Below are 41,117 nucleotides of genomic sequence, written 5' to 3'. Positions count from 1 at the left end.
CGACCGCAAGCCCCTCCCGCCGGCCGCCCAGCGTGCGCTGGCTGAGGCCGAGGCACGCCGGCAAGCCGCTGCGGCCAATGCCGGGGGTGATGGCAGGGCTCCGAAAGAATTGCAGGGGCCGAAGGGACCCGAACCGACGCGCTACGGCGATTGGGAGCGTAAGGGCATCGCCTCCGATTTTTAAGGGGGGGGGCGGCCTCTCTCCGGGCCGGACCACCGGCCCCTAAAGATCCATACAGATAAAGATCCCTACAGATAGTGGTGCTCCTGCAAATAGCGGATGATGCGCTCGCACCCCTCCTCGGGGGTCATTTCCGACGTGTCGATCGTGATCTCGGGCGCCTGCGGCAACTCATAGGGATGATCAATGCCGGTGAAATCAGGCAACTCGCCCGCCCGCGCCTTGCGGTAGAGCCCTTTGGCGTCGCGCCGCTCGCATTCGGCGAGCGGCGTTGCGACATGGATCTCGACGAACTCCCCCGCCTCGACACGGTGCCGCGCCGTCTCGCGTTCGCTGCGGAAGGGTGAGATCAGCGCGACCAGCGCGATCATGCCGGCGTCGACGAACAGCGCCGCGACCTCGGCGACGCGCCGGACGTTCTCGGTCCTCTCCGCGCTGGAAAAGCCGAGGTCACGGCTGATGCCGTGGCGGAGATTGTCGCCGTCGAGCAACGTTGCATGACGTCCGAGCTCGGCCAGCCGCCGGTCGACGAGGTCAGCGATGGTCGACTTGCCGGCACCGCTCAGCCCCGTGAACCAGAGCACGCAGGGCCGCTGCTGCTTGAGCCGCGCGCGCACGGATTTGTCGACGGCAAGCTGCTGCCAGTGAACGTTGGTGGCGCGGCGGAGTGACAGGTCGATCATTCCCGCCGCAGCCGTGCGATGGCTGATCGGGTCGACGAGAATGAAGCTGCCCATCTGCCGGTCGTCACGGTAGGCCTCGAACACCAGGGCGCGATCGAGGCTGAGATTGATATAGCCGATCTGGTTGGCATCGAGCGTGGTCGCGCTCTCCTGCGCCATGGTGTCGATGGCGACGCGATGCTTGAGCGATGTGATCACCGCGCCCGATGAGGCGGTGCCGCATTTCAGCACGTAGCGCCGGCCCGGCGCCATGGCCTCCTCGTCGAACCAGACGAGATGCGCCGCCAGCTGATCCGAGACGAGCGGTGCTGCTCCCGCTGTCAGCACGTCGCCGCGGCTGACATCGATCTCGTCGGTCAATGTGAGCGTCACCGATTCGCCGGCTGCGGCCCGATCGCGCTCGCCGCCGGGTGTGAGAATGCGCGCGATGTGCGCGCGACGGCCGGATGGCCGCACGGTGACGGCCTCGCCGATTGCAATCGCCCCGCTGGCGATCCGTCCGCAGAAGCCGCGAAACTCCGCGTGGGGGCGGTTGACCCATTGCACCGGCAGCCGGAACGGCCGCTCCGAAATGTCGCCGGCAACGTCGACCGACTCCAGATAGGCCGTGACGGTCGGCCCGGTGTACCAGGGCATGCGCGTGCTCGCGAGCGCGATGTTGTCGCCATCGGGCGCCACGACCGGAATGCACTGCACCTGGGAGATGCCGAGCTGGCCGGCCAGGGTCAGATATTCGGCGGTGATGGCCGCGAAACGGTCCCCGTCGAACCCGATCAGATCCATCTTGTTCACGGCGAGCACGACGTGGCGGACGCCGAGCAGCGACAGGATGTGGCTGTGGCGCCGGGTCTGCGTGATGACGCCCTTGCGCGCGTCGACCAGGACGACGGCGAGGTCGGCGTTGGAGGCGCCGGTCGCCATGTTGCGGGTATATTGCGTGTGTCCCGGCGTGTCGGCGACGATGAAGCGGCGCAGCTTCGTTGCGAAGAACCGGTAGGCGACGTCGATGGTGATGCCCTGCTCGCGCTCGGCCTGCAAGCCGTCCACCAGCAGCGCGAAATCGAGATCGCCGCCGGTGGTGCCTGAGGTCTTGCTCTCCGAGGCCAGCGCGTCGAGCTGGTCGTCGAGCAGCGTCTTGGAATCGTAGAGCAGGCGACCGACCAGCGTGCTCTTGCCGTCGTCGACGCTGCCGCAGGTGACGAAACGCAACGTCGGGCGATCGTCCCGGTCCAGCCGTGGCGCATCGGACGCGGCGATGGTGGGGGCCTCGTGATAGGACATCAGAAGTAACCTTCCGCCTTCTTGCGCTCCATCGACGCGGGGCTGTCGCGGTCGATCATGCGTCCCTGCCGCTCGGAGGTGCGCGAGGCCATCATCTCGCGGACGATCTCCGGCAGTGTTGCCGCCGTCGAGATCGTGGCGCCGCTGAGCGGGTAACAGCCGAGGGTGCGAAACCTGACGGAGCGCCAGCGCGGCTCTTCACCTGAAAGCAGCGGCATGCGGTCGTCGTCGACCATGATCAGCGTGCCGTCGCGCTCGACCACCGGGCGCTTTGCCGCCAGATAGAGCGGGACGATCGGGATGTCCTCGAGCAGGATGTAGTCCCAGACGTCGAGCTCGGTCCAGTTCGACAGCGGAAACACCCGCATGCTTTCGCCGGGCGCGAGCATCGTGTTGTACAGGCTCCACAGCTCCGGCCGCTGGTTCTTCGGATCCCAGCGATGCGCCGCGCTCCGATGTGAGAACACGCGCTCCTTGGCGCGCGACTTCTCCTCGTCGCGCCGCGCGCCGCCGATCGCGGCGTCGAAGCCGTGGAGGTCCAGCGCCTGCCGCAACGCCTGTGTCTTCATCACGTCGGTGTAGCGGGCCGAGCCGTGGGTGAAGGGAGTGATGCCCTGCCCCAATCCGTCGCGGTTGGTGTGGACGATCAGATCGAGGCCGAGCTCGCGGGCGCGGCGGTCGCGAAAGGCGACCATCTCGCGGAATTTCCAGGTCGTGTCGACATGCAGCAGTGGAAACGGCGGCCTGCCGGGATGAAATGCCTTCATCGCCAGATGCAGCAGCACCGATGAATCTTTGCCGATCGAGTAGAGCATCACTGGCTTGCGGAACTCGGCTGCCGTCTCGCGCAGGATGTGAATGCTTTCTGCTTCGAGGCGTTGAAGATGGCTGGTGGCACCGTGGCGCAGGGCAGCGCCGTCCGGCGCGGCGCGTGTCACGGTCGCCACCGTTGTGGGCGCGGTCTGCCCGGTCATGCGGCGGTGCCCAGGCAATCGCCGAACAGGCGCGCGGCGGTAGCGGTATCCAGCGAGAGGTCGCGGATGCAGGCGTCGACCGAAGCGCGATAGACGTCATTGACGCCGCAACACTCAAGGGCGTCCAGCATCGGCTGGCTCAGCGAGGACGTCGCGCGGCGTTGGTAGCGGTAGGCTGTATCGGAGGTATGCAGATTGGGGACGTCGTAAATAATCGCCTCGCTGGGCCATATAACTCGTGCGTTGTCCGCTTGGTCCGGTCCTTTCTCCCGCCAGCACGTCACCGCCTTTTCGGCAAAGCTGTTCGAAAGACCGAGCCGATCGAAGAGGATGCGCACCGACGATACGGGCTCCTTGCTCACTTCATACACGTAACGAGTGACCGGAATGCCGTGTCGCCCGGCATAAGTCTCCACCCGCACGGCGTTGAGCGCGGCGGCAACGTAATTGTGGACCAGCGTTTTTTCAGAAGCGCGGTCCGACCATTTTTCGATCCACGACGCCAGTGAACTTGCCGGTTCGCGATCGAGCATGATGCAATGGAGCCGGTGTCGTGGATAGCCCGCATCAATCAATATCCGTAGGGGATTGAACAGACTTTCCGCGAGCACATAGGGGCCCATCGTCTCCTTGCTGAAGATATTCGGGCTATTGCTTGCCGATGGCACGATCCAAGGTGTCAATGAGTTGCCCACCATTGCATCGCGCAGGATGGCCTTCACCGGCTGGTAGTATGAGGGCATTCCCATCGTGCCAAACAGGTTGGTCAGCGCCGTCGACCCGACGCGGCATTTTCCCCATGCAAAATGCAGCATCGGAAAATCCTGCGCCGGCCGCTGCCGAAAACTTGCGGAAAGGCACTCGGTGACTTCCCGCATCAAAGTCTCGAGACTGACTGTTCTGGTTTGGAATTTGCCAACGGGCGAGAGCGGCATGACGTCGAGCGAGCAGTGCTGCTGGCGTATCAGATCGGCCATTCGTTGCAGGGAATCGGCGAAGACCTGTTTGTTGTTCATGTCGGGGCTCCCTGGAACAGATACCGCCGGCGACGACGATCGCGCTTTTCAGGCTCGATCTACCTATAGTTGTTTTCCTATTGCCGTCAAACCCGGGACTTACCGGGGTTGCGACGGGCGAGCATCGACGCGACGCTCGCCGCTTCGCCGCAAATCAAATCAGGCCGCTCGCACCGTCTCCAGGAACTTCTCGACCTCGGCTTTCAGGAGTCCGCTCTCGCTGGAGAGCGAGCGCGCCGATGACAGCACCTGTCCGGACGCAGCGCCGGTGGCGCTGGCGCCCTGGCTGACCTGAGCGATCTTGTCCGCAACTTCGACGGTTCCCTTCGCCGCCTCGTTGACATTGCGCGCAATCTCGGCCGTCGCAGCACCCTGCTCTTCAATGGTTGCAGCGATGGTCGTCGAGATGTCCGAGATCCTGGCGATGGTGGCGCTGATCTCCTTGATCGCACCAACGGAGTCTTCCGTCGCGCTCTGCATGCCGGCGATCTGCGCGCCGATTTCCTCCGTGGCCTTCGCGGTTTGTGCCGCGAGGGCCTTGACCTCGCTCGCGACCACGGCGAAGCCGCGGCCGGACTCGCCGGCGCGAGCCGCCTCGATTGTGGCGTTCAGCGCCAGCAGGTTGGTCTGCTCCGCAATCGCGGTGATCAACTTGACGACGTCGCCGATCCGGCCCGCAGCCTTGAGCAATTCGTTGATCTGCGCGTCGGTGCGCTCGGCCTGCCTCACCGCTTCGCCGGCGATGCGGCTGGAATCGTGCACCTGCCGGCCGATCTCGACCACCGACGTGCTCATCTCTTCTGCGGCGGAAGCCACAGCGCCGACATTGGCGGAGGCCTCTTCGGAAGCTGCGGCCACCATCCCGGAGAGTTGCTGCGTCTCCTCTGCCGTCCCCGACAGCGTGCCGGCGGCGGATTCGAGTTGCTTGGAGGCTGACGATACCGAGTTGATGATGCTCCCGACCGCGGCTTCGAACGCACCGGCGAGCTTCATCATCTCATCCTTGCGCCGGGCGGCGGCTGCGGCCTCCAGATCCTTCTGCTCGGCTTCCATCTGCTCGATGCGGATCAGATTGTCCTTGAAGGTACGGGCCGCACGGGCGTTGTCGCCAATTTCGTCGCCACGGGTCGTGAAGGGAATCTCGATGGCCTTGTTGCCGTCGGCGAGCAGCAGCAGGACGCCGCCGATACGCCGGATCGGTCGGGCGATGTTCAAGACCGCGAAGACCGCGGAACCGATCAGCGTCAACATGACGGCGACGCCGATCATGAGCGCGAAATTGGCGGTAGAATCCAATTCCTCCAGCACCTGGCTCTTACGCTTGGCCGCGTAGTCGTTGGCGATGTCCACCCCTTTGTCGATGGCAGCGTTGACTTGCGCAGCCGCCGGGAACGTACGCTCGTTGACAACGCGGGCCTTCGCCGCTTCCGCCTCGGTCCCTCCGTTGGCGCCAATGACGCGCTTTTGCGCCTCCGCAAGCTCGATAGCGCTGGTCAGATAGGCATCCACTGCTTGCCGGGCCGCCTGATAGGCATCCTTTGTAAACTGTTGTTTGGCCCGATCGTGCGCGGCATCAATCTCCGTGTCGGCTTTGGTCACGTTGGCGCGGAGAACCTGAAGGAGCTCATCGATTCTCGCGACTGACTGCGCGGACGCGATCTCAAGAGCGGTTGTCTGCGCCCGCGCTATCGCTGTCTGCGCCGACTGCGCATTGCCCTTGTTGAGATAGTTGAGAATCAACAATCCGTTGGATGCGACAATCGACCGATTGCCCAGCGCCTGATTGACCAGCATGCCACCGACCAGCAGGATGCTGATCACTGAGACGATACCCAGCTTTGTACCGATACGAAATTTGAAGGATGCCATCGTGAACCCCCGTCCCAGCAAATACCCTCGGCAGTTGGCAACCAAAAATTGAAATTCGCGTAAACGAGTTGCAGTTTTATGCAAAGTAGGCACGGAAGAGTATTACATCTGGTGGTAGAATTACGGGGTCGCGCTCTTTCAGCCAGCCGTGATCGCCCGAAACGAGGCTGGTGACGGCGATGACAGCGTCGTTCCGCGCGTGGATGCGCCGCAAACAGCAAGCCGCGCGGCATCAATTCCGTCAGCGGCCCACGACCATTTGTGGTGGCGAGCGAAACGTGGCTGTAGAGATCGCAATGTCTTCGTTCAGCGTGGGAATACAGTCATACAATACGAAGCCGCCGATTGATTCGGCCCGGTTGGTGACGTGAATCGCGCATTCGCCTCCTCTAAGGGTGGTCGCGGCCGTGATATCCGGCTGCGCGGCAAACCATCGGAGATGGCGTCCAAGATCGTGGTCGCCCCCATATTCGCAGCACCCGTTTGGCGAACTTCTGATCCGCCACTTTCTAAGTTCCGCTCCACGCCGGGGGCCATTCCGACGGCGGGATGAATCGACTTAGGAGCATAGGCAGCGAATGTCGTTGACACATCTTAAGATAGCAATAGCCTATGAACGGGCGAAAGAATCTCGAGCGGAGCCGGACGACCAGTTCCAGACGCCGCGCCCCCGAGCTGCTCACACGATTGAAACTTTATGATTTGAGTCGCCGGTACTGATCTTCCCGCCGGCAACGTCGTGAGAATTTCGGCTTAGCGTCTGTCTCCGAGACGATGCTAACGCCCGAACTGAAAGTGAAATCAACCATAGCACCCGGACTTCCGCCGATGTCGACAGCCACGAAACCTGCCCATTCCTTTCACAACCCGCTGTTCTCCAGTATTACGCATGTCAGACTGCTCGCACGAGTCGATCGCACCATGGCCGTCGCACGCGCTATCGAACGGCTCATCCGACCCGGGATGCGCGTGCTCGACGCCGGCTGTGGCACCGGGCTCATGTCGTTCCTCGCTGCGAAGGCGGGCGCTTCTGAGGTCGTTGCGATCGATCGCGAGAACGTGGAGCTCGCGCGCGCCCTAGCCGAGGAGAATGGTCTTTCAAACAAGATCCGCTTCGTCGAAGGCGACCTCACAACCCAGTCGCGCGACACGCTCAATGGTGGCTTCGATGCCATCATCGCCTTCGTCTATACGAATCATCTCGTTGTCGACGAGGCTCGCTCAACGCTTGTTTACGCTTTGCGCGAGCAATTCGGTCAGCCGAATTGCATCATCATACCGGACCGGGTTCGCTATTCCGGTGTTGCTTGTGAATGGCCCGGTATCGACGCCGGTACCGAACTAGATGATCTGCACCGCACCATTTCCGATATGGAAAAGCGGTATCAGCTTAGCTTGACGACGCTGTTCGAGACGGCACGCACGGAGTTACAACACACGATGGCGCGCCCGCGCATCAGCGCTGACTACGAATGGTCTCCATCGTGGGGGAGTGGAGGTTACCGCTATCTGCGCGGCGCATTCCGCAAACTGAGCAGAGAAAGCCAGGTTGCCGACATCAACTACGGTGCTGAGACGCAAACGACACCTTATCCAGGCGAGTTGAGCCTGGACCTTGTCGCGCCGGGCTCATGCAATGCCATCCTTTGGACACAAGAACTCTGGTCCGACAGCCACCTGCTATGGACGGCAGAGCATATGAGCACTCTAGCCACGGCCGTCACCCTCGAAGCTAGCGATCGGCTCGTGGTAAAGCTCGATGCAGCTTGGCGTAAGACCAACTCGATCGGAGATGCAGCGCGCGTAGAGCGGGTGAGTTAATCGACAACGGGAGCATTGCGGCTGCCTTATCCGTCGCGCTTGGAATAGCCTCTCTGCCTAGGTGGACTTTACGACCGGTCACGATTCGGACGAGGCGCGCGTCCTACTGTGCCTTGCCGCCATCCCCGACTCAGCCCTAGCGTGAGCTGATGCGTTTCCAGGATCGCCCCAATGCCTATCGGCCGCGGTTCGGCGGCTCGCCGTTTGGCCGCCGCTTCTCCGGACTGTTGCCGTGGATGTTCGTGGTCGGGGTCGTCGTTGCGGTCGTGCTCACCTTTCGGCACGGGACGAACTGGCCGGCTCGGCAGCCCGCTAACGAGCGCTCGCAGGATGCCGAGATCGTCCTAGAGCACGCGAACAATCCCGACAGCCGCCTGCCGGTCGATGTCGTTCGCACCATCGACGGCGACACCTTTCTCGCACGCATTCATCAGCAGGGCGGCCGCGACCTCGTCGCGCGGGTTCGCCTGCGCGGCATCGATGCGCCCGAGATGAAGGCGTCCTGTCAGGACGAGCTCGACAAGGCCGAAGCTGCCACCGAGGCGCTGCGCAACCTGCTCGGCCAGGGTGGCGTCACGATCTACAATCTCGGCTCGGAAAAATACGGGCGCGTTCTCGCCGACGTCGCAACGAAACGGACTGCCGACGTTTCGGCGGCCATGCTCGCGGGCGGTTATGCGCGCAGCTACGCTGGCGGTCATCGCGCCGGGTGGTGCGCGCGCGGCTGGCGCTTCTGGTAACGAAAAAGCGGCGTCTGATGACGCGGCTTTTTCAATCGCAGTTCTGGTCGCGACGATCAGCGCGTCACGACGACCTTGGTTCCGACCGAGACGCGGCTGTAGAGATCGGTGATGTCGTCGTTGAGCATGCGGATGCAGCCATAGGAGACGAAGCCGCCGACCGAGCCAGGCACGTTGGTGCCATGGATGGCATATTCGCCGCCGGCCAGCGTCATCGCCGCAACGCCCATCGGGTTGCGCGGCGAGCCGCCCGGAATGACGTCGGGAAGCTGCGGCTTGTCGCGCTTCACCTCGGCGGGCGGCGACCAGGCCGGATTGCGATACTTGCCGTCGATGCGGGTGGTGCCGGCCCACTGCTTGCCTGATTTACCGACGCCGACCGGATAGCGCACGGCGTGGCCGTCATCGAGGATCAGATAAAGCCGCCGCTCGTTGGTTTTGACCACGATGGTGCCCGGCGAATAGTCGGCCATGTGTGCGCCGACCATTTCCGGCCGCGCTTCGGCTGCCGTCGACATCAAGGCCCCTGCCGCGACGGTGGCGGCGAGCGCCAGTGCAATCTTCATCGACATCAATTTTCCCCTCAGCCCCGAACGGATCGTCCAAATTCACGCGAAACCGGCAATCGCCCGCGCGCCCGGACATTCTTAACCGCGCCTGTTAACCGGTTGGTTTCCACGCGCGGCTGCCAAGGCGAGCCAGCAGGGGGAGCAAAGGAAATGTTCGAAATAAAGTAAATGACCCGAAAACAACACCCGGCGGGAAAGATGCGGACACGGCCGCTCGGACGCTGACAAGCGCGTGAAGTGTGAACGGGGGTTGTTCTAGGCGATGTTGGCGCGAAAGGCAGTCTCATGTCCCGGACGCGGCGCAGCGCGCAGCGGTGCGACGCAGAGCAGGGATCCAGAACGCCAGAGGGTGCGCCGCGGATGGGTGGGCCCCGGCTTTGCCGCGCACCGCCAAGTGGCGCTGCGCGGCGTCCGGGGCACATGATTGCCTTACGCTGACTTCTTGTTCTGCCGGTTCTTGACGAGGTCATCGACCACGGCGGGATCCGCCAGGGTCGAGGTATCGCCCAGGCTGCCGGGCTCGTCCTCGGCGATCTTGCGCAGGATGCGGCGCATGATCTTGCCGGAACGCGTCTTGGGCAGGCCGGGCGCGAACTGGATCTGGTCGGGCGAAGCGATCGGGCCGATCTCCTTGCGCACCCAGGTGACGAGTTCCTTCCGCAAATCCTCTGTCGGCTCGATCCCGGCCATCAGGGTGACGTAGGCATAGATGCCCTGGCCCTTGATGTCGTGCGGGAAGCCGACGACCGCGGCCTCCGACACTTTCTCATGTGCCACCAGCGCGCTCTCGACTTCCGCAGTGCCCATGCGATGGCCGGAGACGTTGATGACGTCATCGACGCGGCCGGTGATCCAGTAATAGCCGTCGGCATCGCGGCGGCAGCCGTCGCCGGTGAAGTACTTGCCCTTGTAGGTCGAGAAATAGGTCTGCTCGAAGCGGGCGTGATCGCCATAGACGGTGCGCATCTGGCCCGGCCAGGACCGTGTGAGACAGAGATTGCCTGTGGTCTCACCCTCCAGCACCTTGCCGTCGGCATCGACGATCTCGGGCGCGACGCCGAAGAACGGCTGCGTCGCCGAGCCGGGCTTCAGCCTGGTCGCGCCGGGCAGCGGCGTGATCAGGATGCCGCCGGTCTCGGTCTGCCACCACGTGTCGACGATCGGGCAGCGATCGTCGCCGACGACGCGGTGGTACCATTCCCAGGCTTCCGGATTGATGGGCTCGCCGACCGAGCCGAGCAGGCGCAGCGAAGCGCGCGAGGTCTTCTTCACCGGCTCGTCGCCGCCTTGCATCAGCGCGCGGATCGCGGTCGGGGCGGTGTAGAAGATGTTGACCTTGTGCTTGTCGATGACGTTCCAGAACCTGGAATTGTCAGGATAATTCGGCACGCCTTCGAACATCAGCGTGGTCGCGCCGTTGGCGAGCGGCCCATAGAGAATGTAGCTGTGGCCGGTGACCCAGCCGACGTCCGCGGTGCACCAATAGATGTCGCCGTCGTGATAGTCGAAGACGTATTGGTGCGTCATCGAGGCGAACACGAGATAGCCGCCCGAGGTGTGCAGCACGCCCTTGGGCTGGCCGGTCGAGCCCGACGTATAGAGGATGAACAGCGGATCCTCGGCATGCATGTGCTCGACCGGGCATTCGGTCGTCACCATCGCCGCCGCCTCGTGGTACCAGAGGTCGCGCGTCGGGTTCATGTCGATCTTGCCACCAGTGCGCTTGACCACGACGACCCAGTCGACGCCGTCGGCCTTGGCGAGCGCCGCGTCGACATTGGCCTTCAGCGGCACCTTCTTGCCGCCGCGCAGGCCCTCATCCGCGGTGATGATCACCTTGGATTTGCAGTCGTTGATGCGCTGGGCGAGTGAATCCGGCGAGAAGCCGGCGAACACCACGGAGTGGATCGCGCCGATCCGCGCGCAGGCCAGCATCGCGTAGGCGGCTTCCGGAATCATCGGCAGATAGATGGTGACGCGATCGCCCTTCTTGACGTTGCGGGTGCGCAGGATGTTGGCCATCCGGCAGACCTCGTCGTGCAGCTCCTTGTAGGTGATGTGCTTGGACTGCGAGGGATCGTCGCCCTCCCAGATGATCGCGGTCTGGTTGCCGCGCTTGTGAAGATGGCGGTCGATGCAATTATGGGCGACGTTGAGGATGCCGTCCTCGAACCATTTGATCGAGATGTTGCCGGGCGCGAAGGAGACGTTCTCGATTTTGGTCGGCGCGTGCATCCAGTCGATGCGCTTGGCCTGCTCGGCCCAGAAACCATTCGGGTCCGCGATCGAGCGGGCGTACATGTCCTTGTACTTGGCCTGGTCGACCCAGGCGCGCTTGGCCCATTCCGCGGGTACGTCGTAGATCTTCTCGGACATAATTCCCTCCACATACGGCAAGCCAAACGCTGGCGACGCGCAAGCCGACCTTGATCGTTGAACGATTATGCGTCGGGCTAACCGGCCCCGACAAGGATCGCAAGCTGGACCTTCGGCGGGCTGCCGACCATGCGGAGGATCAAGGTGCAAAGGCTGGCTGTCGAAAATCTGAAACGAGCCGGAAGAGGGCCTTCGGCTCTTTACCCAGATCATCGGAACAGGGCGGTGCAGGGCGCCTATGCGGCTCAAGAGGTATTTAGAAACCTCTTTTCACTGATTCGGGACTCGCAATGCGGTTCGGAACACCCTAAGTGGCTAATCCGGGTCCGCCAGAGACCTGCCGGGCGATGCTCGGAACAAAATTCATAACAGCGGCATTGAACGGTAACAGACAGGGCCAAGGCATAAGACTATGATGGATCAGCAGAATCTCGGGACGATGCGGCCCGCTTCGGCCGATCCCGCTGCCATTGCGCTGGCCAAGGCCCTGGGACAATGGCCGAAACCATCAGGTTCCACCCGTCCCAGCCCCAAGAAAGTGTTCGACTCGGCGTCCCCGGCGGCGGTCGAAGCGCTTGCCAAGGAGCTGGGCCTGCGGCTCGGCGACCAGAACGAGCTGACCATCCGCCGCATCAAGCGCGGCAAGGGCTATTCCTTCGTCCGTCCCAACGGCGCGCATATTCGCGACGCCCGCACCATCCGCCGCCTGCATGCGATGGCGGTGCCGCCGGCCTATCGCGAGGTGCGCTACTCGGCCGATCCGAGCTCGCATCTTCAGGCGGTGGGTCGCGATGCCGCGGGCCGGCTGCAATATCGCTATCACGCCGATTGGGAGAAGGTCCGCGAGCACCGCAAGGCGCATCGCCTGGAAAAGCTCGTCGGCGCGCTGCCGAAGATCCGGCGCAAGGTCTCGGCGTTCCTGTCGGGTGACGAGCCGACGCGCGAGTTCGCGCTCTCGGCAGTGATCGAACTGATCGCCCGCACTGCGATTCGTCCCGGCAATGAATCCTATGCCCGCCTCAACGGCACCCGCGGCGCGACCACGCTCTTGAAGTCGAACGTGACGCTGGAAGACGATTGCTTCGTGCTGACCTTCAAGGCCAAGGGCGGCAAGGCGGTGCGGAAAGAGTGCGATGCCGCCAAGCTGGTGCGCGCCATCGGCATTTTGCAGAGCGTCCCGGGAAAACGCATGTTCCAGTACCGCGATGCCTACGGCATCGTGCGCGCGGTCAGCACCACGCAGGTCAATGCGTTCCTGCGCGAGATCGCCGGCATCAAGATTTCGCTGAAGGATTTTCGCACGCTGATGGCCTCGGCCGTCGTGGTGGAATCGCTGTCGCGGATCACGCCGGCGACCAGCCAGCGTGGCCGCAAGAAGCAGGTGCTGGACGCGATCCGCGCCGCGGCTGACAAGCTCTCCAACACGCCGGCGATCTGCCGCAAGAGCTACGTCCACGACACCATCGTCACCGCCTTCGAGGAGGGCATTTTGGAGCGCTTTGCCGCGACGATGAAGGGCCAGCGCTCGCAGGCAAGACGCGAGCAGCTGCTGGCGCAGGTGGTGGCGACCGCGGCGGTCTAACGGGCGGTGCTGTAGGGTGGGCAAAGGCGCACTTGCGCTGTGCCCAACGATTTCTCTCGATCACCAAGAATGCGTGGGCACGCTTCGCTTTGCCCGCCCTACGATAGCTCGTCCACAGCAGCTACACCCCGCCCATCTTGCAGACGAGCTTCCACTCTTCGGCCGTCACCGGCTGCACCGACAGGCGCGAATATTTCACCAGCGCCATCTCGGCGAGCTTCTTCTCGGCCTTGATCGCGGCCATCGTCACCGGGGTCTTCAAGGGCTTGTCGGCCTTGATATCGACGCAGACGAATTTTTCGGTCTTGTCGGTCGGATCCGGGTAGGCCTCCTTGATGATTTCCGCGATGCCGACGATCTCCTTGCCCTCGTTGGAATGATAGAAGAACGCCTTGTCGCCCTTCTTCATGTTCACGAGGTTCTGGCGCGCGGTGTAATTGCGCACGCCGGTCCAGGCCTCGCCCTTGGCGCCCTTCGCGACCTGCTGGTCCCAGGACCACACCGACGGCTCGGATTTCACCAGCCAGTACGCCATGTCTATTCCTCTGCCTTGAAGGGGCGGGTCAACAACCCCGAAATCGCGGCGTCGATCGTGCTCCTGCCGCTCAGGATCGACGCGACGGCTTCTGATACAGGCATCTCGACGTTTTGCGAAGCGGCGAGCTCGATCAGCACCGGCGCGGTGGATTCGCCTTCGGCGAGCTTGCCGGCCGGCCGCGGCTCGCCGCGTCCGAGCGCCAGCCCAAGGGCAAAGTTGCGCGACTGCGGGCTCGAACAGGTCAGGATCAAATCGCCGAGGCCGGACAGGCCGGTGAGCGTCTCGCTGCGCGCGCCGAGCGCGCGACCCAGACGGCTCAGCTCGGCAAAGCCGCGCGTCGTCAGCGCGGCCTGGGCGGAGGCGCCGAGCTTGCGTCCGACCGAGATGCCGACTGCAATCGCCAGCACGTTCTTGGCCGCCCCGCCGATCTCGACGCCGCGCACGTCAGTGGTGTGGTAGGGCCGGAAGGTGGCCGAGCCCAGCGCCTGCACCAATGCGCTTGCCAGCGCCTCGTCCTTTGCCGCCAGCGTCACCGCCGTCGGCAGGCCGCGCGCGACGTCGTCGGCAAAGCTCGGGCCGGACAGGATCGCAGGGATCGCGTGGGGCGCGGCTTCCGCGATGATTTCGGTCATGAATCTGTGGGTGCCGTGCTCGACGCCCTTGGCGCAGGCGATGATCGGCACGGCGGCCGTCGCGTGCGTGGCCACAATGTTGACGACGCCGCGCAGATGCTGTGCCGGGGTTGCGATCAGCAGCATCTCCGCGCGCGACGCCTCCGCAAGATCGCTCGTCACGAGGATGTCGGGCGCGAGACGCACGCCCGGCAGCCGCGGATTGTCGCGGGTCGAGGCAATGCGCGCGGCATGGTCGGCATTGCGTGCCCATAGCATCACGCTTCGCCCGGCGCGCGCGGCCACCGTCGCCAGCGCGGTGCCCCACGCGCCGGCGCCGATCACCGCGACGGAGCGGAACGCGGTCATGGTCAGTACCCCGCCCGCGTCTTGCCGTAGCCATCAGGCGCAGTGGCGTTGGCATCGAGCAGCCAGCGCGCGCGCGGCTGCGCCTCCATCGTGTCGGTGATGCCGAGCGCGAGGCGTTCGGCGCCGGCCCATGCGATCATCGCGCCATTGTCGGTGCAGAGCGCGGGCGGCGGCATGATCAACTGCGTCCCGGCTTGCCGGGCAACATCATGCAGTGCGCCGCGGATCGCCTGGTTGGCCGCGACGCCGCCAGCGGCGACCAGCGCGCGCGGCGCGCCGAACTTTTCGCGGAACAGCTTGAGGCCAACGCGAAGCCGGTCGGCCGTGGAATCCAGCACAGCGGCCTGAAAACTTGCACAGAGATCGCTGACGTCCTGCGGCGTGATTTCGGGAAGGCGGCTCGCTTCGGTGCGGACGGCCGTCTTCAACCCTGACAGCGAGAAATTGGCGTCGGGACGCCCCTGCATCGGTCGCGGGAACGCAAAGCGCGTGGCATCGCCATTCGCCGCCGCGCGCTCGACCTGCGGGCCGCCCGGATAAGGCAGGCCCAGCATCTTCGCGACCTTGTCGAAGGCCTCGCCGATCGCATCGTCGACGGTGGTGCCGAGCCGCACATATTGTCCAACGCCGGTGACTGCGACGATCTGGGTGTGGCCGCCGGAGGCGAGGAACAGACAATAGGGAAATTCGAGTTGGTCCGTCAGGCGCGGCGTCAGCGCATGCGCCTCGAGATGGTTGACCGCGACCAGCGGCGTGTCATGCACCATCGCGATCGCCTTTGCGGTCGTGAGCCCGACGATGACGCCGCCGATCAAGCCCGGTCCGGCCGCCGCCGCGACACCGTCGAGCTGGGCGAAGCCGATGCCGGCCTCGCTCATGGCGCGCTCGATGATGCCGTCGAGCAGGTCGACATGGGCGCGCGCGGCGATCTCGGGCACGACACCGCCGAAGCGGGCATGCTCCTCCACTTGCGAGCGCACGATATTCGACAGAATCTGGCCGCTCCCGTCGGGCGCGCGCTCGATCACGGCCGCCGCGGTCTCGTCGCAGGTGGTCTCGATGCCCAATACCAGCATTGGCGAATTGTTATCCAATTTGCGCCCTTGCGCTCATTCACAAAGCGGAGTTCTGCTACGCGGTAGCATTCCGGGGACGGCTTGCGCAATCGTCACGCGCCGTCTCCCCCGAATGAGTCTTCGCCACGCGGTCCGGGAACACAGGCAATGTCCATTCTTGTCACACGGCCGCATCCCGACAACGAGGCGACGGCGAAAAATCTGCGCGCGCGTGGGCATGTGGCGCTGCTTGCGCCGGCGCTCAAGTTCGAGCCCCTTCCTTTCCATGACGAGAGCGAGGCGGGCTATGGCGCCATTATCGTCACGTCGGCCAATGCGATCCGCGCCGTCGCGCCACAATTGCGGAACCTCGGCCTCTTGGAGCTGCCATTGTTCGCGGTCGGCGAGCACACGGCTGCCGTGGCGCGCGATGTCGGCTTCACGGAATTGATCGTCGCCGGCGGCGATGCCGCGTCCTTGCGCGATACGGTGATGCAGGGTGCGCGCGACAAGGTTCTGAAGAAGAAAACCGCGCTGCTTTATCTTGCGGGCGCGGATCCGTCGCGGGATCTCGGCGGCGAGCTTGGCGCGGAAGGCTTCAACGTGGTGACGCAAACCACGTATCGGATGACCCCGGTCAAGAGTCTTCCGCGTGATGTCTGCGAAGGCTTTGCCGCGCATGGCATCGAGGCGGTGCTGCACTACTCCCGGCGCAGCGCACGCGCGTTCCTGGATGCGGCACGGGGGGAAGGTGTCGAGATCTCGGCGCTGGCGATCCCGCAATGTTGCCTGTCCGAGACGGTCGCTTCCGTGTTGCGCGATGCTGGCGCGTCGCAGGTTCTGGTGGCCGCGCGGCCGGACGAAAATGCCCTGTTCGACGCCTTGGAGCGTGCTTTGCGCACCCGTTTGGCGTAAGAGGACGGGCCGAATCCGACGCGATCGGGCTCGTCTCTGGTATGCAAGTGTGAGGAACCGTCACGATGGCCGACGACAAGCCTGAAGACGCAGGCAAGCCTGAAGACGCTAAAATGCCCCCCGAGTCGGGCCGTGCCAAGCGCACCCCGCCGACCATCGAGCTCGAGGCAACCGAAGTCTCCACTCAACCACAGGATCCGGCGGGCGAGCCGGCCGTAGAGCCTTCCACCGAGCAAGCAAATTCGGAACAGGACGGTGCCGGCGACGCCGAGGTCGAGACGGCCAAGGTCGAAACGGCAAACGCTGAGCCGGAGCCCAGCGAGCCGCGAGCCGCTGCCGCATCGGCCCCGATTTCGCCCTGGGTCATTGCGCCGTTTTCCGGCGCCGTCGCAGCTGCGGTCGTGATCGCGGTCGGCTGGGCGCTGGGCTGGCCCGCGGTGCAGGCGCCGCCGGCCGCGCCGCAAGTGACCAGCGCCACGGTTGATGCGCTGAGCGGCCGCGTTGCCGCGGTCGAAGCCAAAGCGGGCAAGCCGGCCGCCGATCCGGCAATGGTTGCGCGGCTCGACGCGCTGGAAAAATCCGTCGGCACGCTGCGCAGCGACATCGCCAATCTGCGTGCGCAATCCGACAAGACGGCGAGCGCATTGAACGATGCGAAATCCGCGCCGCGGGATGCGGCGGCCGCGTCCAGTCTCGCCGCCCTCAACGACCGCATCTCCCAGCTCGAGCGCGCCAGCACGACCGCGCGCGCCGAGCTCGCGCAGCAGGGTGAAAAGATCGCCGATGCCAAGACGATGGACGACAAGCCGCTGCGCGTTGTGGTCGCCGCCACCCTGCTCGACGTCGCCGTTCGCCACAACGATCCCTACGAGGCGCAGCTCAATGCTGCGCGGTCGTTCGCAGCCAAGCCCGAGCTGTTGAAGCCGCTCGATGCGTTTGCCGCCTCGGGCATCCCGACGCCTGTTGCGCTGAGCCGCGAGCTTCTGAGCATCGTGTCGAAGCTCTCGCCGCCGGCAGAAGCTCCGGCCGCGGGGGCCGGCATCGTCGAGCGCCTTCAGGCGGGAGCATCGAAGCTCGTCCGCATCGAGCGCACCGATGGGGTCGGCAACGACCGCGGCGCCATCGTCGCACGCGTCACCGCCGCAGCGCTGCGCAATGATTTCGTCGAGGCCCGCCGCGAGCTGAAGACGCTGCCGGAGGCGGATCGTGCCCCGGCGCAGGCATGGCTGGACAAGGCCGATGCCCGCGATGCCGCGCTCGCGGCCTCCCGCAAATTCGCCGATGACGCCCTGGCAAATCTCGCCAAGCCTGCCCAGTAAGCCTCGATAAGATTCGCGCAACAATCCGCGCGTATAGGGATCGCCATGCTTCGCATCGTCCTCTTCCTCGTCCTGATTGCACTCGCAGGCGCCGGCGCGGCCTGGGTGGCCGATCAGCCCGGCGATGTCGTGCTGACCTGGGGCGGCTTCCGCGCCTCGCCGAGCATTCCGGTGTTCGTGCTCTGCCTCGGCATCTTCGCCGTTCTGGTCGTGCTGCTCTGGAGCATTCTGGCCATGATCTGGCGGACGCCCGGGCGCATGCGCCGCCGCCGTCACGAGAAGCGCCAGGCGCGCGGCCGCCACGCCATCACCCATGGCTTGCTCGCGATCGGCCATGGCGACACCGCGCTCGCCCGCCGTCACGCCGAGGCGGCGCGGCGGCATGCGCCCCATGATCCGCTCGCGCTGCTCTTGCATGCGCAATCGGCGCAGCTCGACGGTAACAGAGACGAGGCGCAGCGCGCCTTCCGCGCCATGGCCGAGCGCGAGGATACGCGGCTGCTCGGCTTGCGCGGCCTGTTCATCGAGGCGCAGCGCGCCGATGATGCGGTCGGTGCCGTGATGATCGCGGAGGAGGCGATCAAGCTGTCGCCGTCCTCGACCTGGGCCTCGCATGCGGTGCTCGGCTTCCGCTGCGCGCGCGGCGACTGGAGCGGTGCGCTCGCGATCCTGGATTCGAACCTGCGCGCGGGGCTGATCGACAAGCAGGCCTACCGCCGGCAGCGCGGCGTGCTGCTGACGGCGCGCGCGCTGGAATTGGAGACGATGGACCGCGACGTCGCGCGCGAGAGCGTGATGGAAGCCGTCAAGCTTGCGCCGACCCTGGTGCCGGCCGCCGTGCTGGCCGCGAAATTCGAGAGCGAGGCGCATCAGGTGCGACGCGCGATGAAGCTGGTCGAAGCCGCCTGGCTCGCCAATCCGCACCCCGATCTCGCCGATGCCTATGCGCATGTGAAGCTCGGCGATGCCGCGCGGCAGCGCCTGCAGCGGATCGAAACGCTCGCGGCGAAGACGCCGGCGGACAGGCCGGGTCATGTCGAAGGACAGCTCGCGATCGCGCGCGCCGCGATCGATGCCTCCGAGTTCGCCCGCGCGCGCGAGGTGCTGGCGCCTTACGTCAACGATCCGACCCAGCGCGTGGCGCTGCTGATGGCCGAGCTCGAGCGCGCCGAACACGGCGACGGCGGCCGGGCCCGCGCCTGGACCTTGCGTGCGGTGCGCGCCCGCCATGACCCCGCCTGGACCGCGGACGGCTATGTCAGCGACCGCTGGCGCCCGGTGTCCCCGGTCACCGGCCGGCTCGACGCCTTCCAGTGGCAGACGCCGGTGGCGAGCCTGCCTTCCGACAAGGGCACGACGATCGAATCCTCGGCCTTCGAGGAAGCCATGCTCGCCGCCCCGCCGCCAAAGCGGGTGACGGCGACCAGCGAGACGCCGGCGGAACCGGTCGAGATCGCGCCCGAGCCCACGCCCGCTCCGGCCGCGCAGGACAATGTGCCCCCGGTGGCCAAGGAAGAGCCCGTGGCGGCGACCACCGAGCCGGTCAAGCCGGCCCCTGAAGCCGCCGAATCACCGCCGGTCGCGGAAACCCCTGTATTCCGGACCCGCGCCGACCTCGGCAGGCCGGCACAGGCGCCGATCCAGACGGTCATCCCGATCGTCCGGGCGCCCGACGATCCTGGAATCGACGACGACGGGCCGAGCGATGAATTTACGGAACAAATCGGCACGCCAAAGGCCCAAGCTGGCGGCTGGCGCGGATTCTGGTCCCGCTGGGGCGCGTGAGGCGCATTTCGGCCCTGTCTTGTCCTTGCCAATTCGGGCCATGCCCGATATCAGGAGCGCGCGTATCGGGACCGGCATGTCCGGACCCCGGCAGGGTTCGCCGCAATAGCTCAGTCGGTAGAGCACGTCATTCGTAATGACGGGGTCGGGGGTTCGAATCCCTCTTGCGGCACCAGCCTTTTCAAATACTTACCGCCCAAGTCCATCTCAGAGCGATTCCGATAGGTACGATAAACGTACGTTCGCGCCTACTCGTGGTGCTGATGCGCGTGATTATTGCGGTGATGGTTTTGATGGTGGTTTTGGCTCTAGTGCTGAGAGCACAGTGGATGTAACCAGTTTCGTTACATCGAGTGCTTTACAGAACCATTTGCTTGCCTAGTGTATGACAACGCGTTGTAGGACGAATCGTCCTAATGCAAAGACAAACGGCCCGAAGGGTTTCCCCAACGAGCCGTTTGCTGGTCCCGTCAGGTGTTACTGACGTGGATCGCCACGGGCGAGCGGAGCCGGATCGGACTTGGCAGTTGACCGGCTCTGCCGCCACGAATGCGAATCGGGCGTGCCGATTCACCCTCAGACTCTCCGGGAGAAAGGTCCCGGTTTCAAGGGATAGCGTCTCGGTTCCCCACGATTTACAGGCAATTCGTGGTGGATACGTCACTTCCGCTCAAAGACTCTTGGCCGCCGCGCCAAACATGAAGTCGCTGGTTTGCCGTCGTTAAGCGTAAATCGGCCGCCCCCGCTCATTCCGCCGTAGTCCCGCGCTTGCTCGGCTGAACTATAGTTCGAAATTCTGTTCCTTCATTTGCTCGCATGCGCCATCAAGTCCCGGAAATAGCGATCCGGCTGTGATGCCCATCATTGCAAGCTCTTGCATGACCTGACTTCTCTCGGTTGTCGGCAAGTCGATGACGCGCAGATAGGTCTTGCTTCGCTGTCGTTCTTCCCAATCCACGAAGTGCTCTATGTCATTCAGATTTGTGATGGACGATAGCGCCTGCTGAGGGATCATCCGGGGATTGTTCAGTGCAAGCGCTTTCAGAAAAGTCAGGTGTGGAGGCGTCAGTGTCAACATCTGAACTCGCGTGTGATCATTTTGCCATTCCTGCAGATCAAAAACGAATACGCGAGCAAATTTTTCAGCGCTCTGATCCGCTTTTCGAACACCTCGAAAAGCAAAGAAGGCTGCAATGTAGGGAGAATGTGTCCAGTCCAGCAGGGGGGTCGGATATCCGTGATGTTGAGCAAGGCTATGAAAAGCTGCATTCTCGACATCATTCTCGATGTAGAAGCGATGAGCGGTCAGGCCGGTTAAATGCCCATGCAGTTGAGGAATGTCGTCCTGCACGAACCTCATTAAATCGTATCGGCCGTGCCGGTGGAACGCGGTCACGAGCTTCCATTTGCTGCTCTGCTGACCCCGGAAAACGAACCGACGCGGTTCCAGCGAAGCCGCAAACTCTCGGAATTGAGGCCAACTTTTGACGTCGGCGATAGGAGCTCGACTGCTTGGGTCCGACGCCGGCAGCCGTAACAGTTGGGCGCTTCCGTTTGTGCCGATGGGAGTTGTCCAAACAAGCTTAAGGTCGTCTCCACTAAAGTCCCAACTTGTCTTCAGGTGTGGACTGAGCGTGACGTTCGGGAAGTTGCCCTTGATCTGATCCCAGTCTTCCATGCGGCCGTTGACGATCGGCTGAACAATCAGATCTAAATCAAACCTGTCGTTCTTATTTGGTGTACGCACCCATGCCACTAGCGAGGGCAGCTGCGGATCATCGGAAAAAGCATATGCGCGCCCTTCCAAGTGATCGCCCCTGTCGTCGAGCTCAACGAGCGCGCGTCCCTTGTTTGTGCCGCTGAAGTTGCCGATCCATTGCCCTGACATAAGTCTACCTCACTCGGCGAACGGCGCCGATCTCACCATATTATATTCATGATGCCGCCGCTGGCGCGCTCCAGCACAAGAGACATCCGGCAATAGACGCCCGCTCGATGAGGCTGACGGTCTCAAAATCGCGCGCAAAATCCAAAGATAATCTAAATCGTTAGCTATGGTGTGGCCCCTTCTTCCGGGACCCGCACCTCAAGCATCCGACCGTCACGACCCGACCCGCGTACGTCAGGCTTGCGTCGCTGCGGGTGTTGCTGAAATCGGAAACGAGCGCGAGCGTGATTTCCATCACATCACCTTGTGCGGCATCCCCCTACTCTCCCCCTCTCGCAAACACGGGGAGATTTCACATGCGCAAGATCATTCTGGTTGCCGCCATGGTTCTCGTCTCGGCCTCTGCACAGGCCGGCGGTGCGCGCAGCCTCTCGCAGGCCACGGCCAATGAACAGGCTGCGCCAGCGGCCGCGCCGACAACTCCAATGACTCAAACGAGCGAAGTCGCGCCTGTCGCTGACGCGCCGACATATGTCGATCGGCCGCCGGCGGTTTCGACCACGGCGCCGGCCGCGGCAACCCCGACCACGTCCGCGCCTGCCGCGACCAAACATTCACCGAAGACGGCGAAGGCCGACAAGCCCCGGCACAAGAAGTGGACCGAAGGCCGCATCATCGCCGAGCTGCATCGTCACGGCATTTATTGGTAAGCGACGCGCCAGATCTCAAAACAAAAATGGCCGGGCTGAGCCCGGCCATCATGCTTTCCGAGAAAGACGCGTTCAGCGCTGCGAGACCGTCTGCACCACGCTGGAGACCGGGCGTCCGTTCGTTGCACCGGCCGCCGGCACCTTCAACTCCTTGAGGATGGCGTCGTCGTATTCGGGCAGCGAATCGAACGTGGTCTTGGCCTTGATCTGCACGACCTTGTAGCCGCCGGCCTTGAGACGGGCGAGCAGCGTCGGCAGTGCTTCGCCGGTGCGCTTCTGGAAGTCGTGCATCAGGATGATGCCCTTGCCGAGCTTGTCGAGCTTGGTCATCACGTTGCTGACGATCTTGTCCGGCGTGTTCTCCTTGCGGAAATCGAAGGAGTCGATGTCGGTCGAGAAGATTCCGAGGTTGCGGGTGCCGAGATAGCTCACCAGCGCCGGGCTCTGCGACAGCTGCGGGAAGCGGAAGAACGGCGACGGATTGGTGCCGAGCGCCCATTTCACCGCGCTGAAGCCCTTCTCGATTTCGTCCTTGGCCTGCTGCTCCGTCATCTTCTTGCCGGCGAGATTGACGTGCGACCAGGTGTGCGTGCCCACGGTGTGGCCCTGTGCGAGAACCTGGCGCAGGATCTCCGGATGCCAGGTGGCGTGCTTTCCGACCGAGAAGAACAGACCCTTGGTGCATTCGTCGGCGAGGGCCTTCAGCACGGCCGGCGTGTTGTGCGGCCAGGGACTGTCGTCGAAGGTCAGCACGACCTCCTTGTCCGCGAGGAAGTCAAACTGCTTGTACTGCTCGAAGCCGAAGCCGGGACCGCCGGTGGTGTCGATTTCGACCACCCGCGAGACGCCCAATGCGTTCGGATTGGTGCAGCTCGTGGTTTGCTGAACCGGGGCCGGTGCGGGCGCCGGGGCCGGAGCGGCGGCAGCAGCGACGGGTTTGCCGGCGATCGCCGCGGTGGTCTCGACGTCATCCCTGGCGGCGAGCTTGGCCTGGGCCGGCAGAGGATCGGCGGCACGGGCAGCTGTTGTCTTGGGGGCGCCCTGGTCGGCGCGTGAGGAATAAAAGTACCAACCTCCGGCGATCACGACCGCCGCAAGGACACTGGCCAGCATCAGGCCCAACGCATTACGCATCGCTACTCTTTCCAAATACGCAACCAAACCAGCGGAATTGCCCGCGCGACGAGCCATTAATGCGAAGGAACAGTTAACGTGACACCAACACGACAGCGGACGCGGAGGAATTTCAGAGGGGTGCGCCAAAGTGACCGATGTCACAGAGGGTGCGTTGCCCGTGACGGTCATCACAGTGGAAACGACTTTCCTGGAGCATGGTCGCTCCCATCAACAACGGGCTCCGCTTACGGCGGTGCCAATGGGAGCTTCAAAATGACCAAGTTCTGCTCTGACAAGTTCTTCTCTGCCAAACTCCGCGACACCAGCCTGGCTCTGGGCTTTGCCGCCCTGGTCTCGATCATCTCCACCACATCGAGCTTCGCCTTCTCGGCCGAAGCGCAGCAGATGTGCACCGGCGATGCCTTCCGCCTGTGCTCCTCGGAAATCCCCAACATCCCGAAGATCACGGCGTGCATGATGAAGCATCGCACGGATCTGAGCGCCGGCTGCCGCGCGGTGATGGACAAGGACCTCGCCAAGGGCGCCTCCCGCAAGGTCGCTGACGTCCAGGACGGCCAGTAAGAGTGTGCTGCAAAGCTCCCGCGTGATGTGCCCCGGCGTCAGGCCGGGGCTCACGGCGACACGAGGCAGACTGTCAACAAAAGCCGTTGCGGCCTGGGGATCGTCGCACTAGCTTCGCCCGCACATCTTTCGGGTATGAGGCATTCCACGCGATGACCAGATTTCTTTGCATTGTTTCGTTGGTTCTGTGCGCATCGGGCGCGTCCGCGCAGCAGCCCGGCCACGATGCCTGCGCGCGCGACGTCACGCGCTTCTGCCGCGCCGTGATGAACAACGGCGACGGTGCCGTGCTCGCCTGCCTGAAGGAGCACCGCGCTCGCCTCAGCAAGGCCTGCGACAAGGTGCTGACCGAGCACGGGCAGTAACTCTCTTCGTCGGGAGACGGCGGAGTTACGTGCTGCTGCCCGCCGCGGTCGCGACCACAGGAAGCACATCGGCGCCGGCGCGGTCCGGCGTCTCATCCTTCCAGCGCACCGAGCCGAACGGCCGCTCCAGCATGCGGCGGATCCGCACCGGCTCGGGGCCGACATGGAAATCGATCGCCTGCTGATGCAGCGCGCGTTCGGACTGGGTCGACCGGTTGCGCTGGCGCAAATAGTCGAACCAGGTCGGGCAGTGATAGCGCTCGGTCCACAATTCCGGATCGGCAATGTCGCGCGCGATCGACCAGCCATAGGCGCCGTTGCGCTGCCGGGAGAGCTGCACGTCCTGCATCACATTGTGGAAGGCGCGCGCATTCTCCTGGGCCACGCGATATTCGATCTCGACCACCAGCGGTCCGCTGCGGCCCGTCAGCGACAGCTTCACCTCGGGGTCGGCCAGCACGTCGGCATCCTCGTTGCGGGCGCCGACCCGCGGCATCGCAAGCCAGAGTCCCAGCAGCGGCGAGACCAGCATCAGGCCGGCGGCCGTGAGCAGCGCGACCTCGACGCCGGCATAGTCGGTGAGATGGCCCCAGCCCCAGGCGCCGATGGCGATGCCGCCCGATATCGAGGCCTGGAATGCGGCAAGCGAGCGGCCGGCGACCCAGCGCGGCGCCGACAGCTGCACGCCGATGTTGAACAGTGCGACGGCGGCCATCCACACCGCGCCGGCCAGCACCAGCGCGGTCGCGGTCAGCACCGGTTCGCTCGAGAGCGCCAGCGCCGCCATCGCGAACGCCATCGAGATCGTGCAGGCGCGGATCGCGGCCTCGCCGCTCATGCGCTTGCGCAGCTCGTGAATGTTGAGCGCGCCGACCACCGCGCCCATGCCGAAGGCGCCGAGCATGATGCCGTAGGTCTGTGCGCCGCCATGCAGGAGGTCGCGCGCGACCAGCGGCATCAGCGCCATCACGGCGCCGCCGATCAAGCCCATCACCAGCGTCCGCAGCAGCACGATCTTGATCGGCGGCGAATTGGTGATGTAGCGGAAGCCCGAGACCATGGCGCGATTGAGCTTCTCCCGCGGCAGGCGCGACGGCTCGACCGAGCGGCGCCAGAGCAGCAGCACCACCAGCAGCGGCAGATAGAGGATCGCGTTGCAGGCGAATGCAGCCACCGCGCCGGCGGCGGCGACGATGACGCCGCCGACCGCGGGGCCGAAGCTCCGCGCGATGTTGTAGCTGATGCCGTTCAGCGCCACCGCCGACGGCAGTGCGTCCGGCGGCACCTGCTCGCTGACGGACGACTGCCAGGCCGGTCCGAACAGCGCATTGCCGCTGCCGACGACGAAGCAGAAGGCGAGCAGCGATTCCGGGGCGATCAGCTGGAGCCCGGCGAGGATCGTGAGCGCGGACGCGCCGGTCAGCGCGATGATCAGTGCGACCAGCGTCACGATGCGCCGGTCGTACATGTCGGCGATGGCGCCCGCGGGCATCGAGATCAGCATGATCGGCAGCATCAGGGCGGTCTGCACCAGCGCCACCTTGTCCGCCGAGGCCGCCATCTGCGTCATCGCCCAGGCCGCGCCCACGCCCTGGATCAGGAGGCCGAGATTGGAGAGCAGGCTGGCGAGCCAGATGCGCCGGAATACGGTGTACCGCAGGGGCGCCGTGATGCCGTCGGCGGAACGTCTCTGGCGCTTGGTCTGCTCGGTCATATCCTCTTCCAACTTGTCTGGCAGAACTGGCTTGAATGATTCCGGCATCTTCAGTGATGCCTGCGAAAGTCCTTCGCTGTCCAGTGGTTAGGCCGCTATAAGCGGTGCAAAGAGGCGGGTTTTACCGGGGAGGAACAGATGACGCTGTCACGACGGACGATCCTGCAAGGTGCGGGTGGCCTCGCTTTCGCAGCCGCGAACTTCCGGATCGAGGCGCTGGCGCAAACGCAGCCGGCAGCCCAGAGCACGGACAAGGGCTCCGAGGCTCCGCCGATCCTGTTCGTCCACGGCAATGGCGACTACGACGCGCTTTGGATGACGACGCTGTGGCGGATGGAATCCAACGGCATCGCGCGCGGCCGCATGATGGCGATCAATTTCACCAATCCCACGGCGCGCACCGACGACACGGTCGAGCAGGCCAACCGCTCCTCGACCGAGGAGCAGCGGCGCGAGCTTGCCGCCGCCATCGCGGACCTGAAGCGCCACACCGGTGCGGCGCGCGTGGCGCTGGTCGGCAATTCGCGCGGCGGCAATTCCATTCGCAACGTCATCAAGAACGGCGGCGGCGCTGATGTCAGTCACGCGGTCCTGTGCGGCACGCCCAATCACGGCGTGTTTGCGCTCGACGATCTGCTCGGCAGCGAGTTCAACGGGCGCGGTCCTTTCCTGCGCGGCTTGAACGACGGCGACAGCGAGGTGACGCCGGGCACGGCTTTCCTCACCCTGCGCAGCGACGGCATGGACAAATATGCGCAGCCCGATGGCCGCTTCATGGGCAAGCCCGGCGTGCCGACCAATGTCACCTTCGAGGGACCGGAGCTGAAGGGCGCGACCAATCTCGTGCTCGGCACGATCGATCATCGCGAGACCGCGTATCACCCGCGTGCGTTCCGCGAGATCTACAAGTTCATCGCCGGCCGCGAGCCCGCGCGCATCGCGATCACGCCGGAGCGGAGCGTCCGCCTCGGCGGCTTGGTCACCGGCGCAGTGGACGGGGTGCCGACCAACCGTCCGGTGGCGGGGGCAGTGGTGGAGGTCCATCACGTCGACCGCGAGAGCGGTGAGCGCAGGGGCGATGTCGTGTGCCGCTTCACCACGGGCGCCGACGGCCGCTGGGGGCCAGCCGAGGTCGATCCCACTTCGCCGCTCGAAATCGTCCTGACCGCGCCGGACGCGCCGATCACGCACTTCTATCGTTCGCCTTTTCCGCGCTCCTCCGACGTCGTGCATCTGCGCGCCGCGCGCCCGTTCATGCCGGCTGACAACGATGCCGGCGCGGTGGTGATCATGTCGCGCCCGCGCGGCTATTTCGGCCTGCCGCGCGACACCGTCCTGTTCGACGGCCAGGAGCCTGCCGACGTCCATTCGGGCGTGCCCACCGATGCGACAGCGACCCTGCGCCTTCCGGCCAGCGACGTCGGGCGTAACGTCGTGGCCCAGTTCAACGAAGAACGAATTGTGGCGCGCGTCTGGCCGGCCTCCGAGAACAGGATTGCGATTGCCGAACTGACTTACTAGCTATTGACCTGCGCGCAGGCCTTGACTGCGACGCGATCTGCGGGAGAGAGCCATGAACATCGCCAGCGTGCGGCGGCCCATCATCCCCCCGACCCCGCCGCGCGCGCCGGACAATCTGTCGTTCTTCGGCCGGCTTGCCGTGATCAGGCAGAACATGATCGCGACCTGGGGGCAGCGCGCCTATGAGGAGGAGATCATCCAGGGCCGCTTCTTCCTGCACAAGAGTTTCATCCTGAACCGGCCCGACGCGATCCGGCACGTCCTGCTCAGCAATTACGAGAACTACACACGGACGCCGGCCGGCATCCGCATGCTGCGCCCGGTGCTGGGTGAGGGTCTGCTGCTCGCCGAAGGCCACGCCTGGACCTTTCAACGGCGCACGCTGTCGCCGGCCTTTACGCCGCGCGCCACCGCCAACCTCGTTCCGCACATGACGGCGGTGCTCGACGAGACCATCGCGAAGCTGGATGCGCGCACCAACGAGCCGGTCGACCTGCGCGAGATCATGCAGCGCATGACGCTGGAGATTGCCGGCCGCACGATGTTCTCGTTCGGCATGGACCGGCACGGCCCGACCTTGCGCAACTTCGTCATGGAATATGGCGAACGGCTCGGCCGGGCCTATTTCCTCGACATGGTGCTGCCGGTGTCGTGGCCGACGCCTATGGACCGGGCCCGTGCCCGCTTCCGCACGCGCTGGACCGAATTCGTCGCGATGCTGATCGCCGAGCGTCGCGCGGCGGGCAAGAAGGACGGCGCCCCGCCGCGCGATCTGTTCGATCTCATGGATGAGGCGCGCGACCCCGACACCGGCAAGGGCTTTTCCGACGCCCAGCTCGTCGACGAGGTCGCGACCATGATCCTGGCGGGTCATGAGACCACCGCCACCGCGCTGTTCTGGGCGCTCTATCTGCTTGCGCTCGATCCCGACACGCAAGAGGAGGTTGCCTCCGAGACGCGTGGCGAGCATCTCGACAGCATCGCCGATATCGACCGGCAGAAATTCACCCGGGCCGTGATCGACGAGACCATGCGGCTCTATCCGCCGGCGTTCCTGATCGCGCGGGCGGCGCGCGACAAGGACAACGTGGCCGGAGCTGCGGTCAGCAAGGGCGACATCATCATGATCGCGCCCTGGCTGCTGCACCGGCACGAGAAGCTGTGGGATCAGCCGAACGCCTTCATTCCCAAACGCTTCATGTCGAAAGAGCCGCCCGACCGCTTCGCCTATTTGCCGTTCGGCGCCGGTCCCCGCGTCTGCATTGGCGCGCCGTTTGCACAGGCCGAATCCGTGCTGGCGCTGGCCCGTTTGATCGGCGCGTTCCGCGTCGAGCTGGCCGACAGAAATCCGGTGATCCCGCATGGTGTCGTCACGACCCAGCCGGATCGCTCACCCTTGTTCAGCATCACGCGTCGGTGACAGGCGATCGCCTGGCCGACGGCGTGATCCAGCAGAGATAGAGTTACGCCATGAGCGACATCCAGGCCCAGTTCTCCGTTCTCAAGCAGACGGCCGATCCTGCCGTCGTCGAGGCCATTGCCGAACTGATCGCCAAGGGCCACGATCGCGATCTCAATCGTGTCAACGCGCTGGATTTTGCCGATCGCACCGGGCTCGATCAGGAAAAGGTCATTTCCGGATTCCTGCATGCCTCGCGGCTCGGCCTGTTCGACATGAGCTGGAACGTGCTGTGTCCCGGCTGCGGCGGGGTTTTGGGCGCACATGCGACGCTGAAATCGTTGAAGCACGAAGACTACAATTGCGCGCTTTGTGCCGCGGGATACGAAGCATCCGTCGATGAGATGGTCGAGGTCGCCTTTACCGTCAGTCCGCGGGTCCGCCGCATCGGCGCCCACGATCCCGACACGCTGCCGATCTGGGAATATGTGCGGCAGATGTTCTGGAGCTCCGGCGTCGACATCAACGAAGAGGCCTTCTCGCGCCTGATCAACGAGGTGACGCTCGAAGCGCTGGAATTGCCTGCCGGCGAAAAGGCCATCCTCTCACTGAACCTGCCCAGCCAGTTCATCATCGTGTTCGAGCCGGTCACCCATTCCGCCCATTTCCTGGACGTTCAGGGCGAGCCGACCAGCGAGCGCCAGCAGCTTTCGATCATGTTCAACAAGCTGGAGGCGCCGACCGGGACCACCGTGGTGCGCCCCGGGCCGTTGCGACTGACACTCGAGAACCAATCGGGCGGTCGCGTGCTGCCCTCGGTCTGGATTGCCGCTGACGCGCTGCACGAGATGATCGGCAAGCGCAAGCCGATCCTGACCGCCAAGAGGATGCTGTCGAACCAGACTTTCCGCGACGTCTTCAAGGCCGACAACCTCAATGTCGATCAGCGGTTGAAGATCACCTCGCTGACGTTCCTGTTCACCGACCTGAAGGGCTCGACCGCGCTCTACGAGCGGGTCGGCGACCTCAGCGCCTTTGATCTGGTGCGCGCGCACTTCCGAGCGCTGCTCGAGATCATCGCCGCCGAGAAGGGCGCCGTCGTCAAGACGATTGGCGATGCGGTGATGGCGACCTTCGTCAGGCCCGAACATGCGATCAGCGCGGGGCTGCGCATGCGCGCGGCCATGGATGAGCTCAACAAGCAGCGCGGCGCCAATGATCTCGTTCTCAAGATCGGCATCCACGAAGGCCCGTGTCTCGCCGTGATGCTGAACGAGCGGCAGGATTATTTCGGCCAGACCGTCAACATCGCTGCACGCGTGCAGAGCCTGTCGACCGCGCAGGAGATCCACATCACCGGTCCAGTTCTGGATGCGCCGGCGGTGGCCGAGATCCTGCAGCGGCGCGAGATCAAGCCGATCCAGAAGCAGGCGGCGCTGCGCGGCATCGCCGACAAGATGGTGGTGTACGAGATACCGTGATGGGTCGATCGGTGGCCGCCACGCTCTCCGTCATTGCGAGCGCAGCGAAGCAATCCAGAATCCCTCCTCGGTGGCAGCCTGGATTGCTTCGCTGCACTCGCAATGACGCTGTGGAGGCAGCCCGGCCATGACGGAGAGACCAGATTGCCGAAACGTAATGCAGCGCGCGGAACTGACGCACGTTGCGCCGGTTGGGTTTCCCGCTCATATAATGCTGGTAGCCGCGTGCTTCCCTCGCGGCGTCATCGATTTCGGTAGGACCCTTATGCTCGACGGCCTGCGCCAATTCATTGCCGACATTGTTGCTCCCCATGCCGAGGACCGTGCATTCGGCGAAAGCGATTACCGACTGGCGGCAACCGCTCTGCTGGTCCACGTGGTGTCGCTGGACGGCCAGCCGACGCAGGCCGAGCAGCGCAAGCTGCACAGCCTGATCGAAAGCCATTTCAAGCTCGATCGGGGCACCGCCGATCGGCTGATCGCAGACGCGACGGAGGTCGAGGGCGAGGCGGTCGACCTCTATCACTTCACCAGCGTGATCATGCGCTCGCTCGACGAAGCGGGTCGCAAACGCATCGTTCAGATGATGTGGGAGCTGGTCTATGCCGATGGCCAGGTCACCGAATTCGAGGACAACGTCGTCTGGCGTGCCTCCGACCTGCTCGGAATTTCCCAGCGCGACCGTATCGATCTCAAGCACGCGGTTGCGGAGCGCGCTGGCGAGGTCAAGGACAGCGCCGTCGGCGGCTGAGCCATTGGCCGCGCCGTGGTCGCCTGACGTGCGGACCACATGACGAAATTTTAATGTGGGGTCCGCACGTCCCGGTTCGGGAATCCCCTGAAAATCTACGGTTTTTCCCGCCTTCCTGTTATCGGCTCAAGCTGCCATGCTGTGGGCGCCGCTTGCTTGTCGCGCGCGGCCTATGCTCCAGTTCCGCCGTTCCAGGGCCAAAAAACGTCAATTCAAGAGTTTGAAATCGTGACTGAGCGGGTAACGTTGATCACCGGTGCCTCGGCAGGCATCGGTACGGAGCTGGCGCGTGTGTTTGCCGCGAACGGACACCGTTTGGCGCTGACAGCGCGACGTGTCGACCGGCTCGAGGCGCTCGCGAGCGAGCTCACCTCCAAATGCGGCAGGAAGCCGATCGTGATCGCCTGCGATCTCCAGCAGGCCGACGCCGGCGAAAAAATCGCCGCCGCGCTTGCCGCCGAACAGGTCGAGCTCGACAATCTCGTCAACAATGCCGGCTTCGGCGTATTCGGCGATGCCATCGAGCGCGATCGCGACGAGCAGGTGGGCATCGTCGATGTCAATGTCCGGGCGCTGACCGATCTGTCGCTGCGCTTTGCCGATCAGCTCGTCAGGAACAAGGGCGGCCTGCTCAATGTCGGCTCCGTTGCCGGTTTCCTGCCGGGGCCCGGCATGGCCGTGTATTACGCGTCCAAGGCCTATGTGATTTCGCTCACCGAGGCGCTGCGGGCGGAACTCGCGCCGCGCGGCGTTCGCGTCACCGTGCTCTGCCCGGGGCCGGTGCAAACTGAATTCCAGGGGCGTGCTGGCGTCGGCTCCGGGCATGATACGGCCATCCTCAACGTCTCGGCCGCCGACGTTGCGCGGCAGGCCTATCGCGGCCTGATGGCGAACAAACGCGCAGTGCTGCCGGGGCTCGGCATCAAGATTGTGCCGTTCGCGCTGCGGTTCTTTCCGCGCGGCTTCATCCTGTCCGCCACCAGCCGGTTCCAGCGGCAGAGACATTAGCGAACGCCCCAAAGGCTCCGTACTGGCCCGGAGCTTGCTTCAGGGGCGTGTGTGCGCAAACTCACATGATGTTAACCTTCGCTTAGCTATGCTGGCGCCTTGAACCGATAGCACTCGCAAAAGGCCATGTCGTTTCGGACGGACAGGTTTGGTGGCGCGGAATTGGTGCCCTTCCCGAGAAGGACGCCGAGCGCGCCCGCCGCCGAACCGCTTCTGCCGGTTCTGATCGTCCTGCACCAGGAATCCTCCACACCGGGCCGCGTTGGCAATGCGCTGCGCGCGCTCGGCCATTGCTTGGACATTCGCAGGCCGCGCTTCGGCGATCCCCTTCCTGATACGCTCGACCGGCATGCGGGCGCCGTGATCTTCGGCGGCCCCATGAGCGCCAATGATTCGGATGATTACGTCAGGCGCGAGATCGACTGGATCGAAGTTCCGCTCCGTGAGCAGCGGCCGTTTCTCGGCATTTGCTTGGGCGCACAGATGCTGGCGATGCAACTCGGCGCCCGCGTCGCGCCGCATCGGGAGGCGCTGACCCAGATCGGCTATTATCCGATCCGCCCGACGGCGGCGGGCCACGCGCTTTGTCCGCACTGGCCGGCGCAGGTCTATCACTGGCATCGGGAAGGTTTTCAGTTGCCGCGAGGCGCCGAACTGCTGGCGGAAGGCGACGACTTCCCGAACCAGGCGTTCCGGACCGGCAACGCCTTCGGCGTGCAGTTTCATCCCGACGTGACCTACGCCATGATGCATTGCTGGACCACGCGCGGCTATGACGGGCTCAGCGCGCCGGGCGCTCGCGAGCGGCATCATCATTTCGCGGACCGCGCCGTCTACGACGCCGCGGAGCGTGCCTGGCTCGATCATTTCATCGACGGTTGGCTGGCGCGCCGGCCGGTGCTGGCTCAAGCCGCCGAATAATCGCGCCTCCACGCAAGCCCTCGCCCTGTTCCTCACTATGCTAGTCTCGCGGTTAACGAGCGCGCACGAACGCGCGCCGGCGAACAACGGGAGAGCGCGATGGCCTATGAGCACATTCTCTATGAGGTGAGCGATAGAATCGCGACCATCACGCTCAATCGCCCCGACCGCATGAATGCGTGGACGCCTGTCATGGAGCGCGATGTGCGCCACGCGATGGAAACCTCGAGCGCCGATGACAATGTCCGCGTCATCGTGCTGACAGGCGCGGGCCGGGCGTTTTGTGCCGGCGCCGACATGGACGCGCTGAAGGGGCTCGACCCCAACGACGTCAGGCGCGCCTCGAACCTGCCGCCCTTCGACATGAACCGCCGGCCGGACTGGCAGACGCGCTACGGTTTCTATCCGTCGATCGGCAAGCCTGTCATCGCCATGCTCAATGGCGCGACCGCCGGCATCGGCCTCGTCCATGCGCTCTATTGCGACCTGCGCTTTGCCGCCGACAACACCGTGTTCACGACCGCCTTCGCGCGGCGCGGCCTGATCGCCGAGCACGGCATCAGCTGGATGCTGCCGCGCATCGTCGGCCATGCCAATGCGATGGATCTCCTGCTCTCGGCACGCCGCGTTTCGAGCGAAGAGGCGCTGCGAATCGGTCTGGTCAACCGGCTCTGCGCACCAGAAAAGCTGCGCGAGGAGACCTACGCCTATGCGCGCGATCTCGCCGATTTCGTCTCGCCGAGCGCAATGGCGGTGATCAAGCGCCAGCTTTACGAAGTGCCGTTCCAGACGCTGGCCGAGGCCACGATCGAGGCCAACAGGGAGATGATGGTGGCGCTGAACGGGAGCGATTTCCCCGAGGGGGTTGCGAGCTTCATGGAGAAGCGGCCGCCACGGTTTACGGGGAGGTAGGGGCTTCGGAGGGAGGAAACAGTCCGTCTTCGCCCTTTGGGCTTCGCCGGACACCACGCTTCGTCCATCGGGCTCTGCGCGGCTGCGCCACGCGTAGCCCGAAGGGCCAAGCGTGGTGGAGCCAGGCGGGATCGAACCGCCGACCTCGTCATTGCGAACGACGCGCTCTCCCAGCTGAGCTATGGCCCCTTTGCTGGCCGCTCTGGTAAACGCGGCCGACAACCGGGCGCCATTTAAGTCCCCGCCAAGGTCAAGTCAAGGACGGGAGTAAGGGGGTTTTAGCCATCAGGGCACCGACTTCCCTTGTTTGGGCGGGGGGGAACCGATATCTAGCCATGATCACCCAAACACTGCCCCAATGACACAGGCCCAGAGAGTGCTTCGCTGATGCGCCCGATAGTCTTCATTCTGATCCAGATCATCAATCTGTATATCTATCTGCTGATCGCGTCGGCAATCCTGTCCTGGTTGATCGCGTTCAACGTCGTGAATACCCGCAACCAGTTCGTCGGCGCGGTCTGGGAGTTTCTCTATCGGATTACCGAGCCTGTCCTCGGGCCCATCAGGCGCAGGCTGCCCAACATGGGCGGCCTCGATGTCTCTCCGATCGTCGCCTTTTTCGTGCTCTGGCTGATCCAGCTCTATCTCGCCGAGTACGTCTATCCGAACGTGCCCTAATTTAGCCAGCGGAACCGTGGCGGAGCCTTGATGGCCTCTTGAGCGAACCTTGGCGCATCTCCACGACGGGCATCAGCATCGCGTTGCGGGTGACGCCGCGAGGCGGACGCGACGGCATCGACGGGGTCGAGCAGCTTTCGGACGGCCGCAGCGTGCTCAAGCTGCGTGTGCGTGCCGTTGCCGATGGTGGCGAGGCCAATCGCGCCGTTCTGGCGCTGCTGGCGAAGTCGCTTGGTGTGCCCAAGGCCAGCGTCAGCCTGCTGTCGGGAGCGACGTCGCGGCTGAAGCAGGTTGCCGTTGCGGGTGACTCGGCTCGGCTTGTCGAGGCATTGCGCGAGATCGCATCGGTCAAATCGAAGGATTTGGGGAACTGACATGACGGCCAGCATCATCGACGGAAAAGTCATCGCCGCGGACCTTCGCGCCCGCGTTGCCGACGAGGTCGCCCGCGTCAAGCGCGACCACAATCTGGTGCCCGGTCTCGCCGTGGTTCTGGTCGGTCATGATCCCGCCAGCGAGGTCTATGTCCGCTCGAAGCACAAGCAGACCCAGGCCGCCGGCATGGCATCGTTCGAGCACAAGCTGCCGGCGGACGTCGCGCAGGCGGATCTGCTGGCTCTCGTTGCCAAGCTCAATCGCGATCCCGCCGTGCACGGCATTCTGGTGCAGCTGCCGCTGCCCAAGGGCCTCGACACCGAAGCGGTGATCAATGCCATCGACCCCGCCAAGGATGTCGACGGCCTGCATCCGAACAATGCCGGCCGGCTCGCCGGCGGCTTCCAGGCGCTGTCGCCCTGCACGCCGCTCGGCTGCATCATCCTGACCAAGAGCGTGCACCCCTCGCTCGAGGGCATGAACGCCATCGTGATCGGCCGCTCCAATCTGGTCGGCCGGCCCCTGGTGCAATTGCTGCTGAACGAGAACGCCACGGTGACGATCGCGCATTCGCGCTCCCGCGACCTGCCCGCGCTCGTGAAGCAGGCTGACCTCGTCTATGCCGCGGTCGGCCGGCCCGAGATGGTGCGCGGCGACTGGCTGAAGCCGGGTGCGACCGTGATCGACGTCGGCATCAACCGCATTCCGCAGGACGACGGCAAGACCCGCCTCGTCGGCGATGTCGCCTATCAGGAGGCGCTTGGCGTTGCCGGTGCGGTGACCCCGGTGCCCGGCGGCGTCGGCCAGATGACGGTCGCTTGCCTGCTGGTGAACACGCTGCGCGCAGCTTGCGCGATTGCAGGCCTGCCGAAGCCGGCGGTGTAGCTTTTCTTAACCTCGCCCCGCTTGCGGGGAGAGGTCGGATTGCGAAGCAATCCGGGTGAGGAGGTACAGGTCCGTCGGCAGGGTAGCGCGCGGAGAGAGGCCCCTCACCCCAACCCTCTCAGCGCGAGCGAAGCTCGTCGCGGCCCCGTAAGAACGGGGCGAGGGAGCGGACCTTTGTCCGAGTGTCGAAAGCTCACCCCTTCTTTTTCTTCTCGCGCTCGATGCCTTCGAGGATCAGCTTCGCGGCCTCCTCCGGGCCGCCCCAGCGCAGGATCTTCACCCACTTGCCCTTCTCGAGATCCTTGTAGTGCTCGAAGAAGTGCTGGATCTGCTGCAGCGTGATGTCGGGCAGGTCGGAATACGACTTCACCTTGTCGTAGCGCTGCGTCAGCTTCGAGGACGGCACGGCCAGAATCTTCTCGTCGCCGCCGGCCTCGTCCTCCATGAACAGCACGCCGACCGGGCGGACGCTCATGACGGCGCCGGGGATGATGGCGCGGGTGTTGATGATCAGGACGTCGCAGGGATCACCGTCGTCGGACAGCGTGTGCGGGATGAAGCCGTAATTGCCGGGGTAACGCATCGGCGTGTAGAGGAAGCGGTCGACGACAAGCGTGCCGGCCTCCTTGTCCATCTCGTATTTGATCGGCTCGCCCCCCACAGGGACTTCGATGATGACGTTAACGTCGTGGGGGACGTTCTTCCCGATCGAGACCGCATCGATACGCATTAGAAAGGCTCCAATATTGCCGGCGTGAAATCTCGCCCGGCAGCGATTTTGGCGCTGTCATACGCGGGCTTGGCCCGCCGATCCATCGTGTTTTTGTGAAATAATGAATCCGGCGATCACCGGCGCAAAAGGCGGGCGGTATCGCCGGACGGAAAACGTCGCCGACTAAACTTTCAGCAGCTCAATTGGTCGAAATCTGAATTCGTCCGACTCGCAATTGGTCCGAATCTCAATTCGTCCAAGCGAAGGCAACCTTGTCGAGCGCCTTCGGCCCGAAGCGCTCCGAGGAACGCGCCACCATGCGGCCGCCCAGGGCCCGGTAGAACTCAGTGGCGGGATCGTTGTCCGAGAGCGCCCACACCACCATGCTCTTCAGATTGCTCTGCATGAGGTCGCGGCGGGCGGCGGCGAACAGGCGGCGGCCGAAGCCGAGGCCCTGAAACTCGGGCCGCAAATAGAGTTCGTAGATCTCGCCGTCGAAATGCAGGCTGCGGGCACGGTTGCGCCCGTAGTTCGCATAGCCTGCGATCTTGTCGCCGAACACGAGCACGCTGACGCGGCTGCCCTTGCGGATCGCGCTGTCCCACCACTGCGGACCGCGGCGGTTGATCAGCTTCTCCAGCTCGGCGCCGGGGATGATGCCCTGATAGGCAGAGCGCCAGGCTTCGTCATGGGTGGACGCCACCGCAGTTGCATCTGCAGCTTTGGCCGGCCGGACCTCGATCAGGGTTGTGCTCATGAACGCGATCAAACCAAGTCGCCGCGCCGGCGGCAAGACCTATCGTTAATTATCGGTTAACCTGTGGACTTTCTGCATCAGTATTTTAACCATGCTGTGCCGAAAAAAGACAAGACGCCATTTCCAGCAGCACCGGCGTGCCCTGCGTCGGTGCAAAACTGCTTTGCGACAACGAATGAACCGCAATGGCAGCGCAGAAAGTCCGCCCCAGATGATTCGTTCCTACTAGTGTGGCCGCCCTTGTCCGTGCTCGCTTCCGGCAATTCATGCGACTGTTCAACCTCCTTGCACTCCTGCCTCTGCTGATCGCGTCGCCTGTGTGCGCACAGGTCACGTTCGGGCCGTCGGGCGCGGAAGGTGAGCCGTTTCGCCGTCAGGACTGGCGCGTACCATCACCGGATACCGACGTCGCCGCGCGCGCGCTGCTGTTTCGCCCCGCAGGCACTGGTCCGTTCCGGCTTGCGGTGATCGCCCATGCCTCGACGCAGAACGTGCTGCGTCGCGCGCAAATGCCGCAGCCGGACTATCGCGCGCTGGCAGCCTTTCTCGTCGCGCGCGGCTTTGCCGTGCTGGTGCCGGAGCGGCTCGGCCACGGCGCGACCGGCGGTCGCTATGTCGAGGACCAGGGCGGCTGCGACGAAGCGGATTATGTCCGCGCGGGCCGCGCCACCGCAGAGCAAATTTCGCTCGCCCTCAGCTATCTGCAAAAGCAGGATTTTATTCGTAAGGACGCCGCGGTCGTGATCGGTCATTCGGCAGGCGGGTGGGGCGCGCTGGCGCTTGCGAATGCGGATCCCGAACAGATTTCCGGCATCATCGCCTTTGCACCCGGCCGCGGCGGCCACGCCAATGACGAGCCGAACAAGCTCTGTGCGCCGCATACGCTGCTTGCGGCCGCGGCTGAATTCGGCAAGACGGCGCGCATTCCTGTCGTCTCCCTGGTCGCGGCGAATGACAGCTATTTCACGCCGGCATTCTCGAAAAGCCTGGCGGAAGCGTTTCGCAGCGGGGGCGGCAGGGACGATGTTCGCACGCTGCCATCAGTCGGCAGCGAGGGCCATTGGATGATCGAAACCGAAGCAGGCGTAAAGGCCGCAAGCCGCGAACTCGGACGTGCGCTGAACTTGCCCGGGCGAACAGCGACAAAGAAGCCATGACGCTGTATTTCCTGGTCAAATATCTGCATGTGCTCGGTGCCATTGTCATCCTCGGCACCGGATCAGGCATCGCCTTCTTCATGCTGATGGCGCATCGCACCGGCAACGCCGACTTCATCGCGCGAACGGCCTCGGTGGTGGTGATCGCGGATGCGATCTTCACGCTGTCGGCCGTAATCCTGCAGCCGGTCACGGGTGGATTGCTGTTGATGCTCTCGGCTACCTCGATCACCGAACACTGGATCCTCGCCTCGCTCGCGCTCTATGTCATCGCAGGGTTGTTCTGGATCCCCGTCGTTTTCATGCAGATCGCGATGCGCGATCTCGCGCGCAAGGCCGCCGATCAGCGCGCCGGCTTGCCGGGCCGCTATTTCGTGCTGTTTCGCCGCTGGTTCGCGTTCGGCTTTCCCGGCTTCGGCGCGACGATGGCGATCCTGTGGCTCATGATCGCAAAGCCGTTCTGAGGGAGCCGATGAACCAGCGAACCATTTTGGTGCTCGGCGCCTCCGGCCTGATCGGCCGCTTCGTCACTGACGATCTGCGTGCCAAAGGCTTTCGCGTGGTCGGTCTCGCGCGAAAGCTGTCGCCGGCGCAGAAGATGAGCGCGCTCGATATCGAGCTTCCGATCCTCTCGCGCGATGCCGCCGCGCTGACACGCCTGCTGAGCGAGCACGCGGTGGATGTCGTCGTGAACTGCCTTGGCGTGCTCCAGGATGGCCCCGGCAGCGACACCCACGCCGTGCATCGCGATTTCGTCGCGCGCCTGCTTTCAGCCATCGCTGCAAGCGGCCGTGCGATCCGGCTGGTGCACATCTCGATTCCCGGCACCGCGGACGGCGATCGCACCGCCTTTGCCACGACCAAGCGCGAGGCGGAGCGGCTGATTGCAGCCTCCGACATTCCCCACGCCATCCTGCGGCCCGGCTTCGTGATTGCGCCGTCAGCCTACGGCGGCAGCGCCATGCTGCGCGCGCTCGCCGCGTTCCCGCTGGATCTTCCGGCGAAGGAAATGGCAACGCCTTTCCAGCCTGTTGCCGTCGAGGATATTTCGGCCAGCATCGCCTGGCTGGCCAAGCGCGACGTCGACGATGCGTCCGTCAAGGCGGTGAGCTGGGACCTGATGCAATCCGAGCCGGTCACGATGGCCGAGGTCGTCAAGCAGTTTCGCCTTGCATTCGGCACGGCCGGATGGCCGCATGTCGCAATGCCGTCCTTCATGCTCGATCTCGGCGCAAGATTTGGCGATCTCGCCAGCGCGCTCGGCTGGATGTCGCCGATGCGCTCCACCGCCATCGCCGAGCTTCGCCGCGGCGTAGCTGGCGATCCCTCGGCATGGACCGCCGCCACCGGCCTCGTGCCGAGGACGCTGATGGATACGATCGGGCGCCATCCCGCCACCGTCCAGGACAAATGGTTTGCGCGTCTGTTCCTGATCAAGCCGATGATCTTCGCAAGCCTGGTCCTGTTCTGGCTGGTGTCCGGTTTCATCGCCCTGTTGGTGTCCTACCGGGCCGCAGCCGGGATCCTGACCGCGCACAATTTTCCGCCCGCATTGGTCGATCCCATCACGATAGGCACCAGCCTGATGGACATGAGCATCGGCGTGCTGATCGCCTTCCGCCGCACGGCCGCGATTGGCTTGGTTGCGGGCATCGTCGCCTCGCTCGGCTATATGTTTGGTGCTGCGATCCTCACGCCGGATCTCTGGATCGAGCCGCTCGGCGCACTCGTCAAGACGGGACCCGCGATCGTGCTGATGCTGGTCGCGCTGTCGATGCTGGACAATCGCTGATGGCTAGATGGCCCGACGACGACGTGATCCTGTACGACGGCGTCTGCATCTTCTGCTCGCGCTGGGTGCGGTTCGTCGCGGCGCGCGACAAAGCGAAGCGATTCCGTTTCACTCCGATCCAGTCGGAGTATGGCGCGAAGCTCGCGCGGACCTTCGGCATCGACCCTGACGATCCTGACACGAACGCCGTCATCCATGGCGGTGAAGCGTTCATGAAATCGGACGCGGCGCTGACAGTGCTGTCGCTGCTTCCCGGCTGGGGTTGGGTGCGGATGCTGTTCGCTGTGCCGAAGTTGCTGCGCGACCCCTTCTACAGCCTGATCGCGCGCAATCGCTATAGCATCTTCGGCAAGTACGATTCATGCTTCGTGCCGGATGCCGATTTGCGGGCGCGGGTGATCGAGTGACTCGACAGCGGCGCCACAAACTCAGTGTCGTCCCGGCGAAGGCCGGGACCCATAACCACCGGACGGAGTTTGGCGAAGGCCAGCAGTTAGGATAGTCCGCGGTACTGCGATCGTGGTTGATCGATAGATCACGCGGTATGGGTCCCGGCCTTCGCCGGGACGACACGTGAGAGAGACTAAATGTTTAGTCCCGGGCTTTGATGGTGCATCCTTATCGCACGATTCGAAGGAAGCGCTATGGGACAAGTTTTACACGGCTGCGCCACCACGACGGAGGCGGTCCGTCGAGCAATACAAAATAG

The 41,117-nt window shown here is 64.4% G+C and carries 38 protein-coding genes and 2 tRNA genes; 25 read left to right on the top strand and 15 right to left on the bottom strand.

The genetic code is table 11. The features are described from left to right. The coding region (locus G8O24_RS36410) for a DUF1674 domain-containing protein (RefSeq protein WP_188107343.1) at window positions 1-184 on the top strand (184 nt) is incomplete at its 5' end. Between the two features lie 65 nt (window positions 185-249). On the opposite strand, the gene cysC is transcribed toward G8O24_RS36410, so the two are convergent. The 4 genes from cysC to G8O24_RS36390 all read right to left on the bottom strand — a co-directional run bounded on the left by cysC (window position 250) and on the right by G8O24_RS36390 (window position 6,004). After that, the gene (gene cysC / locus G8O24_RS36405; protein ID WP_188107342.1) at window positions 250-2,145 is read right to left on the bottom strand and encodes an adenylyl-sulfate kinase; all 1,896 of its coding nucleotides are present in this window, start codon (window positions 2,143-2,145) and stop codon (window positions 250-252) included. Continuing rightward, on the bottom strand, window positions 2,145-3,119 hold the full coding sequence (cysD, locus tag G8O24_RS36400) for a sulfate adenylyltransferase subunit CysD (RefSeq protein WP_244646209.1): 975 nt from the start codon (window positions 3,117-3,119) through the stop codon (window positions 2,145-2,147). Before cysD ends, cysC begins: the two co-directional genes overlap by 1 nt. Then, entirely contained in the window at window positions 3,116-4,135 is a 1,020-nt protein-coding gene (locus tag G8O24_RS36395; protein WP_188107341.1) for a sulfotransferase family protein, read from the bottom strand. The genes cysD and G8O24_RS36395 overlap by 4 nt, the downstream gene beginning before the upstream one ends. 159 nt (window positions 4,136-4,294) lie before the next feature. Beyond that, complete coding sequence (locus tag G8O24_RS36390) at window positions 4,295-6,004, bottom strand: methyl-accepting chemotaxis protein (RefSeq protein WP_188107340.1); 1,710 nt, start codon at window positions 6,002-6,004, stop codon at window positions 4,295-4,297. Window positions 6,005-6,832: 828 nt separating this feature from the next. Here G8O24_RS36390 and G8O24_RS36385 point away from each other — a divergent pair. Continuing rightward, on the top strand, window positions 6,833-7,825 hold the full coding sequence (locus tag G8O24_RS36385) for a methyltransferase domain-containing protein (RefSeq protein ID WP_188107339.1): 993 nt from the start codon (window positions 6,833-6,835) through the stop codon (window positions 7,823-7,825). Between the two features lie 149 nt (window positions 7,826-7,974). Further along, window positions 7,975-8,565: a thermonuclease family protein gene (locus G8O24_RS36380; protein ID WP_188107338.1), complete on the top strand. Its 591-nt coding sequence runs from the start codon at window positions 7,975-7,977 to the stop codon at window positions 8,563-8,565. Window positions 8,566-8,621: 56 nt separating this feature from the next. Here the strand turns inward: G8O24_RS36380 and G8O24_RS36375 are convergent, their stop codons facing one another. Together G8O24_RS36375 and acs are read right to left on the bottom strand one after the other, a co-directional pair. Next, window positions 8,622-9,137 carry a L,D-transpeptidase gene (locus tag G8O24_RS36375; protein WP_188107337.1) on the bottom strand — a complete coding sequence of 172 codons (516 nt, stop codon included), beginning with the start codon at window positions 9,135-9,137 and terminating at the stop codon, window positions 8,622-8,624. A gap of 426 nt (window positions 9,138-9,563) precedes the next feature. Then, window positions 9,564-11,510 carry an acetate--CoA ligase gene (acs, locus tag G8O24_RS36370; RefSeq protein ID WP_188107336.1) on the bottom strand — a complete coding sequence of 649 codons (1,947 nt, stop codon included), beginning with the start codon at window positions 11,508-11,510 and terminating at the stop codon, window positions 9,564-9,566. Between the two features lie 412 nt (window positions 11,511-11,922). Between acs and G8O24_RS36365 the strand changes: the two genes are divergently transcribed. Beyond that, window positions 11,923-13,092 (top strand): DNA topoisomerase IB, encoded by a 1,170-nt coding sequence (locus tag G8O24_RS36365; RefSeq protein WP_188107335.1) that lies wholly within the window; start codon window positions 11,923-11,925, stop codon window positions 13,090-13,092. A 121-nt stretch (window positions 13,093-13,213) separates the two neighbouring features. Here G8O24_RS36365 and G8O24_RS36360 read toward each other — a convergent pair whose 3' ends face one another. Genes G8O24_RS36360 through tsaD form a run of 3 tightly spaced genes read right to left on the bottom strand, consistent with a single transcriptional unit; the run spans window position 13,214 to window position 15,686 of the window. Continuing rightward, a complete protein-coding gene (locus G8O24_RS36360) occupies window positions 13,214-13,627 on the bottom strand; it encodes an EVE domain-containing protein (RefSeq protein ID WP_188107334.1) in 414 nt (137 codons plus the stop codon). A 2-nt stretch (window positions 13,628-13,629) separates the two neighbouring features. Further along, window positions 13,630-14,610, bottom strand: coding sequence for an NAD(P)H-dependent glycerol-3-phosphate dehydrogenase (locus tag G8O24_RS36355; protein ID WP_188107333.1), 981 nt, complete (start codon window positions 14,608-14,610; stop codon window positions 13,630-13,632). Between the two features lie 2 nt (window positions 14,611-14,612). Next, complete coding sequence (gene tsaD / locus G8O24_RS36350; protein WP_188107332.1) at window positions 14,613-15,686, bottom strand: tRNA (adenosine(37)-N6)-threonylcarbamoyltransferase complex transferase subunit TsaD; 1,074 nt, start codon at window positions 15,684-15,686, stop codon at window positions 14,613-14,615. 147 nt (window positions 15,687-15,833) lie between these two features. On the opposite strand from tsaD, the gene G8O24_RS36345 reads away from it, so the two are divergent. The 4 genes from G8O24_RS36345 to G8O24_RS36330 all read left to right on the top strand — a co-directional run bounded on the left by G8O24_RS36345 (window position 15,834) and on the right by G8O24_RS36330 (window position 19,859). Then, the gene (locus tag G8O24_RS36345) at window positions 15,834-16,580 is read left to right on the top strand and encodes a uroporphyrinogen-III synthase (protein WP_188107344.1); all 747 of its coding nucleotides are present in this window, start codon (window positions 15,834-15,836) and stop codon (window positions 16,578-16,580) included. 65 nt (window positions 16,581-16,645) lie between these two features. Further along, window positions 16,646-17,899, top strand: a complete 1,254-nt coding sequence (locus G8O24_RS36340; protein ID WP_188107331.1) for a COG4223 family protein — start codon at window positions 16,646-16,648, stop codon at window positions 17,897-17,899. A gap of 45 nt (window positions 17,900-17,944) precedes the next feature. Then, the gene (locus G8O24_RS36335; protein ID WP_188107330.1) at window positions 17,945-19,684 is read left to right on the top strand and encodes a heme biosynthesis protein HemY; all 1,740 of its coding nucleotides are present in this window, start codon (window positions 17,945-17,947) and stop codon (window positions 19,682-19,684) included. A 99-nt stretch (window positions 19,685-19,783) separates the two neighbouring features. Next, window positions 19,784-19,859, top strand: a tRNA-Thr gene (locus G8O24_RS36330). Window positions 19,860-20,465: 606 nt separating this feature from the next. Here G8O24_RS36330 and G8O24_RS36325 read toward each other — a convergent pair. Then, window positions 20,466-21,572: an FRG domain-containing protein gene (locus G8O24_RS36325; protein ID WP_188107329.1), complete on the bottom strand. Its 1,107-nt coding sequence runs from the start codon at window positions 21,570-21,572 to the stop codon at window positions 20,466-20,468. 356 nt (window positions 21,573-21,928) lie between these two features. On the opposite strand from G8O24_RS36325, the gene G8O24_RS36320 reads away from it, so the two are divergent. After that, entirely contained in the window at window positions 21,929-22,282 is a 354-nt protein-coding gene (locus tag G8O24_RS36320) for a hypothetical protein (RefSeq protein ID WP_188107328.1), read from the top strand. Between the two features lie 72 nt (window positions 22,283-22,354). On the opposite strand, the gene G8O24_RS36315 is transcribed toward G8O24_RS36320, so the two are convergent. Next, window positions 22,355-23,416 carry a polysaccharide deacetylase family protein gene (locus G8O24_RS36315; RefSeq protein WP_188107327.1) on the bottom strand — a complete coding sequence of 354 codons (1,062 nt, stop codon included), beginning with the start codon at window positions 23,414-23,416 and terminating at the stop codon, window positions 22,355-22,357. Between the two features lie 255 nt (window positions 23,417-23,671). On the opposite strand from G8O24_RS36315, the gene G8O24_RS36310 reads away from it, so the two are divergent. Together G8O24_RS36310 and G8O24_RS36305 are read left to right on the top strand one after the other, a co-directional pair. Further along, a complete protein-coding gene (locus tag G8O24_RS36310) occupies window positions 23,672-23,980 on the top strand; it encodes a hypothetical protein (RefSeq protein ID WP_188107326.1) in 309 nt (102 codons plus the stop codon). Between the two features lie 152 nt (window positions 23,981-24,132). Continuing rightward, window positions 24,133-24,345, top strand: a complete 213-nt coding sequence (locus tag G8O24_RS36305; protein WP_188107325.1) for a cysteine rich repeat-containing protein — start codon at window positions 24,133-24,135, stop codon at window positions 24,343-24,345. Window positions 24,346-24,370: 25 nt separating this feature from the next. Here the strand turns inward: G8O24_RS36305 and G8O24_RS36300 are convergent, their stop codons facing one another. Next, window positions 24,371-26,059, bottom strand: a complete 1,689-nt coding sequence (locus tag G8O24_RS36300; protein ID WP_188107324.1) for an MFS transporter — start codon at window positions 26,057-26,059, stop codon at window positions 24,371-24,373. Window positions 26,060-26,197: 138 nt separating this feature from the next. On the opposite strand from G8O24_RS36300, the gene G8O24_RS36295 reads away from it, so the two are divergent. The 7 genes from G8O24_RS36295 (at window position 26,198) to G8O24_RS36265 (ending at window position 34,052) form a co-directional block, all read left to right on the top strand. Continuing rightward, window positions 26,198-27,580, top strand: a complete 1,383-nt coding sequence (locus tag G8O24_RS36295; RefSeq protein ID WP_188107323.1) for a hydrolase — start codon at window positions 26,198-26,200, stop codon at window positions 27,578-27,580. Between the two features lie 52 nt (window positions 27,581-27,632). Beyond that, window positions 27,633-29,000 (top strand): cytochrome P450, encoded by a 1,368-nt coding sequence (locus tag G8O24_RS36290; protein ID WP_188107322.1) that lies wholly within the window; start codon window positions 27,633-27,635, stop codon window positions 28,998-29,000. A 50-nt stretch (window positions 29,001-29,050) separates the two neighbouring features. Then, window positions 29,051-30,460: an adenylate/guanylate cyclase domain-containing protein gene (locus G8O24_RS36285; RefSeq protein ID WP_188107321.1), complete on the top strand. Its 1,410-nt coding sequence runs from the start codon at window positions 29,051-29,053 to the stop codon at window positions 30,458-30,460. Window positions 30,461-30,725: 265 nt separating this feature from the next. Continuing rightward, complete coding sequence (locus tag G8O24_RS36280) at window positions 30,726-31,211, top strand: tellurite resistance TerB family protein (protein WP_188107320.1); 486 nt, start codon at window positions 30,726-30,728, stop codon at window positions 31,209-31,211. A gap of 228 nt (window positions 31,212-31,439) precedes the next feature. Then, the gene (locus tag G8O24_RS36275; protein WP_188107319.1) at window positions 31,440-32,219 is read left to right on the top strand and encodes an SDR family NAD(P)-dependent oxidoreductase; all 780 of its coding nucleotides are present in this window, start codon (window positions 31,440-31,442) and stop codon (window positions 32,217-32,219) included. Between the two features lie 126 nt (window positions 32,220-32,345). Then, a complete protein-coding gene (locus G8O24_RS36270; protein ID WP_188107318.1) occupies window positions 32,346-33,140 on the top strand; it encodes a glutamine amidotransferase in 795 nt (264 codons plus the stop codon). A 99-nt stretch (window positions 33,141-33,239) separates the two neighbouring features. After that, a complete protein-coding gene (locus G8O24_RS36265) occupies window positions 33,240-34,052 on the top strand; it encodes an enoyl-CoA hydratase (RefSeq protein ID WP_188107317.1) in 813 nt (270 codons plus the stop codon). Window positions 34,053-34,165: 113 nt separating this feature from the next. On the opposite strand, the gene G8O24_RS36260 is transcribed toward G8O24_RS36265, so the two are convergent. Continuing rightward, a tRNA-Ala gene (locus G8O24_RS36260) sits at window positions 34,166-34,241 on the bottom strand. Window positions 34,242-34,439: 198 nt separating this feature from the next. Here G8O24_RS36260 and G8O24_RS36255 point away from each other — a divergent pair. The 3 genes from G8O24_RS36255 to folD are packed head-to-tail and all read left to right on the top strand — an operon-like array spanning window position 34,440 to window position 35,990. Next, window positions 34,440-34,730, top strand: a complete 291-nt coding sequence (locus G8O24_RS36255) for a YggT family protein (RefSeq protein WP_188107316.1) — start codon at window positions 34,440-34,442, stop codon at window positions 34,728-34,730. A 38-nt stretch (window positions 34,731-34,768) separates the two neighbouring features. Beyond that, window positions 34,769-35,104, top strand: coding sequence for a DUF167 domain-containing protein (locus G8O24_RS36250; RefSeq protein ID WP_188107315.1), 336 nt, complete (start codon window positions 34,769-34,771; stop codon window positions 35,102-35,104). A 1-nt stretch (window position 35,105) separates the two neighbouring features. Beyond that, complete coding sequence (gene folD / locus G8O24_RS36245) at window positions 35,106-35,990, top strand: bifunctional methylenetetrahydrofolate dehydrogenase/methenyltetrahydrofolate cyclohydrolase FolD (protein ID WP_188107314.1); 885 nt, start codon at window positions 35,106-35,108, stop codon at window positions 35,988-35,990. A gap of 193 nt (window positions 35,991-36,183) precedes the next feature. On the opposite strand, the gene ppa is transcribed toward folD, so the two are convergent. After that, entirely contained in the window at window positions 36,184-36,720 is a 537-nt protein-coding gene (gene ppa / locus G8O24_RS36240; RefSeq protein ID WP_188107313.1) for an inorganic diphosphatase, read from the bottom strand. A gap of 229 nt (window positions 36,721-36,949) precedes the next feature. Further along, the gene (locus G8O24_RS36235) at window positions 36,950-37,459 is read right to left on the bottom strand and encodes a GNAT family N-acetyltransferase (RefSeq protein WP_128949012.1); all 510 of its coding nucleotides are present in this window, start codon (window positions 37,457-37,459) and stop codon (window positions 36,950-36,952) included. Window positions 37,460-37,725: 266 nt separating this feature from the next. Between G8O24_RS36235 and G8O24_RS36230 the strand changes: the two genes are divergently transcribed. The 4 genes from G8O24_RS36230 to G8O24_RS36215 are packed head-to-tail and all read left to right on the top strand — an operon-like array spanning window position 37,726 to window position 40,815. Continuing rightward, window positions 37,726-38,616: a dienelactone hydrolase family protein gene (locus tag G8O24_RS36230; RefSeq protein WP_188107312.1), complete on the top strand. Its 891-nt coding sequence runs from the start codon at window positions 37,726-37,728 to the stop codon at window positions 38,614-38,616. Continuing rightward, entirely contained in the window at window positions 38,613-39,080 is a 468-nt protein-coding gene (locus tag G8O24_RS36225) for a DUF2269 family protein (RefSeq protein ID WP_188107311.1), read from the top strand. The genes G8O24_RS36230 and G8O24_RS36225 overlap by 4 nt, the downstream gene beginning before the upstream one ends. A gap of 8 nt (window positions 39,081-39,088) precedes the next feature. Next, a complete protein-coding gene (locus tag G8O24_RS36220) occupies window positions 39,089-40,408 on the top strand; it encodes an SDR family oxidoreductase (RefSeq protein ID WP_188107310.1) in 1,320 nt (439 codons plus the stop codon). Then, window positions 40,408-40,815 (top strand): thiol-disulfide oxidoreductase DCC family protein, encoded by a 408-nt coding sequence (locus G8O24_RS36215; protein WP_188107309.1) that lies wholly within the window; start codon window positions 40,408-40,410, stop codon window positions 40,813-40,815. The genes G8O24_RS36220 and G8O24_RS36215 overlap by 1 nt, the downstream gene beginning before the upstream one ends. Window positions 40,816-41,117: the final 302 nt, after the last annotated feature.

Source organism: Bradyrhizobium campsiandrae, from assembly GCF_014529705.1.
GTDB classification, from domain to species: Bacteria; Pseudomonadota; Alphaproteobacteria; order Rhizobiales; family Xanthobacteraceae; genus Bradyrhizobium; species Bradyrhizobium campsiandrae.
Note: the sequence above shows the minus strand (reverse complement) of the source record. Positions and strands in the feature narration are given on the sequence as shown.

Bases quoted from the DNA above. Each gene is read 5' to 3' on its own strand.
- G8O24_RS36385 (WP_188107339.1), top strand. From the start codon at position 6,833: ATGTCGACAGCCACGAAACCTGCCCATTCCTTTCACAACCCGCTGTTC.
- G8O24_RS36375 (WP_188107337.1), bottom strand. From the start codon at position 9,137: ATGTCGATGAAGATTGCACTGGCGCTCGCCGCCACCGTCGCGGCAGGG.
- G8O24_RS36325 (WP_188107329.1), bottom strand. From the start codon at position 21,572: ATGTCAGGGCAATGGATCGGCAACTTCAGCGGCACAAACAAGGGACGC.
- G8O24_RS36235 (WP_128949012.1), bottom strand. From the start codon at position 37,459: ATGAGCACAACCCTGATCGAGGTCCGGCCGGCCAAAGCTGCAGATGCA.
- G8O24_RS36380 (WP_188107338.1), top strand. From the start codon at position 7,975: ATGCGTTTCCAGGATCGCCCCAATGCCTATCGGCCGCGGTTCGGCGGC.
- G8O24_RS36320 (WP_188107328.1), top strand. From the start codon at position 21,929: ATGCGCAAGATCATTCTGGTTGCCGCCATGGTTCTCGTCTCGGCCTCT.
- G8O24_RS36305 (WP_188107325.1), top strand. From the start codon at position 24,133: ATGACCAGATTTCTTTGCATTGTTTCGTTGGTTCTGTGCGCATCGGGC.
- G8O24_RS36280 (WP_188107320.1), top strand. From the start codon at position 30,726: ATGCTCGACGGCCTGCGCCAATTCATTGCCGACATTGTTGCTCCCCAT.
- acs (WP_188107336.1), bottom strand. From the start codon at position 11,510: ATGTCCGAGAAGATCTACGACGTACCCGCGGAATGGGCCAAGCGCGCC.
- G8O24_RS36395 (WP_188107341.1), bottom strand. From the start codon at position 4,135: ATGAACAACAAACAGGTCTTCGCCGATTCCCTGCAACGAATGGCCGAT.
- tsaD (WP_188107332.1), bottom strand. From the start codon at position 15,686: ATGCTGGTATTGGGCATCGAGACCACCTGCGACGAGACCGCGGCGGCC.
- G8O24_RS36390 (WP_188107340.1), bottom strand. From the start codon at position 6,004: ATGGCATCCTTCAAATTTCGTATCGGTACAAAGCTGGGTATCGTCTCA.
- G8O24_RS36215 (WP_188107309.1), top strand. From the start codon at position 40,408: ATGGCTAGATGGCCCGACGACGACGTGATCCTGTACGACGGCGTCTGC.
- G8O24_RS36345 (WP_188107344.1), top strand. From the start codon at position 15,834: ATGTCCATTCTTGTCACACGGCCGCATCCCGACAACGAGGCGACGGCG.
- G8O24_RS36315 (WP_188107327.1), bottom strand. From the start codon at position 23,416: ATGCGTAATGCGTTGGGCCTGATGCTGGCCAGTGTCCTTGCGGCGGTC.
- G8O24_RS36225 (WP_188107311.1), top strand. From the start codon at position 38,613: ATGACGCTGTATTTCCTGGTCAAATATCTGCATGTGCTCGGTGCCATT.
- G8O24_RS36310 (WP_188107326.1), top strand. From the start codon at position 23,672: ATGACCAAGTTCTGCTCTGACAAGTTCTTCTCTGCCAAACTCCGCGAC.
- G8O24_RS36285 (WP_188107321.1), top strand. From the start codon at position 29,051: ATGAGCGACATCCAGGCCCAGTTCTCCGTTCTCAAGCAGACGGCCGAT.
- G8O24_RS36365 (WP_188107335.1), top strand. From the start codon at position 11,923: ATGATGGATCAGCAGAATCTCGGGACGATGCGGCCCGCTTCGGCCGAT.
- folD (WP_188107314.1), top strand. From the start codon at position 35,106: ATGACGGCCAGCATCATCGACGGAAAAGTCATCGCCGCGGACCTTCGC.
- cysD (WP_244646209.1), bottom strand. From the start codon at position 3,119: ATGACCGGGCAGACCGCGCCCACAACGGTGGCGACCGTGACACGCGCC.
- G8O24_RS36300 (WP_188107324.1), bottom strand. From the start codon at position 26,059: ATGACCGAGCAGACCAAGCGCCAGAGACGTTCCGCCGACGGCATCACG.
- G8O24_RS36230 (WP_188107312.1), top strand. From the start codon at position 37,726: ATGCGACTGTTCAACCTCCTTGCACTCCTGCCTCTGCTGATCGCGTCG.
- G8O24_RS36265 (WP_188107317.1), top strand. From the start codon at position 33,240: ATGGCCTATGAGCACATTCTCTATGAGGTGAGCGATAGAATCGCGACC.
- G8O24_RS36295 (WP_188107323.1), top strand. From the start codon at position 26,198: ATGACGCTGTCACGACGGACGATCCTGCAAGGTGCGGGTGGCCTCGCT.
- G8O24_RS36255 (WP_188107316.1), top strand. From the start codon at position 34,440: ATGCGCCCGATAGTCTTCATTCTGATCCAGATCATCAATCTGTATATC.
- G8O24_RS36335 (WP_188107330.1), top strand. From the start codon at position 17,945: ATGCTTCGCATCGTCCTCTTCCTCGTCCTGATTGCACTCGCAGGCGCC.
- ppa (WP_188107313.1), bottom strand. From the start codon at position 36,720: ATGCGTATCGATGCGGTCTCGATCGGGAAGAACGTCCCCCACGACGTT.
- G8O24_RS36270 (WP_188107318.1), top strand. From the start codon at position 32,346: ATGTCGTTTCGGACGGACAGGTTTGGTGGCGCGGAATTGGTGCCCTTC.
- G8O24_RS36340 (WP_188107331.1), top strand. From the start codon at position 16,646: ATGGCCGACGACAAGCCTGAAGACGCAGGCAAGCCTGAAGACGCTAAA.
- G8O24_RS36220 (WP_188107310.1), top strand. From the start codon at position 39,089: ATGAACCAGCGAACCATTTTGGTGCTCGGCGCCTCCGGCCTGATCGGC.
- G8O24_RS36290 (WP_188107322.1), top strand. From the start codon at position 27,633: ATGAACATCGCCAGCGTGCGGCGGCCCATCATCCCCCCGACCCCGCCG.
- cysC (WP_188107342.1), bottom strand. From the start codon at position 2,145: ATGTCCTATCACGAGGCCCCCACCATCGCCGCGTCCGATGCGCCACGG.
- G8O24_RS36355 (WP_188107333.1), bottom strand. From the start codon at position 14,610: ATGACCGCGTTCCGCTCCGTCGCGGTGATCGGCGCCGGCGCGTGGGGC.
- G8O24_RS36360 (WP_188107334.1), bottom strand. From the start codon at position 13,627: ATGGCGTACTGGCTGGTGAAATCCGAGCCGTCGGTGTGGTCCTGGGAC.